The 54,421-nt window shown below is 46.3% G+C and carries 73 protein-coding genes and 1 tRNA gene (2 of these 74 only partly in view); 67 read left to right on the top strand and 7 right to left on the bottom strand.

The features are described 5' to 3' along the window. The 3 genes in view from D8S85_RS15875 to D8S85_RS15865 are tightly spaced (at most 13 nt apart) and all read left to right on the top strand, a layout consistent with a single transcriptional unit that may run on beyond the window. A protein-coding gene (locus D8S85_RS15875; RefSeq protein WP_004293639.1) for a hypothetical protein crosses the window boundary here: on the top strand, positions 1-65 show its 3' portion. It extends 583 nt beyond the left edge of the window; 65 of the gene's 648 nt are visible here — the last part of the coding sequence; its start codon lies off the left edge, out of view; it ends in the stop codon at positions 63-65. 13 nt (positions 66-78) lie between these two features. Then, entirely contained in the window at positions 79-747 is a 669-nt protein-coding gene (locus D8S85_RS15870) for a hypothetical protein (protein WP_004293640.1), read from the top strand. After that, complete coding sequence (locus D8S85_RS15865; protein WP_117917423.1) at positions 740-2,002, top strand: RNA-directed DNA polymerase; 1,263 nt, start codon at positions 740-742, stop codon at positions 2,000-2,002. The genes D8S85_RS15870 and D8S85_RS15865 overlap by 8 nt, the downstream gene beginning before the upstream one ends. 49 nt (positions 2,003-2,051) lie before the next feature. Here the strand turns inward: D8S85_RS15865 and D8S85_RS15860 are convergent, their stop codons facing one another. After that, a complete protein-coding gene (locus tag D8S85_RS15860) occupies positions 2,052-2,318 on the bottom strand; it encodes a hypothetical protein (RefSeq protein ID WP_127075376.1) in 267 nt (88 codons plus the stop codon). A 6-nt stretch (positions 2,319-2,324) separates the two neighbouring features. Between D8S85_RS15860 and D8S85_RS15855 the strand changes: the two genes are divergently transcribed. The 47 genes from D8S85_RS15855 to D8S85_RS15625 all read left to right on the top strand — a co-directional run bounded on the left by D8S85_RS15855 (position 2,325) and on the right by D8S85_RS15625 (position 29,300). Then, entirely contained in the window at positions 2,325-2,696 is a 372-nt protein-coding gene (locus D8S85_RS15855; protein WP_240648700.1) for a hypothetical protein, read from the top strand. A gap of 177 nt (positions 2,697-2,873) precedes the next feature. After that, entirely contained in the window at positions 2,874-3,353 is a 480-nt protein-coding gene (locus tag D8S85_RS15850; protein WP_004293642.1) for a hypothetical protein, read from the top strand. Then, positions 3,350-4,438 carry a ubiquitin carboxyl-hydrolase gene (locus D8S85_RS15845; RefSeq protein WP_117899595.1) on the top strand — a complete coding sequence of 363 codons (1,089 nt, stop codon included), beginning with the start codon at positions 3,350-3,352 and terminating at the stop codon, positions 4,436-4,438. Before D8S85_RS15850 ends, D8S85_RS15845 begins: the two co-directional genes overlap by 4 nt. A gap of 362 nt (positions 4,439-4,800) precedes the next feature. Beyond that, positions 4,801-4,980, top strand: coding sequence for a hypothetical protein (locus tag D8S85_RS15835; RefSeq protein ID WP_004322731.1), 180 nt, complete (start codon positions 4,801-4,803; stop codon positions 4,978-4,980). Between the two features lie 12 nt (positions 4,981-4,992). After that, a complete protein-coding gene (locus D8S85_RS15830) occupies positions 4,993-5,280 on the top strand; it encodes a hypothetical protein (RefSeq protein WP_004322729.1) in 288 nt (95 codons plus the stop codon). Between the two features lie 41 nt (positions 5,281-5,321). Beyond that, a complete protein-coding gene (locus D8S85_RS21980) occupies positions 5,322-5,552 on the top strand; it encodes a hypothetical protein (protein WP_224241439.1) in 231 nt (76 codons plus the stop codon). After that, positions 5,549-6,019, top strand: a complete 471-nt coding sequence (locus D8S85_RS21975; RefSeq protein ID WP_229035237.1) for a hypothetical protein — start codon at positions 5,549-5,551, stop codon at positions 6,017-6,019. The genes D8S85_RS21980 and D8S85_RS21975 overlap by 4 nt, the downstream gene beginning before the upstream one ends. Before the next feature lie 11 nt (positions 6,020-6,030). Then, positions 6,031-6,615, top strand: coding sequence for a hypothetical protein (locus D8S85_RS15820; RefSeq protein WP_008143037.1), 585 nt, complete (start codon positions 6,031-6,033; stop codon positions 6,613-6,615). A 33-nt stretch (positions 6,616-6,648) separates the two neighbouring features. After that, positions 6,649-6,885 carry a hypothetical protein gene (locus D8S85_RS15815; protein WP_004322721.1) on the top strand — a complete coding sequence of 79 codons (237 nt, stop codon included), beginning with the start codon at positions 6,649-6,651 and terminating at the stop codon, positions 6,883-6,885. Next, positions 6,866-7,798 (top strand): hypothetical protein, encoded by a 933-nt coding sequence (locus D8S85_RS15810; protein ID WP_127075374.1) that lies wholly within the window; start codon positions 6,866-6,868, stop codon positions 7,796-7,798. Before D8S85_RS15815 ends, D8S85_RS15810 begins: the two co-directional genes overlap by 20 nt. Further along, positions 7,798-8,145, top strand: coding sequence for a hypothetical protein (locus D8S85_RS15805; RefSeq protein ID WP_008143041.1), 348 nt, complete (start codon positions 7,798-7,800; stop codon positions 8,143-8,145). The genes D8S85_RS15810 and D8S85_RS15805 overlap by 1 nt, the downstream gene beginning before the upstream one ends. Positions 8,146-8,196: 51 nt before the next feature. Then, positions 8,197-8,415 carry a hypothetical protein gene (locus D8S85_RS15800; protein ID WP_127075372.1) on the top strand — a complete coding sequence of 73 codons (219 nt, stop codon included), beginning with the start codon at positions 8,197-8,199 and terminating at the stop codon, positions 8,413-8,415. A gap of 1 nt (position 8,416) precedes the next feature. Beyond that, positions 8,417-8,626, top strand: coding sequence for a hypothetical protein (locus tag D8S85_RS15795; RefSeq protein ID WP_004293652.1), 210 nt, complete (start codon positions 8,417-8,419; stop codon positions 8,624-8,626). Between the two features lie 59 nt (positions 8,627-8,685). Continuing rightward, positions 8,686-9,708 (top strand): hypothetical protein, encoded by a 1,023-nt coding sequence (locus D8S85_RS15790; protein ID WP_004293653.1) that lies wholly within the window; start codon positions 8,686-8,688, stop codon positions 9,706-9,708. 2 nt (positions 9,709-9,710) lie between these two features. Continuing rightward, positions 9,711-10,247 (top strand): hypothetical protein, encoded by a 537-nt coding sequence (locus D8S85_RS15785; RefSeq protein ID WP_127075370.1) that lies wholly within the window; start codon positions 9,711-9,713, stop codon positions 10,245-10,247. Between the two features lie 15 nt (positions 10,248-10,262). Next, positions 10,263-10,478, top strand: a complete 216-nt coding sequence (locus tag D8S85_RS15780) for a hypothetical protein (protein WP_127075368.1) — start codon at positions 10,263-10,265, stop codon at positions 10,476-10,478. Between the two features lie 21 nt (positions 10,479-10,499). Then, entirely contained in the window at positions 10,500-11,312 is an 813-nt protein-coding gene (locus tag D8S85_RS15775; RefSeq protein ID WP_008860793.1) for a hypothetical protein, read from the top strand. Next, positions 11,291-12,076: a hypothetical protein gene (locus D8S85_RS15770; RefSeq protein WP_004293657.1), complete on the top strand. Its 786-nt coding sequence runs from the start codon at positions 11,291-11,293 to the stop codon at positions 12,074-12,076. Before D8S85_RS15775 ends, D8S85_RS15770 begins: the two co-directional genes overlap by 22 nt. Positions 12,077-12,145: 69 nt before the next feature. Continuing rightward, complete coding sequence (locus D8S85_RS15765) at positions 12,146-13,045, top strand: DUF932 domain-containing protein (protein ID WP_004293658.1); 900 nt, start codon at positions 12,146-12,148, stop codon at positions 13,043-13,045. Between the two features lie 11 nt (positions 13,046-13,056). Continuing rightward, entirely contained in the window at positions 13,057-13,647 is a 591-nt protein-coding gene (locus D8S85_RS15760; RefSeq protein WP_004293659.1) for a tyrosine-type recombinase/integrase, read from the top strand. 81 nt (positions 13,648-13,728) lie between these two features. Then, a complete protein-coding gene (locus D8S85_RS15755; protein ID WP_004293660.1) occupies positions 13,729-14,397 on the top strand; it encodes a hypothetical protein in 669 nt (222 codons plus the stop codon). Between the two features lie 130 nt (positions 14,398-14,527). Beyond that, positions 14,528-15,118, top strand: a complete 591-nt coding sequence (locus tag D8S85_RS15750; RefSeq protein WP_018665671.1) for a hypothetical protein — start codon at positions 14,528-14,530, stop codon at positions 15,116-15,118. Next, on the top strand, positions 15,105-17,009 hold the full coding sequence (locus D8S85_RS15745; protein WP_018665672.1) for a hypothetical protein: 1,905 nt from the start codon (positions 15,105-15,107) through the stop codon (positions 17,007-17,009). Before D8S85_RS15750 ends, D8S85_RS15745 begins: the two co-directional genes overlap by 14 nt. Beyond that, positions 17,006-17,878, top strand: a complete 873-nt coding sequence (locus D8S85_RS15740; protein WP_119993140.1) for a DpnD/PcfM family protein — start codon at positions 17,006-17,008, stop codon at positions 17,876-17,878. The genes D8S85_RS15745 and D8S85_RS15740 overlap by 4 nt, the downstream gene beginning before the upstream one ends. A gap of 142 nt (positions 17,879-18,020) precedes the next feature. Further along, positions 18,021-18,692 (top strand): hypothetical protein, encoded by a 672-nt coding sequence (locus tag D8S85_RS15735; RefSeq protein ID WP_018665674.1) that lies wholly within the window; start codon positions 18,021-18,023, stop codon positions 18,690-18,692. Then, on the top strand, positions 18,689-19,039 hold the full coding sequence (locus tag D8S85_RS15730) for a hypothetical protein (protein WP_018665675.1): 351 nt from the start codon (positions 18,689-18,691) through the stop codon (positions 19,037-19,039). Before D8S85_RS15735 ends, D8S85_RS15730 begins: the two co-directional genes overlap by 4 nt. A 15-nt stretch (positions 19,040-19,054) precedes the next feature. After that, the gene (locus D8S85_RS15725) at positions 19,055-19,360 is read left to right on the top strand and encodes a hypothetical protein (RefSeq protein ID WP_004303937.1); all 306 of its coding nucleotides are present in this window, start codon (positions 19,055-19,057) and stop codon (positions 19,358-19,360) included. A 19-nt stretch (positions 19,361-19,379) separates the two neighbouring features. Continuing rightward, positions 19,380-19,799 (top strand): hypothetical protein, encoded by a 420-nt coding sequence (locus tag D8S85_RS15720; protein WP_004303935.1) that lies wholly within the window; start codon positions 19,380-19,382, stop codon positions 19,797-19,799. A 32-nt stretch (positions 19,800-19,831) separates the two neighbouring features. Continuing rightward, a complete protein-coding gene (locus D8S85_RS15715; protein WP_018665676.1) occupies positions 19,832-20,350 on the top strand; it encodes a hypothetical protein in 519 nt (172 codons plus the stop codon). A gap of 34 nt (positions 20,351-20,384) precedes the next feature. Continuing rightward, on the top strand, positions 20,385-20,564 hold the full coding sequence (locus D8S85_RS15710) for a hypothetical protein (protein ID WP_004293669.1): 180 nt from the start codon (positions 20,385-20,387) through the stop codon (positions 20,562-20,564). Further along, positions 20,545-20,808 carry a hypothetical protein gene (locus D8S85_RS15705; RefSeq protein WP_004293670.1) on the top strand — a complete coding sequence of 88 codons (264 nt, stop codon included), beginning with the start codon at positions 20,545-20,547 and terminating at the stop codon, positions 20,806-20,808. The genes D8S85_RS15710 and D8S85_RS15705 overlap by 20 nt, the downstream gene beginning before the upstream one ends. A gap of 11 nt (positions 20,809-20,819) precedes the next feature. Then, complete coding sequence (locus D8S85_RS15700) at positions 20,820-21,323, top strand: hypothetical protein (RefSeq protein WP_127075366.1); 504 nt, start codon at positions 20,820-20,822, stop codon at positions 21,321-21,323. A gap of 17 nt (positions 21,324-21,340) precedes the next feature. Then, positions 21,341-22,045, top strand: coding sequence for a radical SAM protein (locus tag D8S85_RS15695; RefSeq protein ID WP_008672671.1), 705 nt, complete (start codon positions 21,341-21,343; stop codon positions 22,043-22,045). Between the two features lie 20 nt (positions 22,046-22,065). Beyond that, positions 22,066-22,968, top strand: coding sequence for a hypothetical protein (locus D8S85_RS15690; RefSeq protein ID WP_022048016.1), 903 nt, complete (start codon positions 22,066-22,068; stop codon positions 22,966-22,968). 101 nt (positions 22,969-23,069) lie between these two features. Further along, positions 23,070-23,546, top strand: a complete 477-nt coding sequence (locus D8S85_RS15685) for a MutS N-terminal domain-containing protein (protein WP_008143055.1) — start codon at positions 23,070-23,072, stop codon at positions 23,544-23,546. Positions 23,547-23,584: 38 nt separating this feature from the next. Then, entirely contained in the window at positions 23,585-24,031 is a 447-nt protein-coding gene (locus tag D8S85_RS15680; protein WP_004293675.1) for a hypothetical protein, read from the top strand. 22 nt (positions 24,032-24,053) lie between these two features. Then, the gene (locus D8S85_RS15675; RefSeq protein WP_008143058.1) at positions 24,054-24,560 is read left to right on the top strand and encodes a hypothetical protein; all 507 of its coding nucleotides are present in this window, start codon (positions 24,054-24,056) and stop codon (positions 24,558-24,560) included. Positions 24,561-24,572: 12 nt separating this feature from the next. Beyond that, positions 24,573-25,166, top strand: a complete 594-nt coding sequence (locus tag D8S85_RS15670; protein WP_008143060.1) for a hypothetical protein — start codon at positions 24,573-24,575, stop codon at positions 25,164-25,166. Continuing rightward, entirely contained in the window at positions 25,142-25,477 is a 336-nt protein-coding gene (locus D8S85_RS15665) for a helix-turn-helix domain-containing protein (protein WP_004293678.1), read from the top strand. Before D8S85_RS15670 ends, D8S85_RS15665 begins: the two co-directional genes overlap by 25 nt. 3 nt (positions 25,478-25,480) lie before the next feature. Next, a complete protein-coding gene (locus D8S85_RS15660) occupies positions 25,481-26,137 on the top strand; it encodes a hypothetical protein (protein WP_008143063.1) in 657 nt (218 codons plus the stop codon). A 22-nt stretch (positions 26,138-26,159) separates the two neighbouring features. Next, positions 26,160-26,468, top strand: coding sequence for an LPD28 domain-containing protein (locus D8S85_RS15655; RefSeq protein ID WP_008143065.1), 309 nt, complete (start codon positions 26,160-26,162; stop codon positions 26,466-26,468). A 13-nt stretch (positions 26,469-26,481) separates the two neighbouring features. After that, a complete protein-coding gene (locus D8S85_RS15650; protein ID WP_008143066.1) occupies positions 26,482-26,892 on the top strand; it encodes a hypothetical protein in 411 nt (136 codons plus the stop codon). A 154-nt stretch (positions 26,893-27,046) separates the two neighbouring features. Continuing rightward, complete coding sequence (locus D8S85_RS15645) at positions 27,047-27,370, top strand: MutS N-terminal domain-containing protein (protein WP_004293682.1); 324 nt, start codon at positions 27,047-27,049, stop codon at positions 27,368-27,370. Beyond that, complete coding sequence (locus D8S85_RS15640) at positions 27,342-27,998, top strand: hypothetical protein (protein WP_008143069.1); 657 nt, start codon at positions 27,342-27,344, stop codon at positions 27,996-27,998. Before D8S85_RS15645 ends, D8S85_RS15640 begins: the two co-directional genes overlap by 29 nt. A 162-nt stretch (positions 27,999-28,160) precedes the next feature. Continuing rightward, positions 28,161-28,691, top strand: coding sequence for a hypothetical protein (locus D8S85_RS15635; protein WP_004293684.1), 531 nt, complete (start codon positions 28,161-28,163; stop codon positions 28,689-28,691). Continuing rightward, positions 28,688-29,086 carry a ribonuclease H family protein gene (locus tag D8S85_RS15630; protein WP_008143073.1) on the top strand — a complete coding sequence of 133 codons (399 nt, stop codon included), beginning with the start codon at positions 28,688-28,690 and terminating at the stop codon, positions 29,084-29,086. Before D8S85_RS15635 ends, D8S85_RS15630 begins: the two co-directional genes overlap by 4 nt. 10 nt (positions 29,087-29,096) lie before the next feature. After that, positions 29,097-29,300 carry a hypothetical protein gene (locus tag D8S85_RS15625; protein WP_004303920.1) on the top strand — a complete coding sequence of 68 codons (204 nt, stop codon included), beginning with the start codon at positions 29,097-29,099 and terminating at the stop codon, positions 29,298-29,300. A 416-nt stretch (positions 29,301-29,716) separates the two neighbouring features. Here D8S85_RS15625 and D8S85_RS15620 read toward each other — a convergent pair whose 3' ends face one another. Genes D8S85_RS15620 through D8S85_RS15605 form a run of 4 tightly spaced genes read right to left on the bottom strand, consistent with a single transcriptional unit; the run spans position 29,717 to position 32,958 of the window. Then, positions 29,717-30,454, bottom strand: coding sequence for a DUF4595 domain-containing protein (locus D8S85_RS15620; protein WP_158641610.1), 738 nt, complete (start codon positions 30,452-30,454; stop codon positions 29,717-29,719). A 31-nt stretch (positions 30,455-30,485) separates the two neighbouring features. Then, positions 30,486-31,193: a hypothetical protein gene (locus tag D8S85_RS15615; protein WP_106481411.1), complete on the bottom strand. Its 708-nt coding sequence runs from the start codon at positions 31,191-31,193 to the stop codon at positions 30,486-30,488. Between the two features lie 18 nt (positions 31,194-31,211). After that, entirely contained in the window at positions 31,212-32,708 is a 1,497-nt protein-coding gene (locus D8S85_RS15610) for a leucine-rich repeat domain-containing protein (protein WP_106481410.1), read from the bottom strand. Between the two features lie 46 nt (positions 32,709-32,754). Beyond that, positions 32,755-32,958, bottom strand: a complete 204-nt coding sequence (locus D8S85_RS15605) for a peptidase (RefSeq protein ID WP_127075364.1) — start codon at positions 32,956-32,958, stop codon at positions 32,755-32,757. A gap of 661 nt (positions 32,959-33,619) precedes the next feature. On the opposite strand from D8S85_RS15605, the gene D8S85_RS15600 reads away from it, so the two are divergent. The 9 genes from D8S85_RS15600 to D8S85_RS15560 all read left to right on the top strand — a co-directional run bounded on the left by D8S85_RS15600 (position 33,620) and on the right by D8S85_RS15560 (position 40,498). Continuing rightward, a complete protein-coding gene (locus D8S85_RS15600) occupies positions 33,620-34,804 on the top strand; it encodes a tyrosine-type recombinase/integrase (RefSeq protein WP_106481408.1) in 1,185 nt (394 codons plus the stop codon). 5 nt (positions 34,805-34,809) lie between these two features. Then, positions 34,810-36,234 (top strand): hypothetical protein, encoded by a 1,425-nt coding sequence (locus D8S85_RS15595; protein WP_106481407.1) that lies wholly within the window; start codon positions 34,810-34,812, stop codon positions 36,232-36,234. 199 nt (positions 36,235-36,433) lie between these two features. Further along, positions 36,434-36,724 (top strand): helix-turn-helix domain-containing protein, encoded by a 291-nt coding sequence (locus D8S85_RS15590; RefSeq protein ID WP_106481406.1) that lies wholly within the window; start codon positions 36,434-36,436, stop codon positions 36,722-36,724. Then, positions 36,721-37,275, top strand: coding sequence for a hypothetical protein (locus D8S85_RS15585; RefSeq protein WP_106481405.1), 555 nt, complete (start codon positions 36,721-36,723; stop codon positions 37,273-37,275). Before D8S85_RS15590 ends, D8S85_RS15585 begins: the two co-directional genes overlap by 4 nt. Before the next feature lie 30 nt (positions 37,276-37,305). Next, the gene (locus D8S85_RS15580; protein ID WP_106481404.1) at positions 37,306-38,241 is read left to right on the top strand and encodes a phage/plasmid replication domain-containing protein; all 936 of its coding nucleotides are present in this window, start codon (positions 37,306-37,308) and stop codon (positions 38,239-38,241) included. A 250-nt stretch (positions 38,242-38,491) separates the two neighbouring features. Continuing rightward, the gene (locus D8S85_RS15575; RefSeq protein ID WP_106481403.1) at positions 38,492-38,758 is read left to right on the top strand and encodes a hypothetical protein; all 267 of its coding nucleotides are present in this window, start codon (positions 38,492-38,494) and stop codon (positions 38,756-38,758) included. Between the two features lie 233 nt (positions 38,759-38,991). After that, a complete protein-coding gene (locus tag D8S85_RS15570; protein WP_127075362.1) occupies positions 38,992-39,597 on the top strand; it encodes a hypothetical protein in 606 nt (201 codons plus the stop codon). 11 nt (positions 39,598-39,608) lie between these two features. Further along, complete coding sequence (locus D8S85_RS15565) at positions 39,609-39,878, top strand: hypothetical protein (RefSeq protein ID WP_106481401.1); 270 nt, start codon at positions 39,609-39,611, stop codon at positions 39,876-39,878. A 224-nt stretch (positions 39,879-40,102) separates the two neighbouring features. Further along, the gene (locus D8S85_RS15560) at positions 40,103-40,498 is read left to right on the top strand and encodes a hypothetical protein (RefSeq protein ID WP_106481400.1); all 396 of its coding nucleotides are present in this window, start codon (positions 40,103-40,105) and stop codon (positions 40,496-40,498) included. A 300-nt stretch (positions 40,499-40,798) separates the two neighbouring features. On the opposite strand, the gene D8S85_RS15555 is transcribed toward D8S85_RS15560, so the two are convergent. Next, positions 40,799-40,883, bottom strand: a tRNA-Leu gene (locus D8S85_RS15555). Between the two features lie 720 nt (positions 40,884-41,603). On the opposite strand from D8S85_RS15555, the gene D8S85_RS15550 reads away from it, so the two are divergent. From D8S85_RS15550 to D8S85_RS15540, 3 genes are read left to right on the top strand one after another with little or no spacing between them, the layout of a single operon-like run. Next, positions 41,604-44,012, top strand: coding sequence for a TonB-dependent receptor (locus D8S85_RS15550; protein WP_106481399.1), 2,409 nt, complete (start codon positions 41,604-41,606; stop codon positions 44,010-44,012). A 26-nt stretch (positions 44,013-44,038) separates the two neighbouring features. Continuing rightward, positions 44,039-44,662 (top strand): HAD family hydrolase, encoded by a 624-nt coding sequence (locus D8S85_RS15545; RefSeq protein ID WP_106481398.1) that lies wholly within the window; start codon positions 44,039-44,041, stop codon positions 44,660-44,662. A gap of 10 nt (positions 44,663-44,672) precedes the next feature. Further along, on the top strand, positions 44,673-45,281 hold the full coding sequence (locus D8S85_RS15540; protein ID WP_106481397.1) for a hypothetical protein: 609 nt from the start codon (positions 44,673-44,675) through the stop codon (positions 45,279-45,281). A gap of 1 nt (position 45,282) precedes the next feature. Here the strand turns inward: D8S85_RS15540 and D8S85_RS15535 are convergent, their stop codons facing one another. Beyond that, positions 45,283-46,629 carry an MATE family efflux transporter gene (locus tag D8S85_RS15535; RefSeq protein WP_106625136.1) on the bottom strand — a complete coding sequence of 449 codons (1,347 nt, stop codon included), beginning with the start codon at positions 46,627-46,629 and terminating at the stop codon, positions 45,283-45,285. A 133-nt stretch (positions 46,630-46,762) separates the two neighbouring features. On the opposite strand from D8S85_RS15535, the gene D8S85_RS15530 reads away from it, so the two are divergent. From D8S85_RS15530 to D8S85_RS15510, 5 genes are all read left to right on the top strand, one after another. Next, entirely contained in the window at positions 46,763-47,932 is a 1,170-nt protein-coding gene (locus D8S85_RS15530) for a FecR family protein (protein ID WP_106481396.1), read from the top strand. An 80-nt stretch (positions 47,933-48,012) separates the two neighbouring features. Continuing rightward, positions 48,013-51,432, top strand: coding sequence for a SusC/RagA family TonB-linked outer membrane protein (locus D8S85_RS15525; RefSeq protein WP_240648697.1), 3,420 nt, complete (start codon positions 48,013-48,015; stop codon positions 51,430-51,432). 18 nt (positions 51,433-51,450) lie between these two features. Then, entirely contained in the window at positions 51,451-52,986 is a 1,536-nt protein-coding gene (locus D8S85_RS15520) for a RagB/SusD family nutrient uptake outer membrane protein (RefSeq protein WP_158641609.1), read from the top strand. Between the two features lie 18 nt (positions 52,987-53,004). After that, positions 53,005-53,712: a DUF4843 domain-containing protein gene (locus tag D8S85_RS15515; RefSeq protein WP_106481394.1), complete on the top strand. Its 708-nt coding sequence runs from the start codon at positions 53,005-53,007 to the stop codon at positions 53,710-53,712. Positions 53,713-53,730: 18 nt separating this feature from the next. Next, positions 53,731-54,421 carry the start of a PKD-like family lipoprotein gene (locus tag D8S85_RS15510; RefSeq protein WP_106481393.1) on the top strand. Its footprint extends 902 nt past the window's final position, so only the first 691 of its 1,593 coding nucleotides appear in the window; it begins with the start codon at positions 53,731-53,733; its stop codon lies beyond the right edge, outside the window.

The raw sequence follows: 54,421 nt of genomic DNA, 5'->3' as shown, positions 1-54,421 counted from the left end.
ACTTCACGGACGAGGAGTTCCTGCTGCCGGAAGAGCGGCTTGTGGCCCTTGCGGAGGATGCGTGAGAAATCATAATGTATGTACAAAGACCAGAAAATGAATAAAAGAATGAACAAACAGCAAACCACTCCCGTTACCGACACTTTTAAGGGGATGCTACTTATGTCAATGGGTGTCCCTGTAGGAAACATCCGTCCCTACCGTTTGAAGTCGGCACCTTCCTGCCTCGGCGGTTTCGAGCGCATGAGCGTAGCGGCAGCACGAGCCTCGGGAATGGATATCCCGGAGACGGAGAAAGAGAACGATGAAGTTTACATATGCCGCTTGGGACCCGCCGTCTTCCATAAATGGATGCCTGTCTGGATGTTCGAAACCGCTTTCGAACCGGTTCCCGAGCAGAGACGCGGTGACCGCATCCGAACACTTACGGAAGAGATGAACAACCATCACGTGGCGGAGAAAGCCCTGAATGAAAAATGTTACGCCCTGTCCGTGAAGCTGCTTTCCGAGTGTGGCGGCAGCCTTGATGACAACGGTGAACAATCCTCGACCTATCTCCATGTTGTGGACCGTGACCCCGTGGAACTGGTCATCACGAACGCGTCGCTCCGGAAAGACGGGAAAATCTTCATCATGGGTTACAGTTACTACACGGGCGAGGAGTACGAGCAGGAATGTGACGTAGAATCCGGCATGGACATACTGAATTTTATCCTTTCCCAAAAAAGTTTTGAGTGCCATGAATGAAGACAAGATATTGCAAATGTTCTTCGACATAGGCCGGTGGACGAAGGCCATTGAGAAAGGCGTGCTGAAAGACATTAGGAAAGACCAACTTATTCGGCTGACCGACGAGCATACCCGTATGGCGATGGCCTATGCCATGCGACGGGGAAAGTACGAGATTTCCCCTCCCCACACGGCGCAGATACCCAAGGACAACGGTGAGTTCCGCACAGTGTACGTAAACGAGCCGATGGACCGCGTAGTACTGGGTATCGCCAACGACCTGCTCTTCGAGTTGATGCCGGAGATGCTGCACTCTTCGTGCAAGTCCTACCAGACCGGTATAGGGTGCGGCAAGGTAGTTACGGAAGTCAGCCACCGGATGACAGAAACCGGCAATAGCGGCTGTCTGGGCTGGAAGTCCGACCTTTCCAAATACTTCGACAGTGTTCCGATACGGTTCATCGACGAGGCGTTCGACAAGGTGGAGGCCAAACACGGCCAGTCTGCCCTGATAGACGTACTTAGGAAATATTACCACTCGGACCTCTATTTCGATGAAGATAACCGGTTGCAAAGCAAGTATCAATCCTTGAAACAGGGTTGTGCTGTGGCTAGCTGGCTGGCGGATGTACTGCTCTACGACCTAGACAGGGAACTGTCACAAATGAACGGCTACTACGTCCGGTATTCCGACGATATGCTTTTTATCGGCAAGGATTATGAAAAAGCGATGGACACACTCCAAAAACGCCTGGAAGATAAATCCATGAAGCTAAATCCCAAGAAAGTGGAATACCTGGCAGCCGATGTCTGGTTCAAGTTCTTAGGATTCAGTATCAAGGGCGGCATGGTCTCGCTCTCGTCATCACGCATCAAGACCTTCCAGCACGAGATCGAGCGGCGGACAATCCGCTGCCGGGACACGACACTGGCAAAAGCCGTGGACGCCGTGAACCGTTACCTGTACAAGGGCGAGTTCAGCTGGGCGATACAGGTATTGCCGGTCTGTAATGTGAAGAGTGACCTCAACGAGCTGAACAAGTTCGTGATGGACTGCTTTAGAGCCATTCAGACGGGCAGGTGCAAGATCGGCGGTCTGGGATATGTCCGAACCAAACCGGATGGCTGCATCGTCCGGGGACGGGGACGCAACGTGAAGGCCAACCGCGATAAAACAGACCGGGACATACCGGGTTACCTGACTGTCGGCTGCATGCGTAACGCCCTTCTGACCAGCCGGGCGGTGTACAACACGCTGGTGGCATCGCTATAAGTTACGCCGGGCACACGGCAGAACGGGTGGACGGGCAGGCTATTCAACGTTACAGGCTTATAACCAGAATCCATATCGAGATTAACCGGTCTAACACCCGGTTAATCCCATCTCGATTCTGGCTGCGCCTGTAATGTATCGGGAAATTAAAGTCATGTGCCGTCTGTCCCGCACCCGTTACCGGAGCACACCGGGAAAGTTCAAGGAATAGGTTTGGGCATCCCGCGTACCAACGTCTTCTTTCCGAGTCTGAAGGCGGCTGACCGTCGCCTTCGGACTCCGCAGAAGACCCATACGCGGGATACATCGGAAGCATAAAGCCATGTGCCGGTATTATGAGAACTTTCAGTCTTTTCCAGCACGGGAACGTGCGGTTCGGGGGAATGGATTCAGCCTGCTGTCCCCGATAAGCCCGTCTCGCGCCGTCGTATCCCTAACGTTATACGACGGCGCCATTCCGGCTTCCGCCACAGCAGACATCGGACCTGTAAAGGAACGTGCCGGCATTCCGGGAACCGCAAAAAGAACAGCACAGGACAAAGGGGGCAAGGCCGGGATTTCAACAGAGCCGCGATTTACGCGGCTGGAACCTTTGTCATCTCCTGCTAACACGACAGATGACACAGGGGCCAGCCGTACTCGCGGCCCGTATCAGGTTTTTAAAGGGATGTGCCGTCCGGATGAGCCCCCCTGAACAGAAGGGTAGCGCGACCGCATATGCACGAGGGACCCAAATTCAAGATACAGTATTCAAGCTTGGTCCTGAGCCAGGCTACTACCTGGTTCAGGACCGAAGTCCTACTGTATTTATCAGGACTATAAAGATACGCGCCAGGGGTTTGAGTGCCATTAATTGTAAACAGGTGAGAAAATGGAAGATATTTACCGAGAAACCGTCACCGCCATAGAGAACGGCGCAAATTTCCGGATTGATTTCCAGTCCAGAAGTTTAAAAGTAAACGGGAGACACATGATACGGAACGGCAGGTATGATGGCGCTCCGTGGTTGCCGGAGTACGGCTGCGGGGATTTTTTCACGGATGTGGAGGAGCTGTACCGCCGCTATAAACATTCGATACCATCGGAGCGCAGCCAGAGCAAGTCCCGCCGGTATTTCATGGCATTGCCCGAAAGTGACCTCGAGGACGGGGACATGCTGTACGGGCAACACCGGGATACCGCGCAATTCGAGCTGGAATTCTATATCCTCTGCCGGATTATAGGCGGGTTCACATGGAATCCCGAAACGATGGGCAAATGGTTCTGGCAAAGCGAAAAAGACAAGGACCTGGTGATACTCAGAAAATGGGTGGAACCCGGAAGTAATCAACTATTAACAAATTCACAATGAGCAGAAAGAAACAAGAAACAAAAGTCCTGTGCCCCGGATGCGGCACGGAATTCGCCATCGCGGACAAGGAATTTGCCGCCACGGGCACCGTTATCGGCAAGAATTCGGATTTGGGCACCGTCTATCCGGTGGTGGCCGGCCATAATTCTCCCGCCGGACTTCCCAAAGGGGCGCGGGAGCGTATCGAGGCACTCCGCGGTGCCGGTGTGGACGTGAGCTGCCTGTTCGCCATGCAGGGAGCCGAGGGCGGCGAGTATATCGCCTCCAACAAAGACGGGAAACTTACCATCCTGGATGACAACGACCCGATATTCGGCAGCATCATGGCACAGGGTACCGTTCCCAACAACCGACTCTTCCGCCGGTGGGTCATGGCACAAATGTTCCATATGATGTCATACACGCATTACCGTGAAAAAGAGCCGGCAGGGGTGACCGAGATGATTCACCGGAAAGGCTATGATTACCAGTGGAAAATGCTCTTGAACGAGCTGCACGCCCAGATGAAGATGGAACACAAGGACATCACGGGTTTTGCCGAGAGAAACCGCTGGTTCAACCGTGATGTGGTTTTGGCCATCGCGAGCGACTATGTCAACGCGCTGAAAAAACACGTGGGCAACCTGGAAACAAGAAAATGCAAGGGAGTTCCCTACAAGCGTATACACGGCCGTAATATTTTCGTGGAGGACCTGCAATCCAAACTGTACTACCCGCTTTCCATCGCGATAACCCACATCAGGCACGCGTTGGACGCCACACAGCTTTACAACGCGGTCAGACAGTTCAATGACCGTCGTATCCGGCTGCCATGGGGCACTCCTCAAAGCAAGGCATGGATGGATGCCTATAAGGGAGCCGGGGCGTTCTTTACCATGCAGAACCTGATTCGTTTCCACAGTTGCACGGCTGTCAATGACCGGGGTCGGCGTCTGGACAAGTACCAGTCACTGGCGTTCCTGTCAGCCAAGGCGGAAGAGTATAAAAACGGAGAAGGCTGGCGGTTGCTGGCAGTCCTGAAAAAAATGCTGGCGGACAACAATATCAACATCAAAAAGAAGATGGCGGCATGGCGTAAGAAATAGGCCGTCATCTCCATCCGCCCGGTAGGCGGCACGGTGTGGCGGGTCAGAATAAATTAGTACTCCCTCCATTGAAATGATGCTCATCCCTGTTAACACAAGATGAGCATCTTTCAATGGAGGCATTACATCGAAAACGTAAAGAGATGCCCCTGTTTGACGACCATACCGCTATTCTAATCAAAACGACATAATCCTTTATACGATGAGCAAGAAACAACTACGACGCAGGGCCTACCTGCTGTACCGGTTACGAAAACAGGGTATCCGATGCCTGACACGTTGCCGGACCATCTTCTACCCTTACGGGGAGGATCCTAAATCAGTACCGCAGATCTGCAGCCTGATAAGCGAATTCCATTTCCATGTCCAGTTTGAAATACCCGCCTGACATGAAACCGGGAGACATTGCAACGCTGAAAGTGCCCTACAAGGGCTATCGCCGTATAGAGCTGTTGGAACGGCTCCAATACACCTGGCTGGTACGCATCTGCGAGAGCGGGAAGGAGATCGAGGTCTATGAAGACGAGTTCGAAACGGATTAAAGGCACGGAACAATGAAAGGAGAACAACAGGAAGAACGCATACCGAACTTTATCGGCAATGCCGTCATTATCCTCACAGCCGCCCATCTGGGCTGCGAGGTGGAGATGCTCGCCACCGCACAGGAGGTGTGGCGGACGAAACGCCTGCCCGAGGCGGTACTGCTGGGCATGTACGAAAAGGCCGCATGCGATGCCGTGTCGGCTGTCCGGAAGAGAGGTCTGGCGGAACAGGCTGACCGTCTCGGAGAGATATTTTACAGGACGGGGGAATTTCCCCCGCCGGAAGAAGACAATACATAAAAAGGAGTAACAAATGAAAACAAGGACTTTTCAGGAAATATATGATTTCTGCCGTACGGACGATACCTACCGGAGCTATTTCGAGGCATCGGACGAGTCCCGCATTACCGGAGCAAGGGCAAGAAAGTACTATTACGGCGACATCCGCCGAGGCCAGTGCCGCGTGGGGACATTCATCTACTGCCAGTCGATGCGGCAGCTTGAAAGGTTCCTCGAGGGCGCAAGGCAGGACCACTACATCCATGTTGACCCGCCGGCCTGCCGGGAAGTGAGCCTCAAGGACGATATGTTCCCCGGCCAGACCGCCTATATCGTGGTACATGTCAGGAGGCAGGGTGTGCAGATTGAAATCGAACACCCGTTGCATGGTGGATGGGTGCATTTCACGGCACGCTCCCACCGTCCCTTCACCAGGGAGGGAATCATAGCCGAGGCGAAGTCCTACATTGACAGCCACATCCTGCTGGCACCGGGAAGATACCGGGACTTGCAGCTGGAACATATGGTTTCCAAGGAACAGTTCCCCGCATGGTACAGGCAGTATAAAATGAGGCTGCACGACCGGGCGGAAGCCGAACATCGGGATATGGTGGACAGATACAGGCACAGGAACGACCTTACCTACGGAGAAGCCCGTGACATGCTCGCGGCTTCGGGTATATTCTTCGACCTGAACTGCGACGAGTTCGAGCGGGACGAGATTACGGAACAATTTGTAAGACTTTGTAACAAAACATAATACCCAGGCAAATGAATCTATATAATCAAATCAAATATAACGGGTATCGCATCAACATCTATTATGATGATGACGCCCGAAGCCCGCGTGAAGCGTATGACAATCTCGGTACGCTTTATACGGCACATCGTCGCTACCGCCCGGAGAAGGAGTTTGATGACCACTTCGATATCGACAAGGTTTTTGAAGGGCATATCGGAAATTTCCGGGAATCGTTCCTGAAGGAATATATCGCCCTGCCGGTCTACCTCTACGACCATGGCGGCATTACAATATCCACCTCGCCGTTCAGCTGCCCGTGGGATTCCGGATTTTTCGGAATCATCGCGGTACCGTTGGACAAGGTGCGCCGGGAATACGGGTGGAAGAACATCACCGCGAAACGCAGGAAGCGGATCGAGGGATACCTGCAAGACGAAATCAGTACCCTTGACAACTACTATACCGGGGAAGTTTTCGGGTATCGCATCATGCCGGAAAGTGACGATGACAATGAACTGGACAGTTGTTGGGGATTCTATGGTACGGAATGTATGAAAGAACTGGAAGCCGAATGCAGGCATATTATCGACGGGCAGAACAAAGCGGCAGCATAAAATAGAAAAATACGCATAATAACTGGAAATACAATGAAGACATCATACGGACTTGAATTTGACACGGTAACAGAAATCAATCCTGAATGGAGCGACTATGACAAGACGATAGCAGGATGTCACCTGGCCAATGCCAGGGTGGTCATCGTGGATACGGAATACGGGCAACCGATAGACAATGAGCATGACCTTGAAGAAATCTACCGGATTCTCGAAAAGAAAAAGACAGGCCATACTAAAAATGAACGACATGGAAGAAAAACGAGATAACAAGGAAATCAGGGTACGCCTGCACCATATCGACCGTGGAAACTGCACGGAAGTGTGGGAGGTGCAGACAGAGAAGGGTAAGCCCAGACGCTATCTGGGACGTGACGACGGTTATGGACCGAAGGAGTGGTACACGCTCTGCGATGCTCCCTACGGCTATTGCGAACGCGACTGCCATGTGAGGGAGGACCTCACCCTCATTGTCTGCGACAAAGATTGGAACGGGGTGTTGCGAGACGGAACGGACAGGGAACGCTTTCCTGAAAGTTTCCCTTCACTGGATGAAGCCTGCAACGAGGCATGGAGCAAGGTCGTGAAAGTGCTTCCGCATGTCACGCACAAAGGTTTCGGGCAGTGGATCACCAAACAGTCATTCCTCCCGCTCAGCCAGACCGAAGAATTGAATTGGCGGGATAGCTACTATGAGGAAGAAGCGAGTGAGATACTCTCACGTTTTACATGGATCGGTGAAGAGTATGCCATATTCAAGGTTACCCAGAGGCACACCAAGTGCGACGCCCAATGGTACGAGTATTACGCGGGGAAGACAAACCGGCAGGAACACGAGTGGTATACCCGTTTCTTCGGTTACGAGTACCATGACCGGCATATCAGCGACGTACTCCGGACACTCGGAAGGCGGTGCGACGACATCATCCGTACTGCGGTGGAAACCCGCACGGACCACTATTACGGGCGTACGGTTTCCTGTTTCATGGACGAGTTCATCGGTTACGACCTGTCCCATGAACAGGTCCGTGACGCCAAGGAATGCAGATTGCGCAAGGCACGGGAAGACTACGACGAAGCGAACGCCTACTATTACAAACTGAAAGAGAATGAGGAAAGCATCCGTGGTATCGAATTGATGCTGCACTGCATAAGACAACAAATCCGAAAAATGAAAAGATAATGGCCAGAAAACTACATGTAGCCAGAGTTTGGCAAATCGAATACAAATATCCGGGTATGTATGGCGGGGACGGTCAGGATATCTTTTATGATATCCTGACAATGTTCGAAGTTGATAACTCCGCAGAAGACGCCTATACCGATGACTTCGAAATAGCCCGTTCGGGTCTGCAGCAGCTAAGAAAACATATCTCAGAACAGGATGAAACCTTCCGGCAGAATGCCGAAGAATTTTATTCCTGCCTGGCAAAGGTCGGGATGGACCGGGAAAAGTTTATCGAAGTACTCGATTGTCTAATCAACGGCAGTGACCAAAGCGATGCCTATGTGCATGTCTCATGGTTTTAATGATATGCCATGAAGGCGTTTCGAGCAAACCTGCCGTAACATCAAACCTGTATGAAACCTAAAGATAACGGGCTGGCCAACCTTCATGACCGGAAACGTGAGAAACGCGGTTTCTGCTGCATGCAACTGATCATATTCCTTACAGACAATGGAGTGAAGAGCTGGGATGAATGGCACCGGGCGCATACCGACGCGGCCCGGGGCGAATGCAGATACCGCAAGCGGTGCCCGGTTTATGGACGTAGCAAACATTTAATGAACAATAAATAATATGGTACTTAATATTGTAAAAAACGACCTGCCTGCCTCATGCATTGCAGAATATGTAAGATGCGTATTTGACAATGCCAAAGTAAACATCAAAGATGAAAATGCAGTATCCGTCGACATCGAAGTGACCGGAAAGAACGAGCTGCACTCTTTGGAAGGATTAAAAGAGTTGGAATACTATTTTAAAGATTATGACATAAGAATATGGTGACCGCCATGCAACGGGCGGCAAACCGGAAATTGTTCAACTACAGATAAAAAACAAGCAACATGGAACAGGAAAAACCTACAAAGCCGGAAACAGACAGAACCTTTCCGGAAGACGATGACACACTTTACCGTGAAATGACAGTGCACATGCCCCGCTGCTATTTTCCGACTTCGCTAGGCGAGAACAGTATCCTCAAATTTGCCGGAGAGGAATTCCGCCGCGTCAAGAATATTGTCTGCCGGCGCTACAACTTTAACGAGGACAAATATATCCGGGAGAACGCCGGCGTATCCCCTTTCGACTCTGTTCGAGGCAACTTCGAGCAGGAAGTGTACAGACGTCTCCGTAAGGATTATGCGCACCTCAGTATCATCTCCATCAGAAGATCACTTATGGAGAAAATCCGCGACGCCGTGAAGAAGGAGAACAACATCATCGGCACGTTCTACCGCAACTGCGGCGTACATTACCGGGAGGCGGAATCAGCGGAGTATGAAACCTCCCCGATAGTGGTGGTCCACAATTCCGCTTTTTACGGATACGGCGGTTATGAAAGTGCGACCGTTTATGAACTTTTCATCGACGGGAACGGCAAACTGCTCTGCACGCTCAACGGCGAAGCCGGCGAGGATTTCGATGAGCCCATCGGACAGGTACAGACCGAGGGATTGCTTGAGATTGCCCACTGGCTGGAAGAACACGGGTTCATCTCCGCTGATGTCAATGACGACGAGATTGTCGTATGCGAGGGGTGCGGTTCAGACAATATACAGACCCAGGCATGGGTGGATCCGAATGCCCGTACATTCATCGGTACCACGGGTATAGACCGCTATGATAACTGGTGCGACGAATGCGAGGACCATCAGCCATTCTGTACTTTAAAAGAGTTCAAAGAACGCATGGAGGAATGGTGGAACTCGTTGGACGCAAATCAAATGGAACAGATCACGGGTTGCCGTCAGGACAAGTGTCCGGCCGGAGACAACCATCAGGGGTTTGCCGAAACCTGCAATGAATGGTGGGAAAACAAGGGCTATGACGAGAAACGTAAAATCTGGAAAGAACATAATGACTGCTGATTATGATTTACAATCTTCTTAAACGCATACAGAACCTGTTGGCTTCCAAGCCGTCCGGGACAAAGGAGGAACAGGAAATCCTGAGTCTGGTCAGCCAGGCGCTTCCTGCAATGCTCAATGGGCATGATACGGAAACACTTGCCGCCAATGAGCTGCTGGTACGGATATGCCCCGACACCAAACGGCCGATCCTCGTATGCCATAACGGCAACGGGCAGTGCCTGTGCCTGCACAATGGGACGACGGAAGAGGATGCCGTCGACGTGGACTTATGGTTGCGTTCCAACGGTAGAGAGTGTAACGGCTACAACAAGTTGCAGGAGGCTGTCGTGGACCTTGCCTACAATGCCGGGGCGGACAACCTGTGGGAGGACAGGGACTCCCGTGCCGTCAATGCCGAGATCGTCCAGTGGGCGGAAGAATTCGAGACTGAGCATGCGGGCACTGATTGGGATGCGGAGGACTACTTCCTTGCCATCGACAGGTTTTACAAGGAAAAGACAAAACAAATGAATCCGGTTACAATACCGGCGAACTGAAAAAATGGCAACCGAATGGACAAGGAAATTGCAGAAGAAATCATCCGGGAAAACCGTTATCCGTCCGGATATGACATACAAGTCTATCTGTTTGACAATGAGGATACTGTGCTTTCTCTGGAGGACGGAACGGAGCTCCTTGATGACTTCGACCTCTGGAAAGACCGTTCCGACCTCGAACTTGAAAAAATCATGGACCGGAACTACTGGTCCTCGACTGGTGGATATTAGATTAAAAACAGGAATATAATTATGGTAAGAGAACTTTATCAACGGCTCAGGGAATATTTCAACAACTTACCCGAACCGACAGAAGAGGAAAGACAATTTATCCGGGAGCTGAACGCCGGGTATTTCCCTATCACGTCCGTCCACCGCGATGACCTGGAAGGACAAGGTTTCGATGTGGAAAAGATCAGCGATGACGACATGCAGAATCTGGCGGAAAAGATGGCCGACGATTACTGCGAACAGTTGTTCTGGCCCAGCATGGAAATCATTGCCGGAGAAATCCTGAGTTTCCCGAAAGTAAAAACAAAAGACATTATCTGTCCGAAATGCAATTCGGAAAATATCCGTTATGATATTCACGAAAGTCGGTTCCACTGCGGCGAGTGTTCCCTGGCATGGGATGACAAGTTATATGCACTCGTGGAATTTCCCGAGGAAAGTGCTCCTTTCGAGGAAGAAGGAACCGGTTATCCGGCATGGGGAAGCGGGGACAACGGGGCGCTTTACGTGCCCGAGGAAGACTATATACGCCATACCGGCAAATCTCCCGAACGGGACAAGTGTTACCGTGCCGTGTGTTGGCCGGACTCCCAGAAATACATGGGAACGAAAGGTTGTGAACCCATACAGGATGAAAACGGGATACGGGATTTCGGCACATCGGCATACTGGGTGCCGCTGCTTCTGACGGAAGAAGCGGCAGAGCGACGAATGGACAAGAAAAAGGCACCGGTATGCCCCGAATGTGGGGGCACAGATATTGACATTCTGAGTGACGAGGGCGTGGCCGTATGCAATGACTGCTGCCTTGAATGGCCTTACGCGGAGGATTGAGAATGGAAACGGTAGATGTTTATACGGAACGAGGCGACCTGGTCACCTGTTCCGATTGCGGCAAGGTGATGCTCCTGCCGTATGGAGCGGATAAATGTCCCGCCTGCAAGAAAGAAGGTTGCCTGGTATGGACGGACGAAAGCTTGCGGGAAGCCGACATCGACTCCCTGCTCGAGAGGCACTGTAACCTGCACCAGAAGAGCGAACTGCAACCGGAGGAGTATCTTTCACTTTCCATACTGGTGACCGAGTATATTCCGTATCTGGCCGATAAACCGCAGACAGCGCGTGAAACCCTGTTCCTACTCCTTGAAACCGGCTCTCTTTTCGAGAAATACTGGCGGGATACAAGATGCTTCCAATCCGAAAATATCTACACGCCCGCCATCAAGACACTGCTTGACAAACTGGACGTGAAACTGCGAGAGGGCGACACGATTCCGGTAGAATACCAGGATTGCCGCTCCCTGGAGGACTTCTTCAGGGTCGTTGCCGGCGAGCGTCCGGCAAAGGAAGAGGTATCGTTTTCTTCAGATAAGGAGGGAAACTATTATTTCAACGGACGCAAGGTCAAGGTGGAAAATTCTGACGAGTACGCCTACCGCCTGCTGAAAACCAAAATACAGACGAGCTACCGGCGTCCGGTAGATTTTTACTTCCGCTTCCTTGCCCGTTTCGGACCATACGGAACTTATGGCAACGTGTATTACCCGAGTATCACGGACCTGATATGCAGGCGTTACCTGCCTGAAACCGCAAAATGAATTCCGGAAAGGCGATGGACAACGGTTCACCGCCTTTCTTATTGTATAACTTTTTTAATATCAATCATTATGGCAACAGCATTAGCAACAACGGCCGCCCCCGTGCAGTTCGATTTCCAGAACAACAACGTCGAGGTGATGACGCTCGACACGCTCCGGCGCACACACAAGGAAAATGACATCTATGGCAACCCGCTCAAGGGAATCTACCATTACGAGGTGATAGAGCGCATGGCGGACATCTGCCAGAAACACAACCTGAATTACGAGGTGGAGGAAATCTTCGCCGCCCAGAACAAGAACAAGGCACAGCCCGGCGTGGTCGTCCTGCCCCAGGTGGAACAAAAGTACGGGGCGATGGCCGTCGAGGCGCATATCCTGCGCCGCGTTTATACGACCATCCGCATTAAGGAATGGGAAACGGACGAGCTGACCACGACGCTTGTCATCGCCTTCCATCAGGACGGCATCCAGGCGGCCATCGGCCCGTGCGTCAGGGTGTGCCACAACCAGTGCATCCTCTCCCCCGAACGCAGTGTGTCGAACTACGGGAAAGACAAAGTCACCACCGAAGAGCTTTTCGGTCGTGTAGACGAGTGGCTCTCGAACTTCGAGGTACAGATGAACGAGGACAGGGAACGCATCCGCCGCCTGAAAGCGAAAGTAATTACCCCGGTGGAGATGTACGCCTACATCGGATTGCTGACAGCATTGCGCGTATCGCATGACAGTTCCGACAAGCGTCTTTCGTCCAAGGTGGAGACCTATCCCCTGAACCAGTCCCAGATTTCCATCTTCACCGAGGACCTGCTCAAACTCACCGAAGAGAAGAAGACGCTCACGGCGTGGGATATCTATAACGTGGCAACCGAAATCTACAAGCCCGGACGTACGGACATTCCGGCCATGATTCCCCAGAACGGGGCGCTGGCCGAGCTGATGCTCTCGGAAGGGTTGCCGGAATCTTAAAAGGCTGCCACGTGACAAGAATCAAGGGACAACTGACGACAGCCGACTACCTGCCCATAGCGGAATATAACAGGCTGGTCCGCGGGCTTGAGAAGGACGGCGAGTACCTGTGGGAGACCTACTGCTGGCTGTCGTTCTGCACGGCATGCAGGGCCTCCGACGTGAGGACCCTGCGCTGGAAAGACATCTTAGGAAAAAGCACCATGACCCGCATCGAGCAGAAAACAAAGAAAAACCGCCTGATCAAGTTCAACAGGGACGTGCAGGAGAAGAACCGTTTCCTGTACGAGATGCTCGGACAACCCGCCCCCGAACAGTACATCTTTCTCAGCCCGCGTACCGGGAAACCTTACTCGCTGGAATACATCAACAGGCTGCTCAAGGTATTCAAGGTAAGGTACAGGCTGCCGATCAGGGCATTCTCCACACATACCTTCCGCAAGACTTTCGGGCGCTATGTCTACGAGCTGATGGGACGCTCGGCCGAGGGCCTGATCCTGCTCAACCAGATATTCCGCCATTCCAACCTGGAAACCACCCGGCGCTACATCGGGCTGGCGCAGGAGGACATCGACAAAGTGTTCGATTCCATACGTCTATGAGAATATTTTCAACGATGCCCGGAACCCGAGCGGGAGGTTCCGGGCTATGCTTTATATAACATATCAAAATCAGAACTGTAAATGGACACACCGATATATATCGACACATACTTCCGCGTCGAGTCCGGCTATGACGGCGGTCGCATGCCGGAAGAGAAAGCCGGACGCTTCTTCGACGAGGTAAAGCGCCTTTTCACGGAAACAGGGTTCAGCATCAAGGAAAACAAATACAAAGACGGTTGTCCCGAGGTGTATCTCGGAAAGACATGCCTGTACTGTCATCCCCAATCGTTATCGGGCCCTGTTCTTAAAGAGCACATGGAGCTTATCGAGAAGATTCTGGCACAAGGAACGACCTTCCGGTACCTACGTACTGACACTTACGGCGAGATTCTCGACCTGACGGAGGAGGAAGAACTCGCGTATTACCACAAGACTCATGACATGACTATCGGGGGTGTCTTTCTCGACGCCTTCCGCACCAAGCGCCGGAACCTGTACAAGAGCCGGGAGCAGGTGCTGGAAATACTCGTCGAAAAGCTGCGTGTCAAGACACTCCGTGGGAAGTCCGTTTATTCGAACACCTCCCCGGCATACCGTTATATCAGGGAAATGTACGGGAAAATGGTGTCCGAAGGACGGCTCGTCGAGGGATGCAAGCAAACCGCTTCCGGGAAACTGCCGCTCTGCCGCACGGCAACCGGCAGGGAACTGAAAATGAAAAGACGGGAAGACGACAGGACGGAATGACACGCGGTTCCGTACCGGACATGGCCGGATACCAGTCCGAAGACTTCTGTAAATCATAATTTTCAAGCCGGACTGTCAATCGAAAGAAGGACGACCCGGCTATACTTCAACAACAAGAGATAGCACTATTATGAGCATACAAATCGGAAAACTGTTGCCGGACGGCAGTGTCCGGCACATCAAGGCGCTCCATGAGACGCTTTCAAAAGACCTTGTGAGGAAACTCCGGGTGTTCTATCCCAATGACAGACGGGTAGATGCCCTGCTGTCGCTGGGCGACATACAAAAACTGGGACCGTCACCCTATGGAAAATGGACAGGAACCGGCGATACCGTCCACTGTTTTTCAAAGATCCGTGACGGACGGGAAACACCGCGGCAATCCGCATCACGCATCGCGGACAACGCAGACATTTTCGGCCGCATGGAGGACACGTGCCTCCTGTTCGATAACGGCAGATGGCATGTCATGGACAAGGGAGAATACTGTGAACTGCCGCTCTTCGTCGAAGATACGCCCTCCCATGACAGCATGAAACCGATCACGGTATATGTGAACAACCATGTCCGACTCGAAAAGATAAATACACCGCAGCACTGGCAGGGACTTGAGGAACTCGCCGAACGGGAATCCAGGATACTCTATGTCTACCGGGGGTGCCGCCTTGTGAGAATCGTCCGTTCGTCCAACCTTAAAAAGAAACTGTATGCGGCACAATAACATCGTATCGGCCATAGAATGGCTGCCGGAACACCTGTTCACGGAAGAGATCGTGGAAGCAGCCGTCGAAAGCAAGGAAATAGAGGTGCTGAGCCATATTCCGGGACGTTTCCTCACACCCGGACGTATAGAACGAATCATCGCGGGCAGCACGGAGAGCTGGCACAGCTTCGAGCTGCGCAATATTCCGGAGGCGTACCGTTCGGGAGCAGTCTGTGACTACGCCATGCGCAAAAAAACGAAGAATATCACGGCCGTTCCCGAAGCAATGGTTACCCGAGAAATGGCAGAAGCGGTCATCCGAAACGGACGCGGGGATTTCGACATTCTCGCCTTCATACCTGAACGCCTTTGGGACGCGCAACTGGCATACCTGGCCTTGCGCAGCTATATTTACGACCCGTATTACACGGACAGCAGGACAGACGCCGTCATGAAAACGGGGCTTATCCTCGGATATGTCCCCGTTGAGGTAAAGACTCAAGAGTTCTATTACGGGATGCTCGACGGGATGAAAATATTGAGCACGGTTACCGATGCCGTCGTGCCGTCCCGTTTCAAGACTGCGGCATACTACCGCAAGATGGCGGAACATGACCTCTCGCTTGTTCCCGCCCGGTTCTATTCCTATGAGATTCTCCATGCGGCTGTCTGTTCGACCGAAGGAAAAAACTTCATCACAGACCCCCAGTTTTTCAAGCCGTTGTCGGTATATCTGGACGACATGCTGGCGGACCGGCTGATGGAGAAACACCCTTACATGTTCGGGGAGTTGCCGAAGCGGTTCAAGACACCGGAAAGACTGGTCATTGCCATCGATAACAGCAAACGGGAGACGAACTGCTATATCGACGAGGAAACTGAACAATCCCTGCTCACGGTGGAAGTGTGCAAGGCATTCATCCGAAGAAACGGCAACTGTCCCGAATTTCCTGAAAATGTATGGACGCGGGAATTTGTCGACTACTGCATGGAGCACGGGACGTGTTTCCGCTGGTTCCGCCAGATGCCCAAAAAGTTCCAGACCTACGCGAACACGCAGGCGGCGTATGATTACGGCCATCACCATATCTGTGACTTTGCCAAACGGTTCATCACCCCACAAATGGCGAAGGAGTGCTACCGGGAGCGCAGTTATGCACGTGCCATCCCCGGACATTTCCTCACGGAGTTCTGCCGACAGACCGGACTGCCCGAGAAGTTCTACGGCGGGGAAACCACGATGCTGTCGCTGAAAAACAGCCGTGACGACTATACTTACTGCAAAGTCGGCAATACCTGTCTGGCCTTTTACCTGAAAGAACAATACGAGCCGTCCTCGGCACATCTGATGATGACGCGGTCGGATTCAAAATACTGCACACCGGAGAAGGTGTTCGACGTGCCTGTCGGAACCTTCCACCGCACGTGGCTGGAAAAGATCGTGGCGGAAAACGACCCCCGCTTTGTCAAACCCCGTGTGGACAAAGCGTTGAAAGCCGTACAGGCGGTCTGCTATTACGGTGTCGAGAAGTTGAAGGACCTGAACCGTACGGAAATCTTCCGCAACACCTTCATGGGCGAGACCATCGGTTACTGCGCCCGCCGCAGGGACCTGACCTACCACAGCGACAACTGCGGGACCCTTATCGAGGGCTTGAAGTTCAAGATCCGGGGAATGGCTGTCCCCGTAACCCTGGCGGAAGACATGACTCCTTATACGGCCGACATGCTGCACCGGAAGTTCGGCTTCTGCTATATCGGAATGACGGCATTCGCCACGGACTACGGCCTGGACATGGAGAAGGCATACACCTTTGCACAGATGCGCCAGATCGTAAGGGAGAAAGGGCACAAGCCGTCATTGAGAAACTACAAACGTGAACTGAAACAAATAAACATCATACAATGAAAAAATACCGGATAGCTATCGAAGAGACGCTCCGTAAGGTCGTGGAGATCGAGGCGGAAACGCCCGGTCTGGCCGTCTGCAGGGCGGAAGACGAATACAATGAAGAGAAACACGTGCTGTCAGCCGACAATTTCGCAGGAGCTGACATCGCGCTCTCGACTGATGACATCACGGTCATGGAGACTCTGGAAGACGTGGGTTTCATCGGATACGTGCAACGCCGTTTTGAGGAATGCCGGGAGTCCATATCCGTCGAAGACAAAGTCCGGCTGGCATTCGGAAGTTTCGACAACGCCCTGTATGAGTTCGGCGAATACCGTAAGGAGGCGGCCCGGAACCGCCCGCAGGTCTACCTGCTGTACCGGAGCGATGCCTGGCACAACCGTTCTTCCATGGAGCTCATAGCCCCGTTCTCCTCCCTCGAAAACATGATGGAGTACCTGCGGCGTAAGAAGAAGGAATTCCGCCTGACGGAAAGTGATCTGGAAGAGTTCAAGAACAACCGGCAGACGAAGGGGCGCGGCGAAAACTACCTGTACGAGTCGGATTATCTGGATGTGCTGCCGGAACAGGAACCCGAACTGCCGCCGAAAGATGACGCTTTCTATGACAAGGTTTTCACCTGCGGGCAATCCGAGCTGTCACGCAGGGAGTTGGAATCTCTGCCGGAGCCGTTCGATACCTACCATGTTACGGACGAAGAAATGGAACAGATTGTGTACGAAACGGAAATGGAGACACGGGACCGGCTGCGGCTCGGTAAAAGAAAGCCCATAGATTTTGACAATGACCGCCATAGTGAAATCTGGTGGGAAGAAATGGAAAAAGCAGTGGTAAGGCACGGCGTACCGTACTACGAGGCCGAATAACGAAAATAGAACCTGTTCATCACATGCCATAATGATGACGGGCCGTCGCGGCTACGGCTGCGGCGGTCTTTTTTTTTTCAAAACGAGGTGAGTATTCCACCCCTTATACAAAACGATTACCTACTCTTAAAAAAACGGATTTATGAAACAGACAAGACAGGATTTCTTCACGGCGAACGGGGAAGGAATCAAAATCATGACATTTACGGAGTTCGCCCGGCATATCCTGCGTATGGAATGCGGGGAAAGTCTGGAACTGTATGCCGTTGTGAACCGGCAGACACGGGAATGCTCCCGGCCGCTCTCTGTCAGAAAGGAACAATGGAACGGTACGCCCTTTTACCTGCTCGGCGGGCACGGGCAGGAAGTCCGTACCATCAATTTTGCGGGTCGTCCGAAAGAGGAGTTTGAAACGACCTGCCATGATGCCTTGGACAGCTACGATGCCGTGGAAAGTATCGGGGCGGTCGTGTCAAGACTGCGTGAATTATCTCCTGAAGAACTGCATAAGCGGATTGCGGAAGAGATGAAGACCGGCTGTAAATACCTGTTGGTCTACCGCAGCGAGGAGGAGATGACGGCCGCACTCGACGGCAAGATATACGCCATCAGCGATACGGACGGCAAATTCCTTTGCGACCTGTATCAGCCGGATTATCTCCATCTGGAAAACGGGGGCGATATTGTGGACACCGCATCCATTCCGGACATGCATTTCCATTCCGATTGGGCAATCGCCAACCCCACGGTACGCGACAAGGTGCTCTCCTCCCGGATGGTGATTATATATACCCACGAAACGGCAACGCTATGATAGAGATTGGCAACAGGATAGAAACGCCGGAAGGTGTGTTCTATGAACTGGAATACGGAGGGGAAGGAAACATCTACAAGAACGAGGATGCCTTTCTCAACCGCCCCGATGAAGTGTGCTATATACCCGAATACGCGGCAGAAGACCGTGAGGACTGGCGTGTGCCGGAGAGCAGTGACGGCTGTTTCACGCATAACTCACTGCTCGCCCTGTGCAAGGGTAATGAAGAGGTGTGCCAGGATCTGTTTTACAGCCTTGAATGGACGTACCCGACCACCTTGCTGGAAGAATGGGACTCGAACGGCTATTTCGATGAGATCGAGGGCTGGTATGACAGTAACGATTAAATGGAACGGCATATCATGGACAGGAAATACAAAATCACATACTCGGGAAAAATCACGGGCAAGACCCCGAACTACATATTGAGCCTGCGGGCGCATCTGAAAGGCATTTTCCCTGAAATGGAACGGTATGGTAAGGAAGAATTCGACCACGTGCTTCATTGCATCAGCTCGTTCATTGATGATTTTACCTTCAAGGTACGCAATTCCCGATACCGGGGAGACATCCTGAAAAGGACTATCAGTAACGACTGCCTGAAAGTGTTCAACCTGGGTGACGAGAAAGTGATACTGACCGTCTCCTTCACCCCGCTGGAAACATGAAACCAACAATATGACAGATATGGATAAAATACAGAAAGACAATGCGGAGCCGGGCAAAGCCCCGGACAAAATGAGCGCCGACAAGCTGCATCTGTTCGCCACCCAGTACGCCTTTATCGACGGACGGCTGCACGAGGCCGAGCAAGCCATGCTGAAATTCATGCTGGAGTTCCTGGCACAATATGGCCGCGTATCACTCGGCCTTACAGAAGAGGAGGAACTCGATGACAACAACTTCCCCGTCACGACAACCTTGTACGGGAAGCACGACACGCCCCGTATCAAGCTTACCGATGTCTACCTGACGGATGACGGGGAATATCTCCTTGCTGACGGAATAGATGCGGAGACCGGGGAAAAACGGGACGGATTCTATATCTACAGCGAACAATACGCCGATATCTTCCAGTTCGTCGGCCACGCTTCGGAGATGAACTGACGAATGAGGAACAACCATAAAACGAAATATCAATGGACTGTATCAAAGATTTACAAGACGCCATCCGCAACATTCTCGTGAACAACGGTCTTACGGAACTCTGTCTGGGAGAGCCTGACGAACTGGACGATCCCACCTATATCATCTGGTATGACAGGCACTGTGAGCCTCACGAAGACCCGGTATTGAAGGTTTGCCTTGAAGATGAGGGCATTGCCGTTGAGGTCGAAGCCCGCAGTTTCGGGAACACGATAACCGTCTACGATTATGACATAGACCGTATTGAATGGTGGAAAGGCATTCATGCCAATATTCTGGAAGTGCTGGAGCGTGACGGCAAGCGCCGGTGTCCGGCCTGTGGCAGGACGGTCAAGGAAAAGCAGCTGTATTGCAGTGCCGGATGCCGTGATTTCATGACTCCCGGACCGACCGTGGAGCAGGTCGCGGAAAAAGCCAACCGGAATATCCGCAAACTGGCAAGCCTTGCCGCCGGAAAGGACAAGGCGTACCGGAAGCGGCTGATAGAGAAATATACCGTCGGCCTGTCATAGGCCGGCTTTGTGACACTAAAAAATGTATGATATTATGGCAACAAGAACCATCTACCTGACCGTACGGCTCGATATCGACAACCCGAAGGCCGATGAGATAACGGACGAAGAGGTTGACGAAATTATCAGCGAAGTGGACTATGAATTCAAAAATTACGGGGACTATGAAATCGACACGGAAATCTGCGGGAAAAATGACGAAGGTGGTCTTTAGACGCTATCCCGACGGACAGGTCATCGCCCTGTTCCCGGACATACCGTGGAGCGGACGGCGGGGTGAAATAACCTCCTACATGCATGTCGGCCAGCATGGCGCAGCCGACTATGCGGGCGTGATCGCCATGACACGGCCAGCCCATGAAAAGGAGTACCGCAACCCGCTTTCCGAACTGAGAGCCATCGGTTACGATGACCTACACATCATGCGGCGTGCAAGACCGAAATTCATAAACAGCTAAAAACAAATCTTATGTCTCATAAACCGAATGCCGTTCCTGTCTTGCAGGAGGGAACGGTCTATACAATTATACTTGACAACGGACGAAAGGTCCACGACGTAATCTATCATGCCTGTGTCGTCTCCGGCAAGTCGTATTTCGCCAAAGGCGATAAGACCTATCCCGCCGAAAAGGTGCGGAACCATTCAATCACCGGACATGCCGCATCGGACGGCTCTAGAAGGAACGGCACACCCAATCCCGACCGCTTCGCCATCACGGATGAAGTGTGCGAGGTCGTTGATGTAGTTACCACGCCGGAAACCAATCCGGAAATGTTCCGGTGTCGTGTCAAATGCCTGATGTATTCAGGCCTGTCACAAGCCGAGGCTGAGAAAGTCATCGCTTCAACGCCACTAAAGCTGGAACTCTTCTACGACGTAGGCCGTGGCAGTTTCGCTATTGACGCCGAGGCAGTTGGCAACACACCGCTGTATAATCCTTACACGGGAAAGGAAATCCCGGATGAAACCTAAGCCGAACTACATCGAATATGAGAGAACTATATATCAAGAATCTCTGCATCGAGATTACCCGACGTTGCAACATGCGCTGTACCCATTGCATGCGGGGAGATGCCGAATCCGTGGATATCCCTTTGAAACATATAAGCAACCTGCTGCGGCATGTCAGGCATATTCACCATTTCAACATCACGGGCGGCGAGCCGTCGCTTAACGTCCGGGCCATCCGCCATATCCTCGAACGGGTACGCGCCTACGGTATTACTGTCAATGACTTTTATATCGTAACCAACGGCTCTGCCACATCCCGTTCGGAGGAATTCATAGAAGCCTGCGCCGCACTGTACGAGTACCAGGAGGAAAAGGAACAGGACTCCGGCCACATGCTCGAAATGAGCGACGACCGCTTCCATGATCCGGCAGAGCATGCCGCCACGCTCGCGGCACTTTCCCCGTATCCCTTTTTCGGAGTCCGGGGACAGGCCGAGCGTATCTTCCTTTTCCGGGAAGGCCGCAGCACGGAGGGGTTTCCGAACCCTGTTCATGGGATTTATCTTACGGAGGAGAACTACGTTTACGGCGACCTCTGTCTCAATGCTGAAGGCATGGTTCTCTCCAACGGGGACCTGAGTTATGCCCGCCAACGGGAACATGCCCTGTGTCCCTGCGGGAAACTGATGCAATATCTCCGGATGACCTTGAAAAAGCGTCAAAAAGAAAGATTGTACGAATAAATACACAAATCAAAAAACTTATGTCAATCGTATGCAGTATCTGCGGCGGCACTGGAGTGAAATGTACCGCCGTCATCGACCCGAACACCAGACAGTTCCTCGAATTTACCCGCAACGCCTTGTCGGACGGCCGGTGCAGCCAGTGCGGCAACGTTGCCCTGACCGACCCTGACGAAGTAAAAGCCGGGCTGGACAAGCTTTGGACGGAATATACGGCGCGGCATCGTGCCGCCCCCAACTACACCTGCTGCGACATTGTCCGGCATGGTGATTACGACGGGTGTGAAAAGGCGTATATCCGCATCGGAGGCCCGTCAGACGTGGTCGAGAAGTATCCGGTCGTGGCCGTGTGCCGCGACCTCGAAGAGCTCAAATCACTTGCGCTCCCTGACCCGACGCGAGAATTTACCCTCATGGGAATTCAAGGGTTCGAGTTCCACGACGTGTTGGAAAACAAGACCTACGAGATCGGGGTGGACGACCTGAAAATTCCCGTCACGACGAAAGAGGTGCTGGACTTTTACCCGGCGGAACATCGGCTGAAAGAAACGGACATCGAACAATATGCCGCGGCTTACACGGCCCGTATCAAGGCGTACAGGGAGTATACCCGTCAGCTCGACGCCACACTCGTGCGGCGGCTTCTCGACGAAGAGCGGCTGATGAAAGTCGGCGAGAGCGACGGTTTCCGCTTGAAACTCCATTTCGACTGGTTTGTCATTTTAAAGCGGGAGAACGAAAGGATGTACGCGCCTTTCAAATACGCTGTAAATGCTTATTGTCTGGATAATATCCAAACTTTCGACCGTCGTTATGTCACGCTCGAAGATGCCTTGCTCCACTGCCTGAACGGTTTCAACGAGAACGCGAACATTCCTAACCGTTACAAGTCCATCGGGCATTACCTGTCGGGGAAATCCTGACGACGGGCAGTGTATCGACGGGTTACCGGAGGCCACGGGTGCTTTCCCCTTGACCGGAATACCGTCGGAACAAGTAACAATGTAACCAAAGAATAAAAAATATGATGAATGATTATAAAATCAAGAACATTCTCGAATCCCTGAAAGAGGAGGTCGAGAACGGGAAGGTATCCCTGCGGGAAGCTGCTGTCGAACTTCATAAAGCCGGCTGGACGAATTTCATCGACATCGACGCCACGAGGAACCTACTGAAGACCCGGAATGTAACGGGGAACGGAAATGTCCCGGGAGTTTCCGACATGATGGGAAAATACCGCGAGATGAAAGCGGCGCACCCGGATGCCCTGTACATTTTCCGAAACGGGGAATCTTGTGAATTGTATGAGGATGATGCCATCGCCGCTTCCGGCATTTTGGGCATTGCCACCGCCGAACGCGTCGACGGGCAAGGGAAAGGCGTCAAGGAACTGCGGTTTTCTTTTCGTGACCTGGACGTGTATCTCCCCAAACTGATACGCGCCGGAAACCGGGTGGCTGTCTGCGAACCGAATCAAACCGGTTCGGGCAAACGAGTTTGATAACCATTAAATAACAAATATTCAAAACCCAAAGACACATGATAAAGATAACAACGATTTTCGGCGAGGACGCCGTACGGGAATATGAAGAGAACAATGAACTGCCTTCTGAAGAATGGCTGGCGGATAACGGGGGCGTCGTGGACGAGAAAGAGTTCGAGACTGAGGCGGAGTACAATGCCTACATCGCCGGGGTAAACGATGCCGACGGATGGAGTGATTATCATATCATACGCCACCGGTCGGAAGAGGCGGACACCTCGAGAGAGGAAAATCTCTGGCTACGTCTCGGAATTAGCGTCCGGGGCAGCCGGGAGGACATCGAAAGGATTCTAAACGGGGACACCGAAACCCTTCGGAAACTGCTCGATGCCGGACGTTATGGGATTGGCGGAGAGACCTATGTCCCTGGTTCGACCGTCGAGGGGTACAACGAGGACCACGACACGGAGTTCGAGGAGGAAGACGTGGAGTTCCATTTATAATAAAACCACACCATCTGCAATAATGATAACAGTAAAAGTTCTACTCGGTAAGGATACTGTAAGCATATACAGGAAAACCGGGGATATCTCGTCGGTGGAGAGCACGGCCGAATCCGGGGGATATGTGATAACCAGACATTTCGAGACCGAAGCTGAATACAAAGCCTACGCAATGGCTGTGGAAGACCTGGACGGACATGAAGACTGGCAGATGCTGGCTCCTGCCGTTACGCCGGAAGCTCCGTTCCGCAAAGGGGAATTTGTCCGGCTGACAGACGATGCAATTAAGCGGATACGTGAAAGTTTCGGGGACGGACCGGCTGACTACAGAAAGGAAATGATTTTGGAGGTGATTGCCTGGTGCCGCTATGAAGGCACATGGATCATTGAAGTCCGAGATATCCGTGAAGACGATACTCAGGAGTTCGATGCCGTTTTTCTGCGCCCCTTGACGGCACGGGATCTCGTGGCTATTTCCGCACCCCGACACCCGCTATCCACTGCGATATATCCTATTCACATCCGATAACTTAAATGATGCATGATGGAAAATATATTCATACTGCCCGGAAACGAACAGGAACTGTTTAACCGGTATTTAGATAACAACGAATACGGCCCTCTGAAAGAACGGCTGGAACTGGTCAGGAAAGCCTTGAGCAACAAGCTTTCCCCGGATGAACGCAATAAGCACGGGCTGAACGTGGGTGTGCATGAACTGTCCATGGAACGTAAGGAACTGGAAAGAAAGATATTCCAAATGGCACTCAAATCCTTTGCAGAACGGGTTTGTGACGAGCAACGCGCTCTTTGCGAACAGGGGTTCTGGCAGGCACCGTGCGGCAAAGAGGCGGAATATATCTCCTCCGCTCCGGTTCCGGACCTTGTAACGGACGTGAAGCAGTACAAGACCATTTGCCGCTGGTGGGAGAAGCTGTCCGATACCAGGAGGCTGAAGGTAGCGGCGATGTTTGCAAACGAACTGGGACCGATATACGGGCACGACACCGAAACGCTGGAACGGATTTATAGCCGCTGGTTTCTACTCTCCTTAGATGGCAAACAACGCATCTACCATTCATGGACCACAAACGAAAAACAGACTTCACTATGCCATACAAAAGCTCGGGAATAATCATCAGCGGGACACAATATGACCGCAGGCAGAAGCTCACTCCTTTTCAGAAGGCTGAAATTTTCCACCGTTACATGACAGAAGCTGTCAGCCAGCGCCAGCTTGCCCGGGAATACGGTGTCAGCCGCAGGCTGATAACCTTCATTGTGAACCCAGAAAGCGAAGAGCGGAACAAGGAACTGCTGAGAGAGAACAAGGCAAAAGGCTTGTATAAATATGACCGGAAGAAACATACCGAAAATATACGCAACCACCGTCGTTACAAACAGAGATTATTTCAAGAAGGTAAAATCATACTAAAAGATGGATAGACAATGAGAATACAGGAGAAACAAAAAGCGTTGGAACAGGAAGTTATAGCCAACCTGTGTGCGATACCGAAAATGCCGGAAAATATGTTGCCCCATACGGTATATGTCGAGGAGGAAGGGGAAGACGGGTATGGGCACGGGATACCGGTATACACCATGTACCGGTTGGAGGAGATACGCACGGACGGAAGCTGCACGCTTTACAACGCGGAAAGCCGGGAGCGTTTCACCTGCCGCCACCTGCATGAGATTAACATGGACTGGCTGGTGACAGTCTGGGAACGTTATCTGGAACTCTGTGTCGAGCAGGATATCTGGAAAGGGAATGCCGTTGCATTCCTGAAAGACCGTACCGGCAAACCGGAAGAGGAAATCATTTCATTCGTGGAAACCTCGTGGGACAAATGCCAGGCTTATACAGACAACCTCAAGGCGTTTCTTGGGGAAGATAAAGACCGGGAAATATGGATATTCTCTTTCCCGCTGGACGAATTTGAACGTGACGTTCCGGCCGGGAAAATCATCGTTGATTACGAAAATAACCCCGCAACGCGGGTTGAGAAGATGATACCGCTGGAATTTACGGCCAACATCAATGATGAATGTTTTGATGACCGGAACAATTGGGTAAGAGCCATTGAACTTCCCAAGCAGGAATAATAAACTATTTGAATCAATAAATATGATTACAAAAGAAAACATTGGCAACGAGACCTTTGAGTCTATGACCATCAATGACACGCCTGCATTGTTTACGGATATGCGGATTGACCGGAATGCCGTTCCGGAGGGACTGTACGCATACGATATCCGGGAGTCGGATGACGGGGACCGTCTGGCGACCATCGAACCGACGGTGATGGTAAATCATGGCGGAACCATCCTGACCAGGAAAGAGTTTATCACGGAAAAGGACGGCTATGTACAGATTGACGAATACGGTTTCGAGGACTCCATGACACTGGAAGAGTGGCTTGAGGAAAACAATTAAATGTATAAAGGATATGGATATTAAGGAACTGACAGAAAGGTATCGGGATCGTTTCGATGCCCATTACCTGCAAGACGATAACGGAACCGGCAGAAAAGGTCGGAAACGGAAAAAGGAAGTTGAGACCCCGAATTTTCTCAAGGATGTCATCCGGCCGATCCTGGACACTTTGCCGGACTTGTTGCCGGAGTACGGGTTCACCAAAACTACGGATGATTACGCCATGTACGGCGAGTATTACCGTATCAAGGCGGGTATCGTCCTCGTGGGAGGTTTTTCCATCGATGAGGATTTTAACCTGTACTTCACGCCATTGTTCCATGGCAAAGCCTGCGGTAAGAGTCAAAAAATCGACAGCATCGGACAACTCGTTGAAATCATCCGCGAACAATTTGAAAGAAGGGAGGTGAAGATGAAAGGATAGTTTCATGCAATAGACATGGGTCGTTCCGTAATTTATTGTATATTTGTCAGATGAAGAAAGTCTGTATATGTATTTCGGACGAAAGCCCGGCAGTTGAACGGATTACAGGCACTTTCATGTTTGGCTGACATCAAACCTAATATATCTATTTGATATGAAAAAGGAAGAGATTATTCGCCGCTGTTACGGCGGCATGAAGGAAAGGCATGGCGTGGAAACCATCATCCTTTTCCATGTCGGAGATTCATTCGAGGCGTATTTTGATGATGCCGAAACGATTACCCGGATCACGGAAGTGCCCCGGTTCAAGATGACGGCGGCGGGTATACCTGCCATCAGGATTTCCGACGCCGCCTTGGAAGAATGTAGAAACCGGTTGCTGGATGCAGGATGCAAGGTATGCGTGTCCGAGGTCCGGGGGGTATCCGGCCGCCACATTCTCAAAATCAATGAAACAAATACGGAAACGGGCCGATGAATTGGTATTGATAGCGGCAGCAATAGGTCCTTGGACACTGTTGGTGGTAGCGGTATTAATCATCGGAACGCTGAAATGCTGTCTGACCACGGACTCGGACAGCATTGACGAAAGTATCAACAAATCACCGGGGATAGTCGCGCATGTCATGGTACTGGACAGTACGGATAATGGTTTTCGGGTGGTTTATGCGACGGCTGAGCCGGTAACGGATGAAAGGTTTGCCGAGATATGCGACAGGCCGGGTATTCTGGAGGGGTTCGAGAACCTGAAACGGAAAGCTCCCGAACACTTTGGCGGCAACCTGCTGGAAACCGACATCTGTGACTTCGCGTTGTACGCCTACCGGTTTCCTATCGATAAGGACGTACGGATACACAATATCTTTGTCGCCGGTAAAGAGAAAATGGACTTCTATGTCCGGAACAACCCGGACCTGCCCGGGTGCGCTACATGGATGCACCACGGTACGGAACAAGGGAACCAATATCTGAATGCTGACGATATAAATCACTGTATACCCAACGGAAGGCGGATTTACCGTTATTGGAAATGCCGTTATCTACTGCAAACTTCTGATACTGACGAGCGTTTCAGTCATTTTACAGAGGAGGAAAGGCTGTACTGAATGCAGCCTTTTCTCTATATATATTACACATAACCATCTGAAAATTAATAACTAAAACGTTTTGTTGGCGTGAAAAATTGGCATATATTTGTATGGAAAAGTGACCCATTGAAAACAGATTGTCAATTGAAAGCAATAGATTGAATATGAAAGAACAGTAATATGACATCGGAAAAATCGCAACTGAAGTTTGCGAGATCGGAAGAGACGGGCGAACTGATAGGGTTCGTTTCGCGCCATTCCAAGACACGTAAATTGATGGGAGTCCGTGAAGACTCAAGATTCGGCAAGCAGATTTGTGTCCTTTCGGAAGACCTGAAAGGAACTCTCGAGCCAAACATACTATACTCGGTAGAGTTGAAACCCATGCACAAAGCCAACGGGTATGTAGTCGTTGCCGCTACCCCCGTGTTATTTCAGGCGCATGTGGAAACAGTGATCGTCCCGAAGACATTGTATCAAGTAACTGTGACGTTCGGCAACAAAAAGATTTTCTTCGACCCGAAAGACGGCAAGAGCGTAATGAGCCGCACAATAGACGGTGTGCTGGAAATCCTCAAGGGACGCAAGGATATCAAGTACAAGGAAGGTGTCATCACCGACTATCTGAATCAGGCGCGTGCTCTGGTACGACGTATGGAATCCGACGGGTTCATCTATACGGGAGACAGACATCAGGGAGGAATTCAATGAAAGAAAAACCGGTCGTGGGTATTGCGACCGACGGTGCCCATTCTGCAAAAGAGAGGTTGACACGCTTCCGGGCTGTCGACCTCTCTTCAGGAAAAGAACTCTTTTCCAAAGCTATCGGTAACTGGACGAACAATATCGGGGAGTTTCTCGGCATTGTCGAGGCGGTCAGATATGTCATGGAACATCCGGAAAGTCCGCGAACAATCTACTCGGACAGCATTACAGCCATCACGTGGTATTGTAACAAACAGACAGCCTCTTCACGCAGATGCCCGGCATTGCAGAAAGCGGAGATATTCCTCAAAGTGATGGAGGCAAGAATCAAGGACATCGAAGTGCTGCACTGGGACAACCGCCTGTGGGGTGAGATTCCTGCCGACTTCGGAAACAAATAACAACATCAATATGGCAAAATTAAAATCACAGTCACAGAAATATGTTGAGCTGAAGGAGGAAGACTACCTGCTGCTCATCGAGAATACCATCAAGATGGAAGCCCTGAAGATTGCCGGTATCGAAAAGATGCCCATATACAAGGCTATGGAACATATCCTTGAACACGAGCACATCGACCTGCTCGTCAAACCCGTTTCAAGGAGATATTCTTGATTTTTTTAGGTGGACAATAATACACCCCACAAGCAAAATCAATGCTTATCAGTACCAAATGATAGTATATAATAACAATTAATGTAAATCAATGCAAATCAGATGATTAAGAAAGTGGCGCATGTACGGAATTATCTATACCATACATGCGCCACTTTGCTCTATACACTTTTTGATTTCCTTGATTGATAAAAGAAGGTTCTTTTCCAGTGTTTTACAATCCGACTTTTTTATATACTTTTGTCTTCAGTATCAGTTGGTTATTGAAACCCTCTATGTATGCTTATAAGTAGAGATTAGCTTTTTTAAGCGAAACTAACTACTGGTTATCAATCAATTATCAAACAAAAAAAGTTTGCCAATGTGACACGCCCTCATTTTCTATTTATATAAAACAATGAATATACCCAGGAGAATTAGAGATACTCTACAATATGAGTAACCGTCAAAACATCATCTTCATATTGTAATATTTTTTCAACACAACCGTTTTCATTGAAAGAGTATTCATAACGGTAATTGGACGTCTCATTCCCTTCTTTTGTTTGACAAGTGAGCACTAAATTTTTGTTGGGTTTCCCAAAATACGAACCATTGTAAAGCTCATCGTAAAAATGGTAGTCTCCAAGATAAGAAGAAAAATCAAAATCAACTTTATTTTCTACGGAAGAATAAGTAAATTCGCTCGTACTTTCGTACACCTCACCGAATGCCTCAACAACTTTTACAATATTTCCGTCTCTCCATGTAAAGATGTGAATATCACCGTCTGTATATTCCATTTTCTGTAATTGATCAAGGTTGTCATAAGTGTATGCAATCTCTTCATCTTCACTCTCTCCTTGTACGATATATCCGTTATCATTCAGTTTCCATATCTCCTCCCCGTCTTCAAGCCCGTTCACTACGATTTGGTTACTTTTATAAGTATAGGTAACAATCTGGTTTTCATCATACACGCATTTAATCATTCTGCCTTGACTATCGTAACTGTATGTACGAATTTCATCTTCATCTTCGTCCTCGTGAAAGTGAGCTGTAATTTTACTTACCTTATAACCTTTTTCGGTATCACCATTACCATCGTCATCAGAACAAGCGGTAAATCCCAAACTGCAAATCATTACCCATAAATAAACAAACATTCTTTTCATAATTTCCTCTTTTAAGTTATACATGATAATTTTATTTAGACAGAATCTTTTCAAACACTGCTCGTTTAAGATTTTGATTTTCTCCCGTATTGAATTTATAATTACGAGAGGGATGATGGATACAATAGGTTGGAATACCATTTAACGTGGTTTCCTGAATTAAATTATATTTTTCCACGGGGGTAACCAACAACGATTGTAGAGGCTTATCAAAATACGGCCGCAAATTATCTCGTGCAGGAATCCCCATTAATAGTAAATGTTTGGGAGATACTAGACGGATTAATTCCATGTTCTTCTTCACGCAAAATTGTAACGCTTCCCGTCCACCCTGATTCATGCGTTTTCGTAATTCTTGGAAATTACCCGTGTTGAAATATACAATGTTCGTGATCACTGCTTTTTCAAAGACAGGACGTAAAATTGGTCCGGAAAACAACTCGCACAAACTTCTCATACTCCCCCAACCATCATTTACAAGAAATTGGTTATGATCACTAATTCCCAAGTTATTTGCAGTACGACGTTCCCGTCCTTGTTCACGATTCATCGTTGAATATTCTTTATTTCCCCCAGGATTACTACCAATAATCATTAGTTCGGGTTGAAAACTTACGTTAGATTGGAAAGCATAAAAGTCCATGTCCATGTTGTAGGTAGGATTCGTGACTATCTCGTGACAACCATCCGCCACTTCCCGCAACCAACGATTTAGTTTTTGAGTGAATTGATTTTCCATAAATTAAAGTATTAAGTATTATAATTCAATAATTTCCACATACAAAGGTGCTAATATATTTATATCTTGCCCTTTCTTTTTATAAATTGTTTTTAGATTGGGATTAGAATAACAAGTCAATTTTTCTAAAGAGGTACAACTGCTAACATCTAAAGTTGTGAGTTGATTATCATAACACCATAATACTTTCAAAGAAGTACAACCACTAACATTTAAAGTCGTGAGTTGATTTCCATAGCAGTACAATTCTTTCAAAGAAGTATAACCACTAACATCTAAAGTTGTGAGTTGATTTCTAGCGCAGTCCAACTCTGCTAGAGAAGTACAACCACTAATATTCAAATTCGTGACTTGATTGTCCCAACAATCTAATTTTTCTAAAATTGGACAATCTTTGATAGACAACGAATATAATTGCCCCTCCTCTATCGAACCCCAAGAAACAGATTGCAACTTTGTACAATTCTCTATTTCTAAGAATTTTAATTGAGTAGTACAACCATCATGAGAAATATTACTAAGCTTCTGCAATCCGCTATTATTACTTATTTTTAAAGATTCCAATTGTTTAGGAAATGACAAGGAAGCCAATTGAGGACAATTAGTAATCTCTAGATTTTGAATGGGATTATCTCCACACAATAAAAATTTCAAGTTCGGGCAGGAATTTACATCCAAGGAAGCAAGTTGATTATTATCACATACAAGATCTTCTAACATTGCATTTTCAGGTAAACCCAATTTCGTGATTTGATTATCGTCACAATATAAGGATTTTAGATCTTTATGATTTTTCAAATCCAAAGTTGTTATTTTATTACTAGAACACCACAAATATTCCAAGCCCAAATTTCGAGAGAGATCCAATTCTGCCAATTGATTAAATCGACAATCTAAAGACATTAAATACTTATTGTGGCTTACATCCAATTTCTGTAAACCAAATTGTGAATCAAAATTTAAAGGACAACAAGACAAAAGTCGAAGTTCTGGGAAATAGTTCAAACCATCGAGATTCAAATAATTGCCTTGTATAGCAATCCCCATTACCTCACGTGCCTCCGAAACGGATAAATACCCATCATGATTTTTGTCATAGTTTTTGAGTAAATACTTTTGGAGTTCTACATCTGAGAAATTCAAATTCCCGTCCTTGAAACTTTGGGAGAAATAAACGGTATCAGAACAAAAACGTCCAGCGTTTATCACCCAGCGGGTAATTCGGTCTTCGGTGTCAGGATTCGCTTTTGCCAGTACTTGTACATCAATATCCCCGAATCCCGAGAAAACGGAAGGTTGACACCATGCATCTGCCGCCGTGATTGTCCACGTGTAATTGGAAACGATAGACAACGTGTCTGTTCCCCCATCCGAAGAAAATAGGAAACGAGAAGATGAGATCGAAAGAGTTGCCTGTTCTTCCGGTATATCCGGCAAATCCGGTAAACCGGAATCTTTATCCTTGCTACAAGCAAAGCAAAAAAGAATGCACAATAAAAATAAATAAGATTTCATAAAACATTTCTTTCTTAGTTCAATGCCATTATTAGATTCCTCGATACTAACTTAACTTTTGAAAATTGAAATTACTAGTCGTACAATGACATGAAGACACGGTGACACCGTACTTGTTTTTTATCGCCTCGATAATGTGTTTCGCCTGTGGTTTAGCACTTGTATTCTCCATGATGATTTCAACGGTCATGCCTTTAACTAATTGTCCTGCATTTTTCACGACATCAACTTTCCACAAATATTTAGCCATAACAAACATATTTGTGCTTTCAATTCCCAGAAAAGCAGTTAAAAAAAGAGAAGCGTGGGAACTTTCAGTTTATTCACTTTGAGGTATCGCCAAACACCTTGTTACAAATAAACAGTCACCCCACGCTAAACCAGTATATATAACAGAATTGTATATATGGCAAGCATGAGCGTTTGTACCGTTTATCCCTGTAACTCAAAAATTGGCGATTTTCAAAGTGAGGATAAAAACTAAACGCCTTTTACTAAATATGTTACTGCCCAGATCACTCTAAACAGTACACAAAAATAAATAATAATTGGCATTTTACAAACACTCACAGGGGTGACTGTAAGGCAAAATTAGGCTAATCAACGGAATAAAAGAATTTATTCTCAAGATTCCCTCTGCACCCACAAAAGAAAAACCCTCTCAATCATCTGACCAAGAGGGTTATCTTTCGATTTTTTGTACCCAGGGCGGGAACAAACCCATAGAAAAACAAGAAATCAAAAGCAACAATTACATCTGATTTGCAAATAATTACATTATTATATTTTTCTCTTAATTTCATAAAACATTCTTTTTTTTGTTGATTTTTGCACCCTATTTGCACCCCCGGAAAAAATATTATTATACCTTTGCAAACAAGGGAAACAAAGGTAAATAAGATTGACAAAAAATGGCAAAGAATGACACAAAAGTAACAGATAACCCCAAATTAAAAGAAAAAACACTTTCTGATGGGCAAATAAGTTTGTATTTAGAGTATTATTTAGGCTATTCAAAGCAATATGATGAGGAGAAAGATAAAGAAGTGGTAAAGATTATCAGGAAAAAAGAATTTTTAAATCTCTATATCTGGCAAGCCCCAAGAACCCCACTTGAAAGACAACAAAACCGGGAAACGTTGGAATTAGCCAAAAAGATCAGGTTTGAACGAGAACAAGAACTTAAAGCGGGGAAATTGGGGTATCGGCTAGACAAGAAAGATAGCATCAATTTCTTGGATTACTTTCAAAACTACATCGACAATTACCAAAAGAAAGACGTTAGGGTTATCATGATGGCTCTAGCTAAATTTAAAGCGTTCCTTGCAAAAAAACACCCCATTTATGCCAATTTCATCAAACCTAACAACCTAAACCGGGATTTGATATTAGAATTTGTTGAATACTTGCAAAGTATCTGCACGGGAGAAGGGGCACATACCATATTTCAACGATTCAAAAAGGTAGTCAAGTATGCCGAGGAACATGATGTAATACACAAAAACCCATGCAACGGTATCACTTGCAAAATAGACGATCAAGTCATTAAAAAGGACATTCTAAGTCTTGAAGAGATTGAAATGTTACTAAACACCCACTATCAAGGCCAAAACCCCGATATAAGAAGATCTTTTATATTTTGCCTTTACACGGGCATCCGCTTTTGTGATGTTGTGGGGTTAAGGTTTTCAAACGTGGATTATCCAAACAGGCTTTTATCATTTGAGCAAAACAAGACAAGCGGACACAGCAAGGCTAGTAACGTGGTGATACCTTTGAATGATGGCTTAATTTCCCTCATTGGGCACCCCTCGTCACCTGATAACATGGATGAGGTAATATTTAAACTTCCCTCCCATACCATGTGCCTAAAAGCGTTAAGACACTGGACGGCTAGAGCCGGGATCACAAAACATATTACTTGGCATTGTGCCCGTCATTCATTTGCCGTGAACATCCTCAACAACGGAGCCAATATAAAGACCGTGGCTAGCCTTTTGGGGCATTCTGGACTAAAACACACGGAGAAGTACACCCGTGCCGTGGATAAGTTGAAAGAGGATGCAATAAATAGTTTACCTGAACTTAAATTATAAACCACATGGAAGAAACAGGAATAAGTAACAAACCTAAACCAAGTAAAGAATGGATGGAGCTACAAACCCAATTTGTTAGTTTGTGTGAAGAGCAAGAGGCGTTATATAGACCAGACTTTGAAAAAGTATTTAAAGCAATATATGAAATAGATAACAGCCAAGAGAGTGTGTATAATACAAACGGCTGGAATATTGGTTGTACTTTACCCGATGAAGCAAACCAAGACACAATACAAAAAGCACTTGAAAAAACAGGGTTTGCCAATGATGAGGCTTTTTGCAAAGACTTTTCCAAATATGCAAACATTGTAATAGTAGGTAAAAAGAATATGCAAGAAAGAGCCGCTTTGAATATAAAGGAAGAAATGGAGCGATGCCAGCCAATAACCAAAACTAATGAATGGCAGTTTATACCAATAAGGATTTTTGCCTCAAAAGAGATAATGAGCAATGTAATAAATCCAATAATGGAAAAGAATGCCAAAGAGGGTAAAGGGCTGTATGGCAACATCACTGATATTCCAGAAGAAGATGAGAGTTTAGATGAATGGTTTGATATAGAAGCCTATGGAATTAAGTGCAGCTTAGAATCCCTTTATAGAGATTTACAAAATTATGGTGTTGTGGATAGCGTGTTGAAAAATGACACAATAAAGGAATATTATTTGAAAACTATAAAGAGTTTGATATATTTCATTAGGGATAACACAGATAAGCCCAACAGAATAAGAAACCATATATCAAGTACTTTAAAAGAATTAGATGATATATCCACCCTGGGATTATTACTACAAATACTATTATTACAAGGGCTTATAAAATGGTTTGAAGATGTAGATTTGAAAGAAAGTGATAACGGTTACAAGGAAGCGTGCAATCTAATTCAATGGATAGGGGAACAACTAATGAAAAAAGAAATAAGATTTTGCTATTATAGATGGGGAGAGGGCGATAAAGAATATCTAAAACCTCTTTGCAACTATCTTCTTTCAACTGAAATAGGGGAATTTGTACAAGATCTCCTCTTTAAAAAACAAATAGATTGTAGTTACATAATTGACGGTGAGCATGAAACAAGAAAAATACCCAAAGAGGCCGGAAATAATGAAAAAACAACAGATAAGATAAGTTTACCAAGTGAATTAGACACAGAGAAAGCCAGAAAATATTTTGCCAAAGCTATTAATGTGGGCTATATGAAGAAAGAAGATAGCAACTATAAATGGATGTATGGAGGCGAGAAAGGGCAAGCCAGATTAGGGTATTTTTGCAATAAGATATACAGTTCTCCCAGACCTATAAATAAATTAGAGGAGTTTTTTGGTGTAAAAAAACTATCTGCATCTATAACCAACGCTGATAATGAAGCAAAAAGAGCCGATGTAAAGAAGTGGAGAAATGAAATGAACAACAATATTTTCAATGATTAGACACTAAAAGTAAGTGTTTTTATAGGGGCTATGAATAGACTATTTGTAGCCCCTTTTCTTATCTTTTTTTACCCTCTACCTTTGCCCTTGTAGTCTGATGGATAGCAAGTGCAAGACTATTCCAGAAGATTACACAGGCAAAGACGGGGAAGTCTTGCACCTTTCCCCAGACAGCCCAAACCCTCTAAATAAAAAAGGCATGACAGAGGATTTAAAACAGGTTGCCAACGAGGTGACAGCTAACACTATATTTTGCACAAAGGAAGTATTAACGAGTGACGAGGCAGCCCGCTACATGGGTATTTCAAAGAGTTATTTATACAAGCTCACGATGAGGGGCGAGATACCACATTTTAAACCGATGGGAAAGATGTGTTATTTCAACCGAGTAGAACTAGAGCAATGGTTACAAAGGAACCGAGTAGCCACGAGTGAAGAAATCGAGCAAAAAGCGCAAAATTACTGCATGAAGAAAGGAGGTATTCTATGATCACTCCAAATATACGCTACTATGCCAAGATGGAAGATTGCACGGGATCCGGGAAAATACCCAAATACGTAATAACAACCGAGGCGGGGTATTACCCACCGATGGAAAAAATAACAGGTAGGGACGGGAAGGTATCAATGTATTTGCAAGTGAGCAAGGATAGCGGCAGCAAGAAAGATAATGCCCCATCCATGAAATTACAAGCTAAAAACAGCCTCAATTTTACTGGGTTAAAAGAATATTTCATTAATGGAAAACTAAGCGGTTACGCTTATGGTTATCCTCTGGCAGACAAAAACTACTCTAAAGATAAAAAGCCTAACCCGTTTTTTGAATACCGGGATGACGGTTTTCTCTTCATCATTCATCAAGATAAAACAGCGACAACAACCAAAGATCAAATCAAACCCGACATTATAGAGTTGATTGTACTAGAGGGTGCAAAAGTATTGATCGCTTCATATTGCAAGCAACTCATGATGGGAGGTTTTGACGAGGCTATAAAGGCTTTAAGGGAGCAAGCAAAACGGGTGGAAGCCTCGACCCGGTAATATGTAACTTGTACCCAAAATTTGGTAACAATGTACGACAAGGTAAAGTTATGGGTGATGAGGACAAGGGATACCCCCGATGTTAGTAATTTCCTTGATAAAGCAAAAGATCACGTGGATCATGAAACGGGAGAGGTTTGCACCTTTGGTAGCCTGGAGGGGTTGAAAGTGTCAATTTACACGGGTGGAATCTCTATAATAGGGAGTTTGGCAAAGTTTCTTTATCCAAACAACATTTACCCGTTAGATCGCCACGGCACGAGGCAAGCGATAACAAAGCTATCGGATAGCCTGCATTTGGACGTTGCCGATGCCAAGGTTACAAGCATGGAATTTGGACGAGCTTTTGTGATGAGGCACCCGGTAGAGAATTACCTTTCAAAATTGGGAAACACGCCAAAGTTGTTGAGGTATCATTTTGACGTGGGGACGCTTTACTACAAACCCCAAAGCCCACGCCAACACAAGGTACTAGCTTTTTATGACAAGAAAGCAGATGCAAGGGTTAAAGGGATGGTTTTACCAGATGGATTTGATAACGCTAACTTGTTAAAGTATGAAATGAGGTTCAACGGGCGATTACCCCAACAAATGAACGTGCCAGAGGTTACCGCCTCAACCCTATCAGAAAGTGTCTTTTACCATCTGATGGTGAGAAAATACCAAGAAAACTATTTTGCAATATCCAAGTTAAACCAAGTAAAAACAGACATCATGAGCGAGATTAAGACCGTTTCCGACGCTTTTGACGTGTTGGTTGCTCGTCTTATCAACCAAAGCGACCAAACGCAAATAGCGACTTTTATGGAAGAATTGAAAGAGGCTAAAGTTTTTGACGATAGGAAAAGCTACACACGGCTAAAGAAAAAAATACAAGACGTGGCAACCAAGGCGGGCGTGACCGTTTCCGATGGACTGGTCAAGGAACTAGACGATGAAATTAAAAACGTGGGGGCTTACGTATAGTTACCACGGGTAATATGCAAGTTGTTACCAAAAATTGGGTACAAGTGTACCGTTAAAAGTAAAAATGACACTATTAACATAATCACAAATCGAGTGAGAAGCAGAACATGGGAAAATATCGTTAGGGTGTCTTATAATAAGTGGTAGATGTACCCAAAATTTGGTAACAAATTCATGAATTGGGATGAATGACCAAAAATACATCAAGTGTTAAAACGATATTTTGGAACGAGAACAAAAACACCACATCATGCAAAAGACAGGAGAGGATAAAAACTACGTTTATTTCATGGATCACTTTCAAGATACCCCAGTACAAGTGATGCAAGACGAGAAAACCGGGGAGATATTTTTCAATGCCGATGATATTGTCAAGATCCTAGGTTTAGGGGATAACATCAAGGAGTTTCTTGGAACCGACAGGGGGCTAGACTTCATCAACGATTTCAAGAGGGATCATCCCGGCATTGACGTGTTTGGGAACAAGGGAATGATCAGGGAAGTGATAAAGGATTAACTAGAGCTTCACCTCATCAACACTTTCAAGGTGATACAATGGTGAGGATTGCAAGGACTACAACAAGGGGAAACAAAAAAATCACGGCAAGATTACGGCAAGGGTGTCACCAGAACGGGATAAGGTTAGGACAAGGGTAAAAACAAAAATTGGGTCAAGGTTAGGTCAAGGGTAAAAGGGTAACATCACGGTAAGAGTAAAAATATTATTAACACAATTCAATTTTAAAATTTATGGAACCAATTAAAAAAAACGGGCTTGATAGAGAGGTCAAGCGTCATGAAATGAATGTTGAAAAAATCCAGACGATCGTGAACGACATGATCGAGATGGGATTTGTTTTTGAAACCGGGGAATTGAGGGACTTGGGTTCATCGTGTGTGATCTTGCATGATCGAGCAATCGAGATGGCGCAAAAAGATTCATCAAGAATAAGAATCAGTTTCAAGCGTGATGCCGATTATAAAGAAACGCTGTATAGATTGAACGAGGCCATCGAGAACAACGCTAAAGAATTGAAAAATACTCTATTACATCACACGTCTACCCCCTTGGAGATAGAGGCGTTTGAGATCAACGGGGGTGTTGTGAGCGTTTCCCTTGATTGGATGGAAAGCAAGGAGAGAGAATACACGATCCTACCGACAGGAGAACGGGAACACGCCCTGCAACTTGTTGACAACGTGAAAAAGGCGATTGACGAGTTAAACACGTTTGTTGTAGGTAACGACAATTTTGGCAAGGGAATCAGTACCTCACAGGATGGCCGCAGGTGCCTATGCTGGCTAGACGGTGACGGTAATTTCCATGAAGATAAAGAAGCGTATGAATTTATTTAAACCGGGAAAACATGACAACGAGCGAGAGAAAGAGATTTGACGAGCTGCAAAGGCGATTAAGCGAGAACCCGTCAAGCAGGATGAGTTTTTTTGCCAACGTGACAGGGATAGAACAACCAGAACTCGCCAACAATCCCTATGATAACTGGGCGAGACGGGCAACGTTTGAGAACAAGGCTATTTGCATGTATCTAGGGATAGAATACAACGAGGATGATTTTACCACGTCTGGCGAGGCTTTGGCTCGATCGTGGGCGCAAAGTTTACCGGGCAAGGAGTGATATGAAAACAACATTCATCTACATATTTCTTGAATTAAATTTTGAGCATCAAGAGAGAATAGCTAGATTTGCTACCCCTAAATCTACTAGCGATCGCCTAAAGCGGTTGTAATGAACGTATTTTGCCCTTTGCATGGTGGTGGTAGTGGAAACACCCACACGGCAACTAGTAGAGCCGAGGACACCTAAACAATGGGCTTTTTTTATCCCTAAATTTACTAGAAATGAAATCACAAGACACTTACACGAACCTAAAGAACTGGCCGTGCAACCTAGAGAAAATCCATGAAGATGCAACCAACATCATGTACGTTGACAATTTTAACGGGGATAAAATATTTATTCACGTGCAACAAGGCGGCAAAATCTACATAGAAGTACCAGCCGAGATTGAAAAAGGCAATATCATCAACGATTACATTAAAACCGTCTGTAAACCGTCTATTTTCAACAATAACGGTGACAAGGTTTGCCGATGGCGTTTTGGTAACGATTGTATTATTTTTAGGTTGGAAGAATCGGGGTATATGTATGTTTCAAGCAATAAAATAGAGCTGGTAAACCTTTATTGTGAACCCGACAACGTGAAACGGGTTAAAAACTTCCTCAACAGATACTAACATCACCCATCCAGTTTGCAAGCGTCCCCGGTCCAATCATGGCCGGGGATTTTATTCATGAAATCAAGCGTTAAACAAGCGTTGACAGAATAAAACCTGATGCGTCAAGCTTGAACGAGCAGCAAAACACGTGATCCCGTTTTGTTACCGATTTTATAACCACATTCATCCTAACAAGAAAATAGATCCTAGCAGGATTGATTTCCCTTTTATTTCACGTTGTGGTTGAAATTTGCACCCTATTTGCGCCCCGCAAAATCAAAATCCCCTCAAAATCAAATGATTAAGAGGGGATTTTTGTACCCAGGGCGGGAATCGAACCCGCACGTCTTTAAGGGACACTGGATTTTGAGTCCAGCGCGTCTACCAATTCCGCCACCTGGGCGTGAACTCGGGTGCAAAAGTAGATGTTTTTTCTCAATCTCCAAACAAAATGACCTTTTTTTTACAAGAAAAAATAGAAAATATTTACAATAACATTTTTACATTATCATAATATCAAGATAATCAAATAGTTTTCATTCACACATCACTCTATTGAAAAAAGACGAGAAAAGTGGGCAAGCATATTACGACCTGATTACACCCCTGAATGAACTTTGGAATTAGATTTAGACGATCTCCCTGTTGACAAATCAGCTATTTTAACGTAAGTCCGATATAAGGATTAAATTATTTTTTTCGAGTATTACAAGCATAGAGATAAAAGCATTCGATATGTATTGTATCATTTCATACTATATAGAGGCACTGTTAAAACAACAAAAGTATAACAAATCAGGATCACTAGCAGATCTCTACCGTGTATAAAATTTTTAGTAAGCTATTAAAATGCTATTAGAACGCTATTCTGTATAGCGTTTTAATAGGGTTTTAATAGCGTTCTAATAGCGTTCTAATAGCGTTTTACACGGTAGTGATCCGGATGTAATCCTGTTTCAATCTTGATTTCGTGTATTAAATCGGACTATATACCGGATTATTTTCCCATAACTCTCTCCTCTAATTCTTTACAAGTCCTCGCGTGGTCGCTCTCCTTGTTTTATGTTGATTTATTTCGAACTCATGTTATTTTAATTACTTTTGCAAGAGATACAAAAGCAACATGAAAATTATAGTACGATTTGTTTTTACCCTGTTATCATTTCTTCCACTTTGTCTTTCCGCTCAACAAAAAGGAGTCGTGAAGGGGCGAGTTGTCGATAGTAAAAACAATGAACCCGTACCTTTCGCCAACGTGGTTATCTGGAAAACAACTACAGGTACGGCTACCGACGAGAATGGATACTTCCGCATAGAAAATGTTCCACTGGGTTATAACCGCCTGGAGATAAGCAGCGTGGGTTATACCACAAAACTATCGGAGGAATTCTTGGTAAACACCGCTTCGGAACGCACGGTAAACGTGGAGTTGGAAGAAAGCCAAGTCAACTTGGAACAAGTAACGGTCAAGGCCAACCCATTCCGCAAAACAGTGGAAAGTCCAGTTTCCTTACAACGTATCGGGATTGCCGAAATAGAAAAGAACCCGGGAGGGAACCGGGATATATCGAAAGTATTACAATCCATGCCGGGAGTTCTCTCCTCTCCCGCTTTCAGAAACGATTTTATCGTCCGAGGAGGGGGTCCCAGCGAAAACCGCTTCTACTTGGACGACGTGGAATTGCCCAACCTGAATCACTTTGCCACGCAAGGGGCATCGGGAGGCGTGGTCAGTATCGTGAACATCGATTTCGTGAAAGAAGTAAATTTCTACTCGGGAGCGTTCCCTGCCTCCCGGGGAAACCTTATGAGTTCCTTGCTCGACTTCCGGCAAATAGCGGGAAACCCGGACAAGATAAAGGTGCGGGGAACGTTAGGCGCGACAGATTTCGGTTTGTCTTTGGATGGTCCCCTGGCTCCTAAAACCACGTTCATCATGTCTGCACGCAGGAGTTATCTGAAATTTCTGTTCGACATGATCGGCCTCCCCTTTCTGCCTGTATACAATGATTTCCAGTTCAAGGCGGAAACCAAGTTCAACCAGAAAAACGAGTTGACCCTACTGGGCATCGGGGCTTACGATGTCAATAATCTCAACAAAGGGATGAAAGATCCCGATGATGACCAAAGATACATGCTCAACTACCTGCCGGAGAGTGTGCAATGGAGCTACACGATCGGGATTACCTACAAACATTACGGGGATCGTTGGAATCACCTCTTCGTGCTCAGCCGCAGCACCTTGCAAAATAAAATCGAGAAATACGCCAATAATGATAAAAGTCAAACAAAGTTGGTGGATTACAATTCCGGTGAAACAGAGAATAAATTCCGCTTCGAACACAATCATTTTTTACGGCACGATATCAAGTTGAACGCGGGGGCCGGAATCGAACACGCTACTTACAAAAACAAGACAACGAGGGAATTATACACCTCTCGGGAATTGAATCATGTACGCTATGACACGGATTTTGATTTCTTCAAATGGTCCCTGTTCGGGCAAGCCAGTAAAAATTTCTTTTTGGAACGTCTCGCCCTGTCAATAGGGGTTCGGGTTGACGGGAATAGTTATACTGCCGGAATGAATAATCCTTTCAAACATATATCCCCCCGGCTGTCGCTCTCCTACTCGCTCACGCCCGAATGGTTTATCAACGCGAATGCCGGACGCTATTACCAGCTTCCTTCATACACCACGATGGGATATGCCGACGAACACGGGAAATTAGTGAACAAGCAAAACGGATTGAAGTATATCGGGACGAACCACTATGTCATGGGTTTGGAATATCGTCCCGGTAGCCGGACGAGAATCACGTTGGAAGGATTTTATAAAACGTACGACCATTACCCCGTCTCTTTGCTGGATAGTATCGTGCTGGCCAATAAAGGTACCGATTACGTGGCGGTAGGTGACGAACCTGTAAGATCTCTCGGCGAAGGACGTGCATACGGGGTTGAACTGATGATACGCACACAAGAGTTATTCGGGATAGTGGCCTCACTCGCTTACACGTATTATTATTCCGAGTTCAAAAAAATGGATCATGACTTGCACCCGATCTCGGAATATATACCCAGCAGTTGGGACAACCGCCATATTCTTTCCCTCACGGCAACCCGCAAGCTGGGCCTTTGGGATATCGGTATGAAATGGCGGATCGCGAACGGGGCGCCCTTTACTCCTTACAACCCGGAAACCAGTTCGCTTGTCGCGGCTTGGAATGTTAAACGGCAACCTTATCTCGACTACTCTCGTTACAACAGCGAACGGGCATCCTCGTTTCACCAACTGGACATTCGGGTTGACCGGAGCTTTTATTTCAAAAAATGGTCGTTAATCCTGTATGCCGATATACAGAATATCTATAACCACAAGACCAAAAGCCCCGACCTACTCGTTCCACAGGAGAACGCGGACGGAAGTTACAAAATTGACCCCGAACGCCCGGATCACTACCTGATGAGATGCATCAAGAATGACACGGGTACGTTGCTGCCGTCCGTTGGAATTATTATTGATTTTTAAACAAATAACCGATTAATATTGAGAATATGAAAAACATTATTTTCGACCTAGGGGGAGTTGTTGTTGAATGGAATGCCAAACGAGTGCTTGAGACCTTCAAAGGGAATCCTATTCTTGTAAATTTTGTCAAAGAAAACAGTCTTTTCTTGAATGATTGGCAGGACTATGACCGGGGAGACGTCACTCGTCAAGAACTAATCGACAAAGTTGCTCTTCTATCCGGCTGCCCTCCCGAAGATTGTAATGAATTCATTGAACACGTGAAACATTCATTAACTCCCATTCCTGAAACCGAGGCCTTGATTAAAGAACTTTCCACACGGGGATTCAAACTTTATTGTCTTTCCAATATGTCGGCCGATTTCTACGATTACTTGAAAACGCGGGAAGTGTTCAAGTATTTTGACGGGCAAGTCATATCCGCCTTGGAACACATGGTGAAACCTGACCGGGAAATTTATGACTTGATTCTGAATCGCTACCACTTAAAACCCGAAGAAACTCTATTCATCGATGACTTTGAACCAAACGTGAAAGCCGCACAAGCAATAGGAATAAACACGATACATTTCACCGACAGGCATAAAGGCTACGAGGAAATCCGGGAAAGGCTAAAAGAGAAGAAACAACGGGCAACAATTAATTTTTAAACGTAAAAGGATGAAGGAGCAATTAGCGACCTACCTGAAAGAAAAGGTTCTTGGTAAAATTCTAAGAACGGACGATGTGATTTATCTTCTTGATGAAGGAAAGTTGAAAGACGTGTATTCCGACCAAATGATGTTTTCCGATGTGGTGCTTACGGAAAACGGATTACATTTTAACATGACGACAATAGCGAAAGAAAGAGTCTATTTCTTGGATGAAAAAGGAGAACACGTCGGCATCAAGAAGGATTACACCGGAACAAGCGTGTTCCATTACGAACTGGCAAAGCGAAAAAGCACCCGTGAATTTACCGGATATATGCGAATGATCTCGACAACAACAATAGCTCCCGAAATGGATGCGGTTGTACAAGGAGTTTACGACGTGAAACTGGAAGACAACGAATTAAGGTGGAAGGAGCAACAACTTCTTTACAGGGATATGCCTTCTACTGACGGGAATTTTCATCCTGTTGCTTTTGACGCAAATGCTCGTTTTTACATGGAAGAAGGGAAACTAAGATTTGAATACATACCCTTTTATTATGACGTGAATCCCGAATCAATGGCAAGAGAACTGTCGGCAGACAAACTCCCCGCTTTTATTGCCAAGGAGATATAGATTAAATATCTTTTTGCCGCAAGAAATGATAGAACCGCCAGCACATCATTCCCCCGGTAAGCGTTAAGCCCACGGGGTAACCGATCCATATTCCCTCGATTCCCCAATCCAACACGAAACCACAGATATAAGAAACCGGTAACGCGATCACGAAATACCCGATAAAAGAGATCACCGCCATAGAGGTCACGTCTGCCACGCCACGCAAGGCATTGGCAAAAATAATTTGCAAGCTGTCGCCAAACTGGTAGAATACCAAAATAATCATTAACACGGCAACCAAGTTCGCCACGTCCTCTGACGAAGTATATAACCACCCGATATGCTCCCGCACCAACAAAAAGAACACGGAAACCGAGATTGCCAATACTGCAAGTAAATGAGTTCCTGCCAAGGTAGCCCGTCGGACGCCTGTTATATCTCCCCGTCCGAAGAAATTACTCACCCGGATAGAAACAGCCGCTCCGACTCCATAATAGACCATAAATCCTAACGTGGAGATAGAGGCCACCACCTGATGGGCTGCCAAAGGAACCGTTCCCAACCAACCGATCATGATACCACTGATACTGAATAATGCCGTCTCCATCCCCATTTGCAAGCCGACCATCATCCCCATTCTATTCAGTACTTTCAAATCTCCCGTGTTATACGTTGTCCGGTGATAGCCGACAAGGTAACGCCGATAAGATTGCTTTCGGAAAAAGATAATAGCAAAAGCCACGAACATGAAAATTCGCGAAGCCAGCGTAGAAATCCCCGCTCCCGTCAATCCCAATGCCGGAAGTCCCCACACACCATATATCAAGAGAGAATTTCCGATAATATTCAACAGGTTCGCCGACAACATGATCCACATGGAAGTCTTTGTATCCGTGATGCCATCAGCAAACTGCTTGAAGCTATTAAACATCATGACAAACACGAGAGAGGTCAACTGTAACAGAAAATAAGGTCGAATCAAGGGTAACAGCTCTTCCGGTTGTCCCATTCTATCCACGTTCAAGTACATAATTCCCATCGCCACAGAAAGGAATAACCCGATCATAAAGTTTGCCAACAAACTGTTACGCAACAGCCCGCCAACCCGGAACTTGTCACCTCGCCCGAAGAATTGCCCGACCAAAGGGGTCAGGCCGTAAGAAAACCCCATCCCGAACAGGATCGGAATATTAAACACGCTATTCACGAAAGAAGCGGCTGCCAAGTCGGACGTACTGAAATGTCCCACCATGATATTATCCACCAACCCGACAATCACAATCCCCAATTGCCCCAACACGATCGGTATCCCGATTTTGATCGTTGCCGAATAATCTTCTCTATATTTTTGCAGCCAATATCTCATACTTCGTATTTGAGCGGTAAAAATAAAGAATAATATTCTCTTCATAACCTTGTTTTGTTTCTATTTAAAAAAAATAAAAAAACGATGTCATACATTTTAAGGGGGAGGTTGTTCTATTAACAAAAAAGAAGATATGGATTATAACAAGCAAGATATAGAATTTGCATTCACCATTTTGAATCATCGTGAAATGTTGGATGATGAAGAAGTTACAGAATGGTTAAAAGATCCTGCTCACCTAGCGTTAATGACCGACATTACTGTAATCCGACAAAAGTTATCCCATCGAGATTACAAGAAAATGAAAAAAGAAGTCGGTTTACACATCAAACAGGAGATACGAAATGACCGGAACAGACGCCTGATAACTTACTGGAGTTCCAGCGTTGCCGCCATACTTATCATCGGATTATTTATCTATTACAGTGTTGGTTTTCCTGATACGCAAGATGCCATTAACACTAAAACAGAATTTGCCATCATCACTCCCGGCAGACCTCAAGCCCGCTTGATATTACCTGACGGAAACGTGAAAGAACTCGACAATCTCACGCGAACTATCGAGACTCAATTTATTGAAGGAGTTAAAAATGATTCTTTATCAGGTCTAAGTTATTCTCAAGTCAAAATAGATACCAGTAACCTGTCTGCAGCTGAAATATACAACACGTTAGTTGTTCCTGCCGGGGGATTTTATCCCATTGAATTATCCGACGGAACGCAAGTATGGATTAATTCAGAATCGGAATTACGTTTCCCTGTTAAATTTTTATCCGGGAAACGAGAAGTATTCCTAAAAGGAGAAGCTCTTTTCGTCGTAAAAAGAGATAGCACAAAACCATTTATTGTAAATATAAACAACGCTTCTATCGAGGTTTTGGGAACAACGTTCAACGTGAATACATACGCGGATAACCAGTGTATATACACCACTCTTGTCAACGGTTCCATAAAATTCATTTCCAACAAGAATAAGCAGGAAGTCACGCTGAAACCCGGAACTCAAAGTGTCACCGACACGATCACGGGTAACACGAGTATTAGAGAAGTAGACGTGAAGAATTATATCTCGTGGAGGGAAGGACGTTTCATTTTCGATGAAATGAGCCTGGAGCTTATCATGTGTCAACTGCAACGTTGGTATGATATTGACGTATTTTACCAGAATTCGATGATAAAGAAACATAAATTCAGGGGTGTTATAAATAAAGACATGCCCCTCGAAAAAGTACTGGATATGATTTCAGAAGCAACCGATATCAAATTTAATGTGAAAAACAGAACGATTACAATATACAAATAAAGGAAAAACAGGGATTGTTGTCACCAATCCCTGTAAAGTTCCCATATAAAAACTTTAGTAATTATTTAGCACACAAAGTTATGAAAAAAAAACGAAGCGAGAGCTATCCTTACACGTGTAAAAAATTCATCAAATTATTACGAATTATGAAACTCGTGATCTTTTTTCTATGCGTGAGTTTCACGCATTTATCAGCCCGTGTTTATGCACAACAGGCATTAGTCAATCTAAAAGTAGAAAACACTTCACTCATGCAGATACTGCAAGAAGTGGAAAAACAACTCAAACAAGATTTCTTTTTCAGTAAAGAAGAGATCGATGTAAAACAAAAACTATCTGTCAATCTCACCAAAGCGACACTGGATGAAGTCGTAAGAACCATTTTCGGACCAAATTACAAATACCGAATCATTGATAACGTTATCGTGATTTCTCCCGTGAAAGATTCCCCGGAAGAGGTAAAAAAGATCACGATAAGGGGGAAGACCATGGATAAAGACTCCATTCCCATTCCCGGTGTCACGATCAGAATAAAAGGAACCGGCCTGGGCGTTGCAACCGATAAAGAGGGTAAATTCTCGTTGACTTTCCCTGAAATGAAGAATCCGACTCTTGTGTTCACGTTTATCGGTATGCAAAGACGGGAAATCCAGATACAACCTCAAACGACTTTCCTGAACGTGATTATGCAAGAGGAGACCGAAGCATTGGAAGACGTAGTGGTTACGGGATATGCCACAATTCGTAAAGAGAGTTTCACGGGGACTTCCACGAAAGTCAGCAAAGCCGATTTGTTGAAGGTGTCACCTCACAACGTGATAAAAGCTTTGGCGACCTTCGATCCTTCTTTCAAGTCGATCCAAAACAATGTCATGGGATCCGATCCGAACACGATGCCGGAATACTATATCCGGGGACGTTCGGGAACCTCTGAATTGAAAGAACTGGACAAGCTGACATCTGACGACGTGTCTGAATTTGCCTTAAAAAACAACCCGAGTGCCCCGATCTTTATTTTAGACGGGTTCGAGGTTGACATGGAGAAAGTGTACGACATGGATGTCAATCGCATCGAGAGTGTTACGATCCTAAAAGATGCTGCAGCGACGGCCGTTTATGGCTCCAGAGCTGCCAATGGCGTGATCGTTATAGAAACATCGGCCCCCGCCGCCGGAGAGATACGCATCAGTTATTCCGGTACAGCCACGCTTACCGCTCCTGATCTCAGCAGTTACAATTTATTGAATGCAAGAGAGGCTTTGGAAGCTGAATATCATGCCGGATTATTCGAATCGGCAACCAAGGACGACGGGAACGCGGGAGGTCTGATCAATTACGGCAATTTATACAATAATATCATCCGGGGGGTTGATACAGATTGGATTTCCAAACCTTTACAAAACGAGTTTAATCATAAACACTACCTTTATATCGATGGCGGTAGCGAATCTTTGCGATGGGGGCTGAATCTGAACTACCAAAGTAAAGGCGGAGTGATGAAAGGTTCGTACCGGAACGTGAGTGGGGCCGGAATCACGGTTGACTATCGTTACAAAACCTTACAAATCAAAAATCAGGCAACATTAAACCTGATGTCATCCAAAAACTCCCCTTACGGGACGTTTAGCAACTACGTGCAAATGAAGCCCTATTTGACTCCCCGAGATCCGGAAACAGGCAATTATTACAAGATATTCAGTATCTATCGGAATATCCGGTCATCCGTGAGTAAGCCCGTATACATTAACAACCCCCTTTACGAGGCTTCCATTGACAGTTTCGATAAAAGTAAATACAAGGAATTTATTAACAACCTAAGTGTAAGCTGGTATATTAATAATTATTTATTGCTAAAAGGTACATTTAGCGCATCCTTCAAATTACAGGACGAGGACGTGTACGTGGATCCCAGTTCAGGCACATTCAGTAATGCAGATATTTACGAGAAGGGAAGTTATAAAGATGGAGAGATCAGAACCAGCAAATGGAACTTAAACGCCTTACTATCTTACAACAGACAGATCGGCAAACACAATCTTAATTTCACGTTAGGAGTTGAGGCTTACGAAACGAAGTCAAATTCCACGTATGCCTATTATAAAGGATTTGTCGAAGGAGCCGTACCCTCTCCGAGCAATGCCTTGGCTATCAAAGATGAGCCGACATTCCAAGATAGTAATACCCGACGTTTTGGTACTTATCTACAATTCAACTACACGTACAACAATATCTATTTGTTCGATGTTTCCGGACGTTATGATGGCTCGTCGGCATTCGGGGCTAACAAGAAAATGGGTACGTTTTGGTCTTTCGGCGCCGGGATCAACTTCCACAATTACGCTTTCATGCAGGGTGTGGATTTTTTGAACCAATTTAAGATCAAAGCCACTTACGGACAGACCGGTAAAGCTAATTTTAGCCCCTATCAGGCAAGAACGACTTATAACATGTTATACGACGCTCCCTATAAAGATATGTGGGGAATGACATTAAAAGCCCTAGGTAATGAAGATTTAATGTGGGAAAAAGTGCGGAAATTAAATTTGGGTACGGAAATTTCTTTGCTCCAAAATATATTATCTTTAAATGTCGACTATTATCACGAAAAGACCATGGATCAAGTGGAAAACATTTCTATCCCGTCATCTTCCGGTTTCAGCACTTACAAAGGTAATGTCGGCGAAGTATTAAATGAAGGAGTAGACATTAAGATCAACGCCAAAGTCTATTCCTCTAAAAATTGGGATGTCTATCTTTTTGCCAACGCCAATCATAATAGAAATGTCATCACGAAGATCGGAGATGCGTTAAAAAATTACAACGAGCAAATCGATGAATTCTTTTCCAAGTATTCGAAAGATAATACAAACAGCATTTATAGCACACCTTTTACCAAATACGAGGTTGGAAACTCCTTATCCGCCATCTATGGGATGAAATCCTACGGTATTGATCCTGCCACCGGAAATGAGCTCTACATCAAACGAGACGGGACGGTGACTTACACGTGGTCATCAGCCGAGCAGCAACGTCTAGGAGACACTGATCCGAAGATGTCTGGAACTTGCGGTTTAAACCTAAGATGGAAGAACTTGACATTATACTCGACATTCTCTTACAGGTGGGGAGGACAGGCTTACAACAATACACTGGTTGCGGTGGAAAACGTCAACCTTGAAAAATGTAGCGGTGATCGCAGAATCCTAACCGATCGCTGGAAACAAGCCGGAGATGAAGCCACATTGAAAAGCATTAAAGACCGGACCTATGTTACCCGTCCAACATCCCGATTCGTTCAAGACGATAACACGCTAACTTTCAATTCTCTCTCGCTAGGTTATGATTTTAACCGACAACTTGTACAAAGATGGGGATTAAGCATGGTACGTTTACAATTCAACATGGAAGACATAGCGACGTTCTCATCCATTAAGCAAGAACGGGGTACATCTTACCCTTTTGCCCGAACTTTTAATTTTAGTTTGAACATCACGTTATAATACTTAATGATGCCGATTATGAAAAATATTAAAATATTACCGATCGTTTTAGCCTTATTCTTTTCCGGATGCTTATGTTCTTGTAATGATTGGCTAGAAACCGGATCGAATGATGAAGTGCTTGAAGACGATGCTTTCTCATCAGCCAAAGGCTTCAGAAGTGCCCTAATTGGAATTTATAGACTCGTGGCTTCGGAAAATCTTTACGGTCAAGAACTAACTTGGGGTCTTCTCAGTTCCATTAGCTGGAATTATCAACCCGGTTATGCAATACCCAAGTACCGGGGAGCACTTCAACACGATGATTACACCGATAATAATACCAAAACAGTTGTCTCAAGTGTTTGGGGGGCAGCTTACAATGCCATTGCAAATTGTAATAATTTACTCAAACAGATCGAGAGCAGTAATGCTAATTTTGAGTACACGTGGGAAAAAGATATGATTATGGCTGAAGCTCGAGGATTGCGAGCCCTTCTACATTTTGAAATGCTCCGGCTCTTTGCCCCGGCTCCCATTACCGGTTACAAGGGAACGACTATCCCATACGTGACTGACTATCCCAATTTATTGCCCCAGCACAAAAGCATGGACGAGGTGTTAACTTCCATTATCGAAGATTTGGAATACGCAAAACAGACATTGCGCCCCATTGATGTCGACGAACTGCGTAATAAAAGTGTATGGATCGTAAACGGGAATCGAATGGATAATATAGAATACGTACTTTTCCAAGGCGTTTTGAATTTAAAATCCGACGGAACCCGTGAAGGATACGGTAACGGTTTCTTTGCTTTCCGCGGATACCGTTTCAATTATTGGGGAGCTACCGCCCTGTTAGCGAGGGTTTATTCCTACATGAGGGATAATACTAAAGCGGAACAATATGCCGATACGATTTTGAATGACTGGGTGGGGAGTGACAAATTCCATTTGTATTCCCAAAATCCCAAAGCCGCATCGAACCCGAACGCCATAGACGGGAAACGTATCCCGGAACCTCTCATCGCATTCTGGAATGACAAAGTTTGTGATAATTACACCTCGGCCATTAGCAAGATCTATAACAGAATTGTCAATCTTCAATACCTTTTCGATGGTGATTTATCAGATGACTACAGATATACAAATCTCTACAATTCCAGTAATTATCGTTACCGGGTATGGGACGGACAGGATGCCTCTTATTCAACGAACAACTCTATCGTGAACTATAGTAATCCTCTTATTCCCGTGTTGGAATTACCGGAAATCTATCTCATCAAAGCGGAATGTTTAGCTGCCCGCGGTGAAATCGCCGGAGCCGTGGCCCTCTTGAAAGAGATCAGGGACGCCCGTGGTTGCACGAATTCCATTTCCGCTTCAGACTATGATAGTTTCATGGAAAAATTAGTCAATGAAGCAAACCGCGATTTCATTGCCAGAGGACAGACTTGGCATTTCCTGAAAAAACTCAACTGGCCCAAACTTTACAACGGGACTCCCGCAAATAAGACTGTACCAGACGGCTGGTATGTATTACCTATGCCAGATAGCGAAACTGCTTATTATTGATTTTTAAAATAAAGCGATATGAAATATATATTACATATTATTATGATAGGGGCTATCTATTCATCATGTAGCTGCTCAAAAGAAGAAATTCTTACCTATAACAACAACACTTCGGAACGTTTTATTCACTTCGAGAAGTCAGAAGCAGACTCATCGGATATATCGTTCTTCACCTATCCGGGCGAAACCGAGATCTATTTCCCGGTTGTTGTGGAAAGCTCCGGTTTCAGCAACCAAAACGAAGAATACAAAATTGTTGTGATGGACGAATACACAACCGCCGCACCTTCAGATTATGAAATACCCGACAAATTTGTCTTCAAAGCCGGAGCTGTCAATGACACGTGTTATATAAAATTAAAATACTCTTCCAAGTTGGATGCGAATAAAGTGCGTATCGTCATTAGATTGGCAAGTAACGAAAACTTCACGGAAGGAGAAAGCACGTATCGGGTTGCCGTCATCTGGTTTCACAACATCATCTCGCAACCTAATTGGTGGACCAGCACGGTAACTTCCTATTATCTTGGCACTTATTCCGATTTGAAATACAGCCTTTTCAATAGCGTTGTCGGGGTTGACCTAACGGATGCCGACGAGAGTACGATAAGGCATTATGCCCTCGTGTTCAAACAATACCTGGAAGAACAAAAAGCAGCGGGCAATACCATACTTGAAGCCAACGGAACAGAAATGACCGTTGTGGCCGGAGGCAAACTAAAATAATCTATAAAATTGACTTTTATGAAAAACATTATATTTTCAAGTATCCTTTTCATAGTGAGTTACTTCATGATCGGTTGTATTGATGATAAATCAAAAGATTTTCAATTCAATATGCCGAATGTAATTATCGGATCTGACGATAATATTAATTTCCCCGTCAAAAAAGAAAAAACATACACTCCGACAATCGAATGGGCTAATACCGATTCAACAAACTATGATTTTTTGTGGACCTATAACGGACGGGAAAAATTGTCTACCGAAAAAACGTTAACACACACATTCACGGAAGCAGGAACTTTTTACTTAACTTTCCAAATGACAGATCGGACAAGTAAATTAACCTACGGACAAGATTTCAAACTAACTGTCAGTTCTGAATACTTCCTGGGATGGCTTATTCTTGCCGAAGACGAAACTGACGGGCACTCGGCCTTATCGTTTATCCACATGCAGACCTACGAACTCTATCCTGACGTTTACAAAACGCTCTATCCGAACAATCCGTTAGGTTCTAAACCATACCGCATAGAAACACACTACACGAGCAAAGCAGATGAAATTCTCATCATGCAGAAAGGAGGAGATGGTTTGGTTGAACTAAACGGGAGCAACTTTAAGAAAGTAATTCGGACAGAAGAGGAATTTATCGGAGGTGCATATCCTTATGCCGGATTCAACCCGATCCGGGTAGCGTACACCCATAAAG

The organism is Butyricimonas faecalis (assembly GCF_003991565.1).
Classification (GTDB): Bacteria; Bacteroidota; Bacteroidia; order Bacteroidales; family Marinifilaceae; genus Butyricimonas; species Butyricimonas faecalis.
This window is presented reverse-complemented; position numbering and strand designations above follow the sequence as displayed.

What these genes read in the sequence shown, in the direction of transcription:
- D8S85_RS15725 (WP_004303937.1), top strand. Translation starts at nt 19,055, where the DNA reads ATGGACAGGAAATACAAAATCACATACTCGGGAAAAATCACGGGCAAG.
- D8S85_RS15590 (WP_106481406.1), top strand. Translation starts at nt 36,434, where the DNA reads ATGACAGAGGATTTAAAACAGGTTGCCAACGAGGTGACAGCTAACACT.
- D8S85_RS15835 (WP_004322731.1), top strand. Translation starts at nt 4,801, where the DNA reads ATGTCCAGTTTGAAATACCCGCCTGACATGAAACCGGGAGACATTGCA.
- D8S85_RS15670 (WP_008143060.1), top strand. Translation starts at nt 24,573, where the DNA reads ATGATGGAAAATATATTCATACTGCCCGGAAACGAACAGGAACTGTTT.
- D8S85_RS15735 (WP_018665674.1), top strand. Translation starts at nt 18,021, where the DNA reads ATGAAACAGACAAGACAGGATTTCTTCACGGCGAACGGGGAAGGAATC.
- D8S85_RS15660 (WP_008143063.1), top strand. Translation starts at nt 25,481, where the DNA reads ATGAGAATACAGGAGAAACAAAAAGCGTTGGAACAGGAAGTTATAGCC.
- D8S85_RS15810 (WP_127075374.1), top strand. Translation starts at nt 6,866, where the DNA reads ATGGAAGAAAAACGAGATAACAAGGAAATCAGGGTACGCCTGCACCAT.
- D8S85_RS15795 (WP_004293652.1), top strand. Translation starts at nt 8,417, where the DNA reads ATGGTACTTAATATTGTAAAAAACGACCTGCCTGCCTCATGCATTGCA.
- D8S85_RS15565 (WP_106481401.1), top strand. Translation starts at nt 39,609, where the DNA reads ATGACAACGAGCGAGAGAAAGAGATTTGACGAGCTGCAAAGGCGATTA.
- D8S85_RS15610 (WP_106481410.1), bottom strand. Translation starts at nt 32,708, where the DNA reads ATGAAATCTTATTTATTTTTATTGTGCATTCTTTTTTGCTTTGCTTGT.
- D8S85_RS15765 (WP_004293658.1), top strand. Translation starts at nt 12,146, where the DNA reads ATGGCAACAGCATTAGCAACAACGGCCGCCCCCGTGCAGTTCGATTTC.
- D8S85_RS15690 (WP_022048016.1), top strand. Translation starts at nt 22,066, where the DNA reads ATGTCAATCGTATGCAGTATCTGCGGCGGCACTGGAGTGAAATGTACC.
- D8S85_RS15615 (WP_106481411.1), bottom strand. Translation starts at nt 31,193, where the DNA reads ATGGAAAATCAATTCACTCAAAAACTAAATCGTTGGTTGCGGGAAGTG.
- D8S85_RS15770 (WP_004293657.1), top strand. Translation starts at nt 11,291, where the DNA reads ATGGCCTTACGCGGAGGATTGAGAATGGAAACGGTAGATGTTTATACG.
- D8S85_RS15800 (WP_127075372.1), top strand. Translation starts at nt 8,197, where the DNA reads ATGAAACCTAAAGATAACGGGCTGGCCAACCTTCATGACCGGAAACGT.
- D8S85_RS15715 (WP_018665676.1), top strand. Translation starts at nt 19,832, where the DNA reads ATGGACTGTATCAAAGATTTACAAGACGCCATCCGCAACATTCTCGTG.
- D8S85_RS15720 (WP_004303935.1), top strand. Translation starts at nt 19,380, where the DNA reads ATGGATAAAATACAGAAAGACAATGCGGAGCCGGGCAAAGCCCCGGAC.
- D8S85_RS15830 (WP_004322729.1), top strand. Translation starts at nt 4,993, where the DNA reads ATGAAAGGAGAACAACAGGAAGAACGCATACCGAACTTTATCGGCAAT.
- D8S85_RS15775 (WP_008860793.1), top strand. Translation starts at nt 10,500, where the DNA reads ATGGTAAGAGAACTTTATCAACGGCTCAGGGAATATTTCAACAACTTA.
- D8S85_RS15755 (WP_004293660.1), top strand. Translation starts at nt 13,729, where the DNA reads ATGGACACACCGATATATATCGACACATACTTCCGCGTCGAGTCCGGC.
- D8S85_RS15860 (WP_127075376.1), bottom strand. Translation starts at nt 2,318, where the DNA reads ATGCTTCCGATGTATCCCGCGTATGGGTCTTCTGCGGAGTCCGAAGGC.
- D8S85_RS15740 (WP_119993140.1), top strand. Translation starts at nt 17,006, where the DNA reads ATGAAAAAATACCGGATAGCTATCGAAGAGACGCTCCGTAAGGTCGTG.
- D8S85_RS15560 (WP_106481400.1), top strand. Translation starts at nt 40,103, where the DNA reads ATGAAATCACAAGACACTTACACGAACCTAAAGAACTGGCCGTGCAAC.
- D8S85_RS15520 (WP_158641609.1), top strand. Translation starts at nt 51,451, where the DNA reads ATGAAAAATATTAAAATATTACCGATCGTTTTAGCCTTATTCTTTTCC.
- D8S85_RS15625 (WP_004303920.1), top strand. Translation starts at nt 29,097, where the DNA reads ATGGCAAAATTAAAATCACAGTCACAGAAATATGTTGAGCTGAAGGAG.
- D8S85_RS15570 (WP_127075362.1), top strand. Translation starts at nt 38,992, where the DNA reads ATGGAACCAATTAAAAAAAACGGGCTTGATAGAGAGGTCAAGCGTCAT.
- D8S85_RS15525 (WP_240648697.1), top strand. Translation starts at nt 48,013, where the DNA reads ATGAAAAAAAAACGAAGCGAGAGCTATCCTTACACGTGTAAAAAATTC.
- D8S85_RS15845 (WP_117899595.1), top strand. Translation starts at nt 3,350, where the DNA reads ATGAGCAGAAAGAAACAAGAAACAAAAGTCCTGTGCCCCGGATGCGGC.
- D8S85_RS15605 (WP_127075364.1), bottom strand. Translation starts at nt 32,958, where the DNA reads ATGGCTAAATATTTGTGGAAAGTTGATGTCGTGAAAAATGCAGGACAA.
- D8S85_RS15710 (WP_004293669.1), top strand. Translation starts at nt 20,385, where the DNA reads ATGGCAACAAGAACCATCTACCTGACCGTACGGCTCGATATCGACAAC.
- D8S85_RS15575 (WP_106481403.1), top strand. Translation starts at nt 38,492, where the DNA reads ATGCAAAAGACAGGAGAGGATAAAAACTACGTTTATTTCATGGATCAC.
- D8S85_RS15535 (WP_106625136.1), bottom strand. Translation starts at nt 46,629, where the DNA reads ATGAGATATTGGCTGCAAAAATATAGAGAAGATTATTCGGCAACGATC.
- D8S85_RS15585 (WP_106481405.1), top strand. Translation starts at nt 36,721, where the DNA reads ATGATCACTCCAAATATACGCTACTATGCCAAGATGGAAGATTGCACG.
- D8S85_RS15785 (WP_127075370.1), top strand. Translation starts at nt 9,711, where the DNA reads ATGATTTACAATCTTCTTAAACGCATACAGAACCTGTTGGCTTCCAAG.
- D8S85_RS15780 (WP_127075368.1), top strand. Translation starts at nt 10,263, where the DNA reads ATGGACAAGGAAATTGCAGAAGAAATCATCCGGGAAAACCGTTATCCG.
- D8S85_RS15865 (WP_117917423.1), top strand. Translation starts at nt 740, where the DNA reads ATGAATGAAGACAAGATATTGCAAATGTTCTTCGACATAGGCCGGTGG.
- D8S85_RS15530 (WP_106481396.1), top strand. Translation starts at nt 46,763, where the DNA reads ATGGATTATAACAAGCAAGATATAGAATTTGCATTCACCATTTTGAAT.
- D8S85_RS15790 (WP_004293653.1), top strand. Translation starts at nt 8,686, where the DNA reads ATGGAACAGGAAAAACCTACAAAGCCGGAAACAGACAGAACCTTTCCG.
- D8S85_RS15870 (WP_004293640.1), top strand. Translation starts at nt 79, where the DNA reads ATGTACAAAGACCAGAAAATGAATAAAAGAATGAACAAACAGCAAACC.
- D8S85_RS15655 (WP_008143065.1), top strand. Translation starts at nt 26,160, where the DNA reads ATGATTACAAAAGAAAACATTGGCAACGAGACCTTTGAGTCTATGACC.
- D8S85_RS15680 (WP_004293675.1), top strand. Translation starts at nt 23,585, where the DNA reads ATGATAAAGATAACAACGATTTTCGGCGAGGACGCCGTACGGGAATAT.
- D8S85_RS15515 (WP_106481394.1), top strand. Translation starts at nt 53,005, where the DNA reads ATGAAATATATATTACATATTATTATGATAGGGGCTATCTATTCATCA.
- D8S85_RS15700 (WP_127075366.1), top strand. Translation starts at nt 20,820, where the DNA reads ATGTCTCATAAACCGAATGCCGTTCCTGTCTTGCAGGAGGGAACGGTC.
- D8S85_RS15650 (WP_008143066.1), top strand. Translation starts at nt 26,482, where the DNA reads ATGGATATTAAGGAACTGACAGAAAGGTATCGGGATCGTTTCGATGCC.
- D8S85_RS15745 (WP_018665672.1), top strand. Translation starts at nt 15,105, where the DNA reads ATGCGGCACAATAACATCGTATCGGCCATAGAATGGCTGCCGGAACAC.
- D8S85_RS15580 (WP_106481404.1), top strand. Translation starts at nt 37,306, where the DNA reads ATGTACGACAAGGTAAAGTTATGGGTGATGAGGACAAGGGATACCCCC.
- D8S85_RS15805 (WP_008143041.1), top strand. Translation starts at nt 7,798, where the DNA reads ATGGCCAGAAAACTACATGTAGCCAGAGTTTGGCAAATCGAATACAAA.
- D8S85_RS15550 (WP_106481399.1), top strand. Translation starts at nt 41,604, where the DNA reads ATGAAAATTATAGTACGATTTGTTTTTACCCTGTTATCATTTCTTCCA.
- D8S85_RS15730 (WP_018665675.1), top strand. Translation starts at nt 18,689, where the DNA reads ATGATAGAGATTGGCAACAGGATAGAAACGCCGGAAGGTGTGTTCTAT.
- D8S85_RS15620 (WP_158641610.1), bottom strand. Translation starts at nt 30,454, where the DNA reads ATGAAAAGAATGTTTGTTTATTTATGGGTAATGATTTGCAGTTTGGGA.
- D8S85_RS15820 (WP_008143037.1), top strand. Translation starts at nt 6,031, where the DNA reads ATGAATCTATATAATCAAATCAAATATAACGGGTATCGCATCAACATC.
- D8S85_RS15630 (WP_008143073.1), top strand. Translation starts at nt 28,688, where the DNA reads ATGAAAGAAAAACCGGTCGTGGGTATTGCGACCGACGGTGCCCATTCT.
- D8S85_RS15675 (WP_008143058.1), top strand. Translation starts at nt 24,054, where the DNA reads ATGATAACAGTAAAAGTTCTACTCGGTAAGGATACTGTAAGCATATAC.
- D8S85_RS15855 (WP_240648700.1), top strand. Translation starts at nt 2,325, where the DNA reads ATGTGCCGGTATTATGAGAACTTTCAGTCTTTTCCAGCACGGGAACGT.
- D8S85_RS15695 (WP_008672671.1), top strand. Translation starts at nt 21,341, where the DNA reads ATGAGAGAACTATATATCAAGAATCTCTGCATCGAGATTACCCGACGT.
- D8S85_RS15685 (WP_008143055.1), top strand. Translation starts at nt 23,070, where the DNA reads ATGATGAATGATTATAAAATCAAGAACATTCTCGAATCCCTGAAAGAG.
- D8S85_RS21980 (WP_224241439.1), top strand. Translation starts at nt 5,322, where the DNA reads ATGATTTCTGCCGTACGGACGATACCTACCGGAGCTATTTCGAGGCAT.
- D8S85_RS15815 (WP_004322721.1), top strand. Translation starts at nt 6,649, where the DNA reads ATGAAGACATCATACGGACTTGAATTTGACACGGTAACAGAAATCAAT.
- D8S85_RS15850 (WP_004293642.1), top strand. Translation starts at nt 2,874, where the DNA reads ATGGAAGATATTTACCGAGAAACCGTCACCGCCATAGAGAACGGCGCA.
- D8S85_RS15640 (WP_008143069.1), top strand. Translation starts at nt 27,342, where the DNA reads ATGAAACAAATACGGAAACGGGCCGATGAATTGGTATTGATAGCGGCA.
- D8S85_RS15635 (WP_004293684.1), top strand. Translation starts at nt 28,161, where the DNA reads ATGACATCGGAAAAATCGCAACTGAAGTTTGCGAGATCGGAAGAGACG.
- D8S85_RS15665 (WP_004293678.1), top strand. Translation starts at nt 25,142, where the DNA reads ATGCCATACAAAAGCTCGGGAATAATCATCAGCGGGACACAATATGAC.
- D8S85_RS15645 (WP_004293682.1), top strand. Translation starts at nt 27,047, where the DNA reads ATGAAAAAGGAAGAGATTATTCGCCGCTGTTACGGCGGCATGAAGGAA.
- D8S85_RS15600 (WP_106481408.1), top strand. Translation starts at nt 33,620, where the DNA reads ATGGCAAAGAATGACACAAAAGTAACAGATAACCCCAAATTAAAAGAA.
- D8S85_RS15705 (WP_004293670.1), top strand. Translation starts at nt 20,545, where the DNA reads ATGACGAAGGTGGTCTTTAGACGCTATCCCGACGGACAGGTCATCGCC.
- D8S85_RS15750 (WP_018665671.1), top strand. Translation starts at nt 14,528, where the DNA reads ATGAGCATACAAATCGGAAAACTGTTGCCGGACGGCAGTGTCCGGCAC.
- D8S85_RS15540 (WP_106481397.1), top strand. Translation starts at nt 44,673, where the DNA reads ATGAAGGAGCAATTAGCGACCTACCTGAAAGAAAAGGTTCTTGGTAAA.
- D8S85_RS15595 (WP_106481407.1), top strand. Translation starts at nt 34,810, where the DNA reads ATGGAAGAAACAGGAATAAGTAACAAACCTAAACCAAGTAAAGAATGG.
- D8S85_RS15545 (WP_106481398.1), top strand. Translation starts at nt 44,039, where the DNA reads ATGAAAAACATTATTTTCGACCTAGGGGGAGTTGTTGTTGAATGGAAT.